The organism is Gorillibacterium sp. sgz306347 (assembly GCF_059735245.1).
The window spans coordinates 1-57,671 of sequence record NZ_JCAPET010000025.1 but is presented as its reverse complement, the minus strand read 5'-3'; the positions used below and the strand labels follow the sequence as shown (position 1 = coordinate 57,671).

Sequence of the window (57,671 nt, the reverse complement as noted above, 5' to 3'; positions counted from 1 at the left end):
CGGTGTCTTGAGCTCGTGCGAGGAGGTGCTGATAAAGCGCCTCTGGCGCTTCTCGTAATCGTCGAGCAGCTGCACCATTTGGCGGATTTCCCGGACGAGGCGGCCGAGCTCGTCGTTGCTCCGGTAGTCCAGCTCGAACGAGCGGTTCTGCGGGGTAATCCGCTGCAGATGCTGCATGATCCGGCTGATCGGCCGGGTAAACCAGAACGAGACGGCGTAGAAAACGGCAAAGCCGAACAGCGCCGCGGCCGCCAGAAACCAGGTCATGCGCAGGCGGAATTTGCGGATGTCGCCGTAGACTGCGTTGGCGTCCTTGACCATCAGCAGGTAGCCGGCCTCGGCGCGGTTGTCGATGGCGAGCAGCGTGTACTGGACATGACCGTAAGCATCGGTCCGCAAAAAGACGGAGGCCGGCGGAACGTGGGCCGGCCGGAGAATTTCCAGCGCCAGCGGACTGCCTTCCGCAAGCTGGCGGAAGCTGTCGTATTGGACCCGCCGGGCGTCGTCCAGAAGCAGAAGCCGGGTGCCGAACTGGCCGCTGTAGTAATCCAGGTAGCTCTCCGCGCGCTCGGCGTACCGGGGCAACAGCTCGGTCACGCGTTCGGTGACGGTAGCGCCCTGGGAGAAGGCGAGCTGCCGCTCGTTGTCGATGGCCCGGCTCTTATAGATGTCGGTCATGAACAGCAGGACGGCCATCATGCCCGCCAGCCACAGCAGGGAAAAAACAAACCACAGCCGGTAGCGCAGCTTCATTCCCGTTCACCCAGCGAGTAACCGATGCCCCGCACGGCCTGGAGCGTCCGCAGCCCCGAAAGCTCGGCGATCTTCTTGCGCAGCCGGCTGACGTTCACGTCAACCGTCCGGTCGCTGAAGCCTTCGGACATGCCCCAGACGCTCTCAAACAGAAATTCCCGCGTGTACACGTTCAGCGGATGCTTGATAAACAGGTCCATCAGCTTGAATTCGGTGCCGGTCAGCGGGACGCTTTTGCCGTCGTAAAGCAGACTCAGCTTCTCCTTGTCCAGCTCCAGCCCGTTCCAGGAGACCCGCGTTTCCCCGTTATCGGGACGGGCCATCTGGCTGCGCCGCAAAAGCGCCCGGATGCGGGCCAGCAGCTCGCGCTGATGAAACGGCTTCGTCAGGTAGTCGTCGGCGCCGACTTCAAGCCCTACGACGCGGTCGACGAGTTCTTCTTTGGCGGTGATCATGATGATGGGCACGGGGGATTCCTTGCGGATTTCCCGGCACAATTCCAGCCCGTCCATTCCGGGCAGGGTCCAATCGAGCAGCAGCAGATCGTATTTATGGCGGCCGAATTTCTCCCGCCCGTCTTCGCCGGTATGCGAGGTGTCGACGGTGAACCCTTCTTTTTCGAGGGAGTAGGCGATGTTTTTGGCGAGGATTTTTTCGTCCTCCACCAGCAGAATCCGGTTCAAGGGCAAGGCTCCTTTGCGTCAGGCATTCGTCCGGGAGGATAACTTCTATCCCGGGCCGGTTTTCTTCTATTATACGTTACGCCGGGCGGCAGGAGGCAAGCTTCTTCGTTTAGGGGAGGGGCCGTCCGGGTAAAAAAGAAAAAACGCGCAGGGAGGGAATGGACATGAGCAAATCGGACAACGGGCGCGGCGCCGGGAAATCGGCGGAGGAGACACGGGCCAAGCTGCACGATACCGTAGACAAGACGAAGGAGAAAATCCGGGAATTGAACGAAAAGCTGAACGAAGTATCGGCGAAGATCAATGCAATTCCCGACGGGCTTGGCTTTGGCGCGCCCAAGACGGATTCCTACCATCCGTCGGGCCGGGGCGGAACGCGGGAGCTGCATCCATCCGGCAAAGGCGGCACGCACGAGTATCACCCTTCGGGGGTAAGCGGCGCGCACGAGTATCACCCGTCCGGCGTAAGCGGAACCCGGGACAAGTTTGCCTTTGGCGGGGGCGGACGCGAGAATGCTCCGGTGCGGGATGAGACGCGGGGAAGCTTGGCGGAAGACGGTGCAGGCGGCTCGAACGGCAGGTTGTCCGGCAAAGGGCTCGTGACTTATCGCGCTTCGGAGGAAGGCAGCTCGTTTGCGCAGCGGACGCCGGGGGCCGCAAATGCAGCGGCGGATATGCCGGCCGCCTCCGCCGCCGAGCAGGCTGACGGGACCAAGCCTCCGCGCGATTAAACCGCAGGTGCCGTATTCGGCGTATCGGCTGCCGAACGGGGCGCTAGAAGCAAGCCGACTAATAGCAACGGCACTTCACTGACAGAACCGGCCGGCCGGGAGACCTTCCGTCTCGCGGCCGGCTTTTTTACGGCTTGTTTCCGTCCGGTAAGCTTCTCCCGCTGAATGGGAACAGCGGCGAAAGACCGCCGGAAGGCCGCCGGAAGAACGCTTTCGGCAAAGGACGGAACTCTAACGGTTGCCACAGCGGCTATTTGGCCCAAAAAGCCGCTTTTGAATTTCTAACGGTTGCCACGGAGCTTATTAGCCGGAAAAAGAGCCTTGGCAGGCCAAAAAACCGAGAATAAGCTCTATGGCAACCGTTACAATTTGCAGATGCCCTTTTTCGCCCCAATAACCTCTGTGGCAACCGTTAGCCCGCCTGTCCTGCCGTAGCCCACCTATCCTGCCGTAGCCCGCCTATCCTGCCGTAGCCCGCCTGTCCTCTCGTAGCCCACCTGTCCTCCGGGCCATCGTAGAAATTGCACCATTAGGTTCGTTATATTACGGGTCAGCCAACCCGACATCTCCATAAGCATGTTAAAAAGCGCTTGGTGTCCCAGGGAGGGAGACTGGGCGCGCCCGGGTAAGCGGGGGATGCGTGATCAAGCCTTCGTTGCGCTAGGCATATTCGTTTGTTGCGAAGTAGGAGCGCCGGTTCCCGGACAACCCCGGGACAATGTCGAAGACGCCGCCAGCACCCGCCGCCAACCGCCCGCCGCCAGCACCCGCCGCCAACCGCCCGCCACCAGCACCCGCCGCCAACCGCCCGCCGCCCACCGTCCTCCGGTTTTGCCTTCGAGTTCCCCAACCGCCACTGCTAGCCACCTGCATCATAACCGTGTCCCCCAATGTCGCCCCGCAGCGAGCGCCCCAACCCAAAGCTAGTTTTACAAGCGGGCTTCCGAACGTATGCAACTAGCCCCCTACTCTAAGCAACCTCCCCCGGCGGTATCGTCCACCCTATGCAACTTTCCCGGCGCGTCGCCCGAACATATCCACCTTACTCCACAAATTCGCCCACTCTTTGCCGTTGCCTCAACAAACGTCGCCTGGGCTTATCCAACTTTTTCCATAAATCCGCCGACCACATGCAACTTTACCGGCGCATTGCCCGAGCCTATGCCTTCTTCCCCCCGGTTGCATCTCTCCACTATGGCGTCTCTCTGGCAAGTGTCCTCCGACCCTTGCGATTCTTCCGACGAGCGACCGGTCCGCCTCCGATCCTATGCAACTTGTCAGCCGGCTCCCGCTAATCAAAGTCCGTCTATCCGGCATCTCTAAATTTTTTCCCCCGGCCGGGCCTTTCCCGACTCTTCCAGCCTGGCCTTTACGCTTTCCGCCGCCCGTTCGCCCCACCTCCGAATTCCCCCGCACGTCGCATGGTTTTTCCGCCGGGTTTGCGATAGGATAGACTACAGTGCCATCCAATATCTGAGAGAAGGAGACGATTCATTTGACGGAACCGACTGAATATTCCGAGGGCGGAAGCCCGATTTACCGGTACGAGGCAAAAGAAAGAGAGTGGCAGCCGCCCGAATTCGGCGAGGAAGGCTGGATGGAGAAAATCGAGCAGCACGTCGCCCGCTTTTACGGTCCGGCGGATCAGGTGTTTCACGAGATCGTTTCCGATCTGATCCATGTGGACGTGCATCACATCAAGCCGACGGCGGAACGCCCTTATCATGTGCTTTTTACGACGGGCATGAGTTATCTTCCGATGACGGTACCGGAGGGGCTGGAGGAGTTCTGCTACGCGGAGCTGATGGTCTGCCTCCCCGCGTCGTGGCCGATTTCCCAGGAGGCCTTCGAGAACCCGGACAACTACTGGCCGGTCCGCTGGCTGAAGGTGCTGGCCCGCTTCCCGCATGAATACGACACCTGGTTCGGCTTCGGGCACACGATTCCGAACGGCGACCCGGCCGGTCCGCTGGCGTCGAACACCAGGCTCAACGGCTTTATTTTGCTTCCTCCCGTCGACGTTTCACAGGAATTCCTCACGCTTCCGATGGGCGATGACCGCATCGTGCGGTTTTATAATCTGGTGCCGCTTTACGAAGAGGAAATGAACCTGAAGCTGAAGCGCGGAGCCGATGCCCTTACCGAGCGGTTCGACAAAGCGGGTATCAATGAAGTCATCCAGCTGGACCGGAAAAACGTAGGCAAGGCCTCGCTTTTCTCCTTTTTCAAGAAATAACGTACGCTCGGACAAGCCGGAGCATCCGCTCCGGTTTTTTGTTTTTCTTCCCGCCGTTCTTTTTTCTCCCGCCCCCCGGATGTTAACCAAACATTCATGGAAACCCTCCACAAGGCGATGCGATTTTGTTACAATTGTTAAGGCTATGTTAAACTCTTCGCAATTGGCGGGAAAATGGCGCTTGCTCCACCCCGGAAACAGCAAACCGGGAGGACCGGGTGCGGAGGACGCAGCTATGAGAAAACGATTACTGATCATCATCGGCGTTATGCTGATGGCCGTGATCACGACAGGCTCCTTGGGAGAGCCGACGAGCAAAGCGCTCGGAAACATGTACGAGAAGAGCGGCAAGAAAAACGTGATCGCCGTGCAGCTGGAATCGTTCCAGTCGTTTGTGCTGAACAAGGAGCTGAACGGGCAGGTGATCACGCCGAACCTCAACGCCCTTATCGGGGAATCGCTTTATTACCCGAATTTTTATTTGCAGAACGGCGCGGGCAACACCCTGGACGCCGAGTTTATGTTCAACACCTCGTTGCATCCGCTCGCGCCGAAAAACGTCATCTCGTTCGTCGAGCCGAACAAGCAGTACAATTCGCTGGCCCGTTACCTGCGCACGGAAGGGTACGAGACGGTGACGATGCATACGAACAACGCCATGTTTTATAACCGGAAGGAATTTTATACGGCGCTGGGCTTTCAGCATTATTACGACAAAAAGTTTTTCGGCATCGAGGATTTCATCGGGTTCGGCGCTTCCGACGATGTGCTGTACGACAAAGGCTTTGGCGTCCTGGAGGAATTTGCGAAAAAGGGACAGCCTTTCTACGCGCACATCATCAGCATGAGCAGCCACCATCCGTTCAACTTGCCGGATAAATTCGAGGAGCTGGTGTTGCCTCCGGAATACCAAGGCAATCTGGCGGGGGCTTACCTGCAGGCCGCCCATTACGCGGATGCGGCGCTCGGGCGGTTTATCGAGCGGCTGAAAGCTACGGGGCTTTGGGAGCATACGGTGTTTGTGGCGTATGGCGATCACACGGGAATCCAGATGGGAATGGTGGAGGAGGCGGAAGCGAAGGCGCTGAAGGACTTCCTCGGCCATGACTATACGCTGGTGGACGCGCTGAAGGTTCCGTTTTTGATCCATCATCCGGACCATGCGCCGCAAAATAGCCCGACGGAGGGCGGCCATCTGGATATGCTCCCTACGCTGTTGAGCGTGATGGAATATAACCCGGGTTATACCTTTTTCGGATACGACCTCACGCAAGGGCAGGAGCATCCGGTTGCGGTCCGGGGCGCGTACGCCGATCCGGGCACCTATGTCCTTGGCGGTACGCTGTACAACCCGAGCAAGAGCATCGCGTTCGACACCGCAACGGGCAAGCAGCGCGAAGCGGCGGAAACGGAATACGCGGCGACCGAAGCGGAGGTGCTGCGGCGGTTCGCGGAGTCGGACGCTTACATTCCGACGCTGCCGGAAAAGACCGAGGATTTCGGAGAAACGGTTATCCTGACCGAAGACGCCGAGATGTACGCCTCTCCCCACACCGGCGGGGAAAAGCTGGGCGTCACGGTGCCCGCGGCGGAAATCACCGCCTGGGATTCCCGCGAGGGCGGCTGGTACAAGCTTGTCCATGAAGGCAAGGAAGGCTGGATTCAACCGCAGCATCCGATCACGGAAACGTGGGGCCTGATCAAAACCAAGGCCAAAACCAAGCTGTACGAGCTGCCGGACGAAACTTCGAAGTCTTACCTCACGGTCGGCATCCAGAACGTGAACTTTACCCAGGAGTGGCAGGGGAAGAACTGGTACAAGATCGTCACCTGGGCCGGCGAATATTGGGGCAAAATCGAATAGACGAATAGAGATGGGCGGATCAAAAAAAAGCGGCGCAGCTCTCACCGGATGGGTGGGGCGGTGCCGCTTTTTCATGTGCCCGGCAGCAGTCTAAGTTGGCTGGAACCATCCGGGGCTCGTTTTTTGCAGGGCGGTGACCTGAGAGTTCCCGACATCCGGAGGACTTCCGCTGGCAGGGTGGAACAAGAAGTGCAAAACAGCAACTATTTGCACCGTTTTTCGCTGTTTTTGGCTGAATAGCTGCATAGAGGCAACTATTCCTTTCCTTTTCTCCAATTATCGCTTGTTTGGTAAGAAATAAGTGCGTGTACGTCCTTATTTCCTGTCAGAACTCGAAAATCATTGGAAATAAGGATCGTTTTGCATTTATTTGCATGGCCCTTCGTGGCCTTCGCTCGCTCGATTCCCAACCGCTCGCCATTTTGGCCCAAGAAAGCGTTATTTGTTTGAAACGTGCCAATAACCTTGCCTTTAGACGGGTTGGCAGCACAAATTGCCTTCGCCTTTTTCGAGAGCCGCTTTTAAACTGCCGAGAACACCTGACCAAGCCATTTGATGCCAATTGATCGCCTCCGCCCATGCTTCGGCGTTTTGAAAGCCTGTATGACGGACATTGACTTTGGTCGTGGTTTCATCCAGCTTTGTAAAGCTGGCTTTTACCACGGTTAATGCGTCTTCCTTGTTCATCAGGTTTTGAAATTGGTCGGGGCCTTTCCACGTAAACTGAAGCTCTTCCCGGTCGGCGAGCTTAACGATTTTGCAGCCTCTTGTATTCATCTGCGTCGTGTTCCCTGGAATAAAATAGAGTTCATATGCTCCGCCTGTTTTCGCTTCTACGATCGCTTCGGGAGCAAACCACTCGGTAACTCTCTCAGCTATAACCCAGGCATACCAAACAAGCGGCAAAGGGGAGTGAATGATAACTTCGCTTGTTACAGCCGTTTCATTAGAAGTTGTCAAAAGAAGTCCTCCTCCAAATCAATGTGTTTACGCTCGCTGTATTATATCATGCAAAATAATCGCCTCGCCGCTGCTCCGCTCCATAGCAGGGCCCATGAGCAAGCCGTTAGGGATTCCGCCTGAAGTTTGGTATAGTTTGGGATGGGCTGCACATGTTAAAAGGGCAAAAAATGTTAAGGAGCTGATCTTGGTGGCAAACATCGTTTTCATTTCGCCAAACAAGTACATACAAGGGCAAGGCGCTTTGCAGGAGCTGGGTCGGCAGACAAAGGCTCTGGGCAGCAAACCGCTGATCTTGGCCGATGACGTGGTTTGGGGGATTACGGGGGAGCGCATCAAGCAAAGCTTGTCCTCGGAGCAGATGGAGTTTCATTTTGTTTCTTTTAACGGGGAGGCTTCTTCCAATGAAGTGAACCGGATCGCCGAAGAGGGGAAGGCGAACTCCGTTGATTTTGTCATTGGCGTTGGCGGAGGCAAAACCCTGGACACGGCGAAGGCCGTTTCAGATGAACTGAAGGCCAGGGTGGCGATTGTTCCAACCACGGCATCCACCGACGCTCCTACAAGCGCATTGTCCGTTATTTACAGCGACTCGGGTGTATTCGAGTCTTACCGCTTTTACAATAAAAATCCCGACCTGGTCCTGGTGGATACCGCCGTTGTCGCAAAAGCGCCTGCGCGTTTGTTTGCTTCGGGAATTGCCGACGCGATGGCCACCTGGGTTGAAGTGCGGGCGACGGTAAAAAGCAACGGCTCGGCAATGTCCGGCGGGAAGACGAGCATCGCGGCGCAGGCCATTGCCAAAGCCTGCGAAGAAACGTTGTTCCAATACGCCATTCCCGCTTATCAGGCGGTGCAAAAAGGCCTGGTCACTCCGCACGTCGAGGCGGTTGTCGAAGCGAACACGCTGCTTTCCGGACTCGGCTTTGAAAGCGGCGGTTTGGCGGCGGCCCATGCGATTCACAACGGCTTTACCGTTTTGACGGGCGACATTCACCATCTGACGCATGGAGAGAAAGTCGCATACGGCACGCTTGTGCAGCTGATGCTTGAACGCCATCCGGAGGAAGAGATTCTCAAGTACATCGCCTTTTACCGGAAGCTCGGCCTGCCGACAACCTTGAAGGAGCTGCATCTGGAGCAGGTCGATTACGAGCAGCTGCTCAATGTGGGGAAAGCCGCCACGCAGCCGAATGAAACGATGTCCAACCTGTCGGATGAAATTACGGCCGAGCAGGTGGCCCATGCGATTCTGGCCGTCGATGCGCTGAGCAAGCAGCAGGTTCCGTAACGTTTAGTCGATCATTGAGCAGAGGGCGGCAGCATTGCCCTTTTTCACGTTTTAACTTCCGGGTTGGATGGGTAAACAATGGATAGAGATCGGATGGAAACAAGGCGGAACGACCGGGACGGCCCGGGAAGCGAATTGCGCTCCCGCGGACGGCCCGCCGGGAGAAGGCGAACGCAAATCCGCTCCCGGGTCGCGCTGTCTTGTTTTTTGCCGGTTTTTTTCACGTATATGCAAGCAAGAACATGGGGAGGCGGTTGGAGTGGTGCGGAATCATACGATCATGCAATTTTTTGAATGGCATGTGCCTTCGGACGGCAAGCATTGGGACCGCCTGAAGGAGCGGGCGGCCGAGCTGAAGGAACTGGGCATCGCGGCCGTCTGGGTTCCGCCGGTCACCAAAGGGCAGTCCGCCGAGGATACGGGCTACGGGGTGTACGACCTGTACGATCTGGGGGAATTCGATCAAAAAGGGACGGTCCGGACCAAATACGGCACCAAAGAGCAGCTGCTGGACGCCATTGAAGAATGCCATCGGCAGGGGATCGGCGTCTACGTCGATGTGGTGATGAATCACAAGGCGGGTGCGGACGAAACGGAAACGTTCCGGGTCATCGAGGTGGACCGGGAGGACCGGCACAAGGAGATTTCCGAGCCGTTCGACATCGAGGGATGGACCAAGTTCACGTTTCCGGGCCGCGGCGACGCCTATTCTTCCTTCAAGTGGACCTTCGAGCATTTCAACGGGACGGACTATGACGCAAAGACGGGCAAATCGGGCATTTACCGGATTCTCGGCGAGAATAAAAAATGGAACGAAAACGTCGACGACGAGTTCGGCAACTACGATTACCTGATGTTCGCCAACATCGACTACAACCACCCGAAGGTCATCGAGGAGATGATCCAATGGGGAAAATGGCTCGCTTCTACGCTGAACTGTGACGGCTACCGGCTGGACGCGATCAAGCACATCAACCATAACTATATCCGCGAGTTTGCCAAAGCGATGGTCAAGGAGCGGGGCGAGTCCTTTTACATTGTCGGAGAGTTCTGGAACACCATCCTGGCCGATTGCCAGACCTTTTTGGACAATGTCGATTACCGCATCGATCTGTTTGACGTTACCCTTCATTACAAGCTTTACGAAGCTTCCAAGGCGGGCGGGGCGTTTGACCTGCGCACCATTTTCGACGACACCCTGGTGAAGTCGCATCCGATGCAGGCCGTCACCTTCGTGGACAATCACGATTCGCAGCCGCATGAAGCGCTTGAGTCGTGGGTCGAGGACTGGTTCAAGCAAAGCGCCTATGCGCTTATTTTGCTGCGGCGGGACGGGTACCCCGTTGTGTTTTACGGAGATTATTACGGCATCGGGGGCGAGCAGCCCATCGAAGGGAAAAAGGCGGCCCTGGACCCGCTCCTTTACGCCCGCCGGAACCGGGCTTACGGAGAGCAGGAGGATTATTTCGACGACCCTCACCTCATCGGCTGGGTGCGGCGCGGCGTACCCGAGGTGGAAAAATCGGGCTGCGCTGTGGTGATCAGCAACCAGGACGGCGGCGAAAAACGGATGTTCGTCGGGCCGGAACGGGCCGGTGAGGTGTGGATTGATCTCACCGGGACACGCGAGGAGCGGGTGGTGATCGGAGAGGACGGCTTCGCGTCGTTTTTCGCCAACGGCGGCAGCGTCTCCGTATGGGCTCGGCCGGAGATTGACCTGGAGGCCGAATAAAACGGACGCAGCCTGCCTAATCGCGGAGCGCCATTGCGAAAGCAGAGCGGCTTCGGGGGAAACCGGGCGCCTTTGTGGAATTTGTACGGCTTTGCGGGAGCAGAGCGCCTTTGCAGAAACAGAACCGCTTCGCGGAAACCGGGCGCCTTTGCGAAAAACGCCAGTTTTCCCTGCAACCTTTGCCCGAAAGCGTCCGTCTGGAGAAATGGATGAAACGACCAACTGGATGGAGCGTGATACGAATGAAACACAAAAAAGGGTTGGCCGCTGCTCTCGGGCTGGCGGTGCTGCTGGGAACGGCGGGTAACGCATTCGCTTTCAGTGATGTGAAGGGCGACGCCGCCGAGCGTGAAATTCTGGCTTTGAAGCAAGCCGGCATCCTGTCCGGCCAAAATGCGCAAACCTTCGCCCCGAAGGCGAAACTTACGTATGCGGAAGGAATCCGCATGATCGTCAAAGGACTTGAGATCGAAAGCGATCTTCCCGAATGGGAGGCTCCGCCGGCAAGCGGGTGGTTCAAGAACATTCCCGACAGCGCCTGGTATGCCTATTCTTTTGTCGCAGCCAAGGAAATTGGCCTGCCGGTCGGTGCGGATGTGCAGCCGAAGGCGGCGATCACCCGCGAGGAATACGCCGATCTGCTGTTCAAGGCGCTCGACACCAAAGGCGACTACGCCTTCACGGAGCAGTACATCTTGATCTCCGACGAACAGCAGGTGGCCCGGGAGCGGATGGGCAGCATTCAACTGCTGCTGATCGCCAAAATCGCCGAGCTGGATAAAAACGGCGCCTTCCACCCGAAGCAGCCGATCACCCGCAGCGAAGCTGCATTGTGGCTGTCCAAGACGATCGACTTCATGGTAGAGCACGCGGCCCATACGCCGGAAAGCGTCACGCTGTCGTATGATTTCGGAGACGAGACGGTGACCGAAGCGGCTTACTACCAGGCGGGGCAAGGATATTCGATTTACGTGCCGGACCGGTTTACCATGGATGCGGCGGGCGCCGGCAAAGACGCCATCGTCTCCGACGAGGTGCCGCGCAGCACCATGACCATTGAAGTCGTCGACAACACCATCGACACCGACAAGCAAAAGGAAATAGCCATGAAGGAACTGAAACTGGCTTATCCGGACGCGCAGCCGGAGGTGACGAAGGCTGACGGCGGACCGTTTGTGGAGAAAGCTTACTTCCAGGCATTCGCCAAGGACGCCCAAACCCGCACGTATATTTATCTCGTGCCGCATGACGGCCAGACGTATCGCATTACCATGAACGTATGGGAATCAGAGGTTCCGTTCCTGACGGTGTTCCATGCCATGCTGGGAACGGTGGAAAAGGAGTAACGCCGTTTTTTGCCCGGCTTAGCCACGGACGGCAGATAAGTGTCTAGAATGAAACGAGGCTGTCCCTCATTTTTGGAGGGACGGCCTTTTTGGTGGAAGCGGCCCAAACGTGTTCCGTAATTGGAGCGACTATTAGTAAGTTAATTGCAAGAATGCAGTTATTTAGAGCCGGAACACGGGAATGGTTGAGAATAAGAACACTGGAGCAACTAATGGTCCGATTTTTTCGGTTTTTGCTGTTTGGAGCCTAAATAGTTGCGGTTTTGAAATAATATGCCGAATAGGAGTCAAAATCGTTTCATTAGTTGCATTTTTGCAGCTATCCGCAAGAGCCGCCCACTCGATAATCAGATTGCCAACCATTGATGACGTCTCGGCCTAAGGGGGGCCATGCCCGGCAAACTGCCGAAAAAGCATAGAATAATTGTGAAAAACCGGAAAGGGAAAGGAGAACCTCCTTTCCGTTTCCGGTTCGTCTTTTGCATGAGAGTCCATTCATTTCCCGGGGAAACCTGTATGAGGACCGCCGGTTTGTTTCGGGCCGGGACATCACACTGTCAACGCGCAGACATGCCGCCGAAGCCGATAGCCCGTACCGACTCGGAGCCCGATGCCATCCACAACAGGGGCCTTTGCAGCGCTGCGATGGCGCAGCTCCGCTTTCGCAGCGAGTGGAGAACTATCGCTTCGTTATCTTCAGTCCGCCTTGGCTGCAAGGCGAAGGACTTCGAACGAAGATGGCGAGAGGCGTCCGCCGTATACGGACGAGCCGTCCGGGTTTACGGCTATCAGCCGGCAGCCGCCGCGCGGGCGCGACAGGCATTCCAGCGCTTGTCCGGCCGGGACGGTAACCGTCCAATGACGGGCCACGGAATCAAAGGTCTCCAGCATAAACGTATCGTTGTCGTACGGGAAGAAGCCGAAGGACGCGGGCGCTTCCAGCTTGTAGGCGAGCAGGGAGCCGAGGAGCTCCTCGCGCAGCCGGGTGACGGTTCCGGCCGGAAGCTTCCGCAGGTCGTCCATCTGGTCCGGCACGATCAGCGAATAAAGCTTGCCTTTGCCGTAGTGATCGTACATCAGAACGGGGATATTGTTTTGCCCGTCCAAGGCGACGATGGACTGCCAGGTGCCGTTGGTGCTGTAATCAAACACCGGGAAAGGGATCTTCTCGGCGGCATCCTCGAAGGTATCGAAGCTGCACAAGTTGGTGTCGGCGGCAAACCGCTGCACCGCCATTTTCTTGCCGGTCGGACGCAGCGTGGTGAAATCCTCGATGCCCCGGCCGCTCATGCGGGTCAGGAAGCCCGAAGTAAACACGGCTCTGCCGCCCTGAAGCAAATAACGCTTCAGCCGTTCGACAATTTGCTCGTCCCGCGCCGAGGCCTCGGTGATAAGCAGCGGCCGGCTGATGTCCTCGGGGAAATCCGGGACGGGCTCCAGCGGAATGCCGAGCATGCCGAGGTAATCGTAAAGGTGGTCTTCGCCGTGCGAGTGACGCGGCAGGTAAACCGGCAGTCCGACGGGTTCTCCGATTTCCCCGGCCACGCGGTCCAATTGGTCCAGCCGGAAGCCAAGCGCGGGCACGTAAACGGTGTCTTTCAGCGAATGGTAGCAGAAAAGCGTCAGTTCCTTTGCTTTGCCGAAGACGCTCAAATGCGCCTGCTCCAGATAATTGTCGATCGTGGTGCAGTCAAAGTTGTCGAACCAGGCGCCGCCGTTTTGTCCCGGCTTCAGCCGTTCCATCCAGCGCAGAAGCGAATAGGACGCGTAGCGGGGAATGTGCTGCTGGCTGATCGCGGGGTCCCGCGTTTCCGTGCCGGTATAGATGCCGTCAAAAATATGCGGCTGCGCTTCCGTATTGTATCCCGAAGCGGCATAGGATTCGTTCCAGTTCGGGTATTTGATGACCATCTTCACATTCGGATTGACTGCTTTGGCGGGGCCGACCACCAGGTTTTCGGAAACCTCGGCCATCAGCTCCAGCCGGAATTCCTCCCAGCTCCGGTCGCCTTTGCGCTTCAGGCAGTCGTAGCAGCGGCAGTTTGTGAAGAAGAAGTCGTCGAGAATAATTTCGTCGAATACCGAAGCTGCTGTCTCTACCGCTTCCTTGAACTTGGCGCGCGACGCTTCTTCGGTATAGCAGATGCCTCCAAACAGCCTTTTGAAGCCAGGCCGGTAGGCGTCTCCGAGCGTCGGCGTGATGCCGCCGGCCGTCTCGATGCCCCGCTGCTCGAAAAAGCGCTTCAGCTCGCGCAGACGGTCCGCGCCAATGCTTGTGTCGCCCCGGTGGTTTTCAATGTAGACCTTCGATACCTTGAGATGCTTTTCAAAAAAATCGAGTTCTTGTCCGATTTGCTCCAGGCTTCCGTTCAGACAACTTGCGGTGCAGTAAATGGCCAGACGGAAATTTTCGTAGGTTTGAGACATGTAAAGTCCTCCGTTTTGCCTCTTCGCCAGCTGGAGTGTCTGTCCGCGTCTATCGGTCAAACAACTTTGGCGGTGGGCGGAATGAAAGCGCAACAAATGCTCTTTTTCCACCTCATTATAGGTGCTATACTGATGGCATAGTATGACGTACCCAACCAAAACAATCAGGAATCCAACTTTCCGGTGCAAAAGGAAGAACGTCCATGACAACGATCTGTTTCAAAGCCCCGACTTTGCCCTATTACATCCAAAGCGGCCATAACGTGGCAGGCCCGGGGAGGCGGCATCCGGAACGGCGGGCCATCGGCGAGTTTGATCTGCTGGTGGTCAAACGCGGCGGCCTGTTCATCGGAGAAGGAGACCGCCATTATGAGGTGGAGGAAGGCTGCGCGCTGATTTTGCGGCCCGACCTGCACCATTATCCGACCGCCGGCTGCGTACAGACCACCGAATCGTTCTGGCTGCATTTTCAGACGGAAAGCGGCTGGCACGTTGACGCCGGACCTGAGAACGCGGCAGGCGTGTCCGGACGAACGATAAAAAAGGGAGCCGCAGGACCGGAGCTTCAACCTGACGGGGAGGCCGGCGCAGGCGCGGCGACCCGAGGTACGCTGCATGAGGCCGGGGAGAACAGCGGCGCGGCAAAAGCCGGTGCCAAGGAGGACCGGCCCGGACTCGCGCGGTGCGCCGCCGACGAAAAGGCGCAGCCGCCGGGCGCTCCGCACTGCTCCTTCCGCAAAGGCCACTTTACGCTGCGCATTCCCCAGTTTACGCATCTGGCGCAGCCGACCGAAACCTACGGGCTTCTGACGCGGCTCGCTTTCCTGGAGCGGGATTCGCATCTGGACGAAGTCCGCTGGACCCAGCAAATCCTGTTCCAGCAGGTGCTCCAGCTACTGGCCGCTTCGTCTTCCGCGCGGGCTTCGAATCCGGCGGCCGGCATCGCAGACCAGGCGGCCTCCTACCTGCGTGCGCGCTTCCGCGAGCCGGTGACCGCCGAAGAGCTGGGCGGAAGCCTGCGCTTCCACCCGGTGTACATCGCGCGCTGCATGCAGAAGCAGTTCGGCTGCTCGCCGATGGAATACCTGCTGCGCTACCGGCTGGAGCAGGCCAAGCTGCTGCTGCTCCAAACCGACCTGCCGGTGCGGCTGGTCGCCGCCGAGGTCGGCTTCCAGCAGCCCGCCTATTTCACGGCCCGATTCCGCCAATGGGAAGGCGTCACGCCGCGCGAATACCGCCGCCGTTTCCTTGGCGAAGGGCGGGAATAGTGGCGCAAGCGTCAGATGTTCCTGCGCTCCCGCAGAGTCCGGGTTATGCGTCCGCTCTCCTGATCTGCCGCATAACCCGGTTCGAGTATTCGCTCCGGCAAAGACGGCGCATCGTCCGTTCCACCATCCGGCGCATTGTCCGGTACGGCGGCGCGGCTTCAGCCGGCGAGCATCTGCTTTGCCCGCGCGATGACGTCGCCGATCTTCCGCTCAAGATCGTACTGGGCCTGCTGCTTTTCCGCCCTCTGGCGGCACAGCTTCACGAGCGCATCCAGGGAATTGGCTGCGCTTTTGGCGTTGCCCTGCTTTACCTCCCGGCTGAAGGCGGACCACAACGGATCGCAGCTTTTCTTCAGCGCGCTGCCGGCGCTCTTCTCGGCCTTCAGCCGAACCTTCAGCGGCTCGGTTTCGGCCAGAACGGCGCGGATTTTCTTGGCTTTGGCGGCCGCGGCGCTTTTCGCGTTCTTCCAGGCCGTGTCCTTGGCCTTGATGTCCGCCTTGGCGGCGTCCACGGAAAACTTCATCCCGGCGGCCTGGGCGCGGAGTGCGGAGGCAAGCGTCTTGCCGCCGAGCCGGGAAGCGGCGTCCGCCTGCTTGCTGGTCGCCGCGTACAGCTCCAGGAGCGGCTTGTATTTCGCCTTGGCCTGCAGCACGGCCTTCTCCAGCCGGACGATCCGTTCCGCATCGATCTCTTTGATCCGCTGCTTCACGGCTAGCAGCTCTTCTTCATTTCGGTAGTGGGCATCCTTCGTTTTGGCCGCCAGATCGGACTCCTGCTTCCAGACCGCAATCAGGTCGGCGTTGAGGCTGGTGAGCCTGGACCCGATCGACGGCTCCGCGCCTTCGGCAAGACGGCTGACGGCGGGCTGCAGCGCCGCCGGATCGGTCATTGCGGCGAGCGAGACGCCGGGTACGGCGCACAACACTAGCAGAAAGCAGAGCAAGAACGGAACGGAGAAACGGAAAAACGGTTTGCGAAGCATGACATACCTCCTCTTCGGAATAGGGACGCCAGGCGGGCGGAAAACGCAAAAAAGCACCGCAAGAACGGCACAAAGGCCGGTCTGCGGTGCTTCCGTCGCATGGGTCGCATTTTGATTCGATTGGGGCTAACTATACCGGATGCCCGCTCAGGTGTCAAGCTTGCCGTCATGAAAACCGATCCGGCTTCTTTCAAATGTGACAAATGGCCGTCAATGTAATGTAATCTCACAATTTATGAAATTTAGCGTTGTGCGTTCCCTGCTTTCTTGATAGAATCACTTTAATGAGGAATCACTTTACCAGTGGAAAACATTAAACGATTTCAGGGGAGTTGGAGCGGCATGAGAAAAACCATCTTGGCGGTCTTTACGTTCGTTTTTGCCTTGACTTTGGCAGCTTGCGGCGCAAGAGAAGCGGAAGAGAGCCCGAGCCCCAGCGCGGCGGCGGGAGCGGGAAGCCCCTCGGCATCGGCGGATGCGGCCAGCCCGAGCGAAGCGCCCGCCGGGAAGATCAAGTTCGCCACGGACGCGGCATACGCGCCGATGGAAAGCATGGACAAGGATCAGATCGTCGGCTTCGACATTGATTTTCTGGCGGAAGTGATGAAGGTTGCCGGCATTGAATACGACGTGACGAACACGGGCTGGGACACCATGTTCCTGAGCGTGGAGCAGGGAACGGATTACCAGGCTGGCATTTCGGCTATCTCTATTACGCCGGAGCGGGAGCAAACGTATGATTTTTCGGCTCCTTATTTCGAGTCGACCAACCTGATTCTCGTCAAGGAAGGCAGCGAAGTGAAAAGCGCGCTGGACCTGAAGGACAAGAAGGTCGCCGTTCAGAACGCCACCACCGCGGATGACCTGATGACCGGCATCATGGGAGCGGGCAGCTCGAACCTCAAGAAATTCGATAACAACGTTCTTGCCTTTATGGAGCTGGAGCAGGGCGGGGTTGACGCCGCAGTGGCGGATATCGCCATCGTACAGGAATACATCAAAAACAACCCGGACAAGAAGTTTGTCAGCATTTCGGACACGGCCAACTTTACCCCGGAATATTACGGCATCATGTTCCCGAAAGGCAGCGAGCTGAAGGCGAAGCTCGACCCGGCGATCAAGACGGTCATCGAAAACGGAACCTATGCGACGATTTACGAAAAATGGTTCGGCGAATCGCCCAATACCGACAACCTCCTGAACGCAGCAAAGGAATAACCGAGAGGGCTGAGCAGGACGGACGTTTCCCTTTGATATGCGCCGTTCTGCCGCCCGGTCTTTTGCAAGAAGCAGCAAAGCATGCGCCGGTCCGAATCGCGCATGCTTTTGTCATGAAAAAAACGGAAGGAAGAACAGGATGGATTTCCGATTTGACATTGTTCTTGAATACATGCCCCTTATCCTGGAAGGCATGGCCCGGACCATCGGACTGTCGCTGGCGGCGATTCTGATCGGGTCGGTGCTCGGGCTGATCATCGGCTTCGGCCGCATGTCCAGGCTGTGGATTTTCCGCTGGCCGGCGTTGGCCTACATCAATTTTTTCCGGGGGACGCCGCTTTATGTGCAGATTCTGATTGTTCACTTCGGGCTGGTGTACGCCCTCATCGGCCATACGGACGCCATCATTGCAGGGATCGCCGCGCTGTCCCTGAACTCGGCCGCTTATTCCGCCGAAATTTTTCGCGCCGGGATTCAATCGATCGACAAGGGACAGACCGAAGCCGCTTATTCCCTCGGCATGACCCATTGGCAGGCGATGCGTTTCATTATTCTGCCGCAGGCCATTAAACGGATGATACCGGCGTTCGGCAACGAGTTTATCGTGCTCGTCAAAGACTCCTCGCTGCTCGCTCTTATCGCGGTACCGGAGATTATGTACTGGAGCAACTCCATGCGCGGGCAGTATTTCAAGGTTTGGGAGCCTTATTTGACGGCGGCCGTTATTTACTTCATCCTGACCTACCTGCTCAACAAACTCCTCCAATTCGTCGAGAAGAAGGTGTAAGCCGATGAATCCGATCATCCAGGTAACCGGGCTTCATAAATCCTTCGGCTCCAACGTCATTTTGCAGGACATCAGCGTCGATATCCGTTTGCAGGAGGTTGTGGTGGTCATCGGCCCCTCAGGGTCGGGAAAGTCGACCTTCCTGCGCTGCCTAAATTTGCTTGAGCGGCCGGAAGGCGGCGAAATCCGCATCGAAGGCCAATCGCTGACGGACAAAACGACCCGCATCACCGAAATCCGCCAGGAGGTCGGCATGGTGTTCCAGCAGTTCAACCTGTTCCCCCACATGAAGGTGATCGACAACATCACCCTGGCCCCGGTCCGCATCCGCGGATGGGAGCCGGCCAAGGCGCGGGCCAAAGCGCTGGAGCTTCTGGACAAGGTGGGGCTGACGGACAAGGCCGACGTATACCCGGCTTCGCTGTCCGGAGGCCAGTCCCAGCGGGTGGCTATCGCCCGGGCTTTGGCGATGGAGCCGAAGGTCATGCTGTTCGACGAGCCTACGTCGGCCCTCGATCCGGAGATGGTGGGCGAGGTGCTGGCCGTCATCAAGCAGCTGGCCAAGGAAGGCATGACCATGGTCGTCGTCACCCACGAAATGGGCTTTGCCCGCGAGGTGGGCGACCGGGTGCTCTTCATGGAGCAGGGCAGAATCGTGGAAGAGGCGCCTCCGCACGAGCTGTTTACGCAGCCGAAGCAGGAACGCACCCGGGAGTTTCTTTCCAAGGTGCTGTAAAGCGAAAATCACAAGCGGGGACGAACGCGTCCCTGCTTTTTTGCGTTTGTCCGCCGCGCGGCATAATATCGGTCACGTTTCCCGGAAGATTCGTCATCGAGCCGGCCGAAAGCGTTTTCTATAATGGGAAGTGATGCCCGTTTCCGGTTCGCGCACTTCAGAATGGCCGAACGTCCCGGAGCATTGGAATTTTTCCTGCAAAAAGCCCATCTTTTAACGAGGAAGGGCGTTATCTGTGGTATAAAGTAGGGGAGCGGCGCTCGCAAACCGGATAACAAACAGGAGGGGTGGGCATGTACAGCATTCTGGTTGTGGACGACGAACCCATCGTCTGCGGAGCGATCAGCCGGTTTCTTTCCCGGTCGGACCTCGGCGTCACGCGGGTGGAGACGGCCCTGAACGGCTTTGAAGCTTTGGATTATTTGCGGATGGACACCTTCGATCTTGTGATCACCGACATCCAGATGGGCGGAATGAACGGAATCGAGCTGATGGAGGTCATTTTCACCGAGCAGCCGAACCTGCCCATCATTGTCGTGTCCGCACATGAGGACTTTCACTACGCGCAGCAGGCGCTTCGGCTGGGCGCGCTCGACTACCTGATCAAGCCGGTGGAGTCCGAGGAGCTGATCCGGGTGGTCGGCGGGGTGTTGAACAAAAAGCAGGTCGACCGCAGCAAGCTGTGGGAAAAGACGATCCGCCAAAAATATTCCATGGAGGAGCTCCTGTCCGTCAAAACGATCCTGCTGAACGAATGGATCAGCGAAACGGACGGCGGCTGGGAAGAGGACGAACTGAGCGGGGTGTTTGCGGACCTCGGCGTCGAGCTTCCCGGTCCCTGCTACTGCGTCCTGAACGTCGAGCTGGATTTGCATGCGGGCCCGCGCGGCAAACTCCGCTTTCGTCTGCGCGACCGCAAGCTGCTCCTTTACGCAGCCCTGAACGTCATGCAGGAAAGCCTGCTTGGCTGGGAGGGCTTTTCGTTTTACGGCTACGGGAGCCGCCTGATTTGTCTGCTTTCGTTTCGGGAGGACGAAGTGCTGCAAAAAGGCGCCGATCTTGTCTCCCAGGTGCAGCTGATCGCGCGGACGGTATCGGCCAACATCGCGGGCTATTTGAGCCTGGGCGCGCGGATCGGCATCAGCCGGACGGCCTCCGGCCTCGGCCGCGTGCCGCTCCTGTACCGGGAAACGCTGGAGACGCTGGAGCTGAAGCGGGGCGACCGGATGGAGCCCGCCGTGTATTTTGCGGGGGATGTGGAACGGAGCGCCGACAAGCAGCTCGCCCGCTGGCAGCAGCAGCTGGAGGCGTTTATGAAGGAGCTGAACGGCCACACGGAAGCCGCCGAGGCGCGGCGGGAGGTGGACCGGCTGTTCGGAGAGCTCGACCGGCTGGGCCTGCCCGAAACGCAGGTGCCGACCTGCCTTTTGCAGACGGCTTACCGGTTGTACGGCGCGCTGGCGGATTTCCGCGACGTGCTGGAGGACCAGCCGTGGCCGGAGGAGCCGCATCGGCTCGCGCCGGCGGCCGCTTCGCGGGAGCGGCGCGGCGAACTGAAGGACTATGCGGCCCGCGCCGCCGAGCTGATTCTGACCGGCCTGCAGCGCCGGGAAAGCTCCACGGTGTTCAAAGCGATGGACTACATCCGGCATTCCTACGGCAACAAAGGCATGAAGCTCCAGGATGTGGCGCGGGAAGTCCACCTTAGCCCCAATTACCTCAGCTACCTTTTCAAAAAAGTGACGGACAAAAACCTGTGGGATTTCCTCACGGAAGTCCGCATGGAGGAAGCCAAAAAGCTGCTGCTGTCGAGCGACAAAAAGCGATACGAAATCGCCGAAGAGATCGGCTACGAATCGCCGGAGCATTTCAGCCGGATGTTCAAAAAATACTTCGGCGTCAGCCCCGCCGATTTCCGCAAGTAGGGAAGAGGGAGTGACCGATGCGGCTCGCGCACAAGATTTTGCTGTCGTTCCTCGTCTTTATTGTGATTCCTTTTATGCTGGTGGGGTGGATCTCGATCCGCCAGTCGGCGCAGATGACCGAAAAGCAGGTCAGCGGCACGCTGTATCAGCTTGGCAAGCAAAACGGCATTACCCTGCAGCGCACCATGGACAGCATGAACGACAAGACGCTGAAATTCATTGAGGACCATTTTACGATGAACGCGCGCGTTCCGATCCGGCTCGATGAAATCCGCTCGCTGAACGATTACAACCGGGTCGACAACCTGATCAGCTACTACACGCTGGACGGCACGGAATACGCGCTGTACACGCCGGAAGCGCCGGGGCAGCTGCAATTCGAGCTCGACGCCGAAAAACGCAGCGGCCTGATTTTCGTCAAGCCCTCCGAGCTGCCGCCCTATTACGTGGAAGCGGCGGACCTGAAAGGTACCGCGGTTATCCGCGTGACTCCCTCCGCCGGCAGCGGTGCGCCTACGGTCAGCTACATCCGGGCGATTGTGGATGCGGGCGACAACAACCGGGTGATCGGCGTGCTTTATGTCCGCCATCTGGAGGTGCTGCTTTTTGCGGATGTGTGGTGGGCGGAGATGCCCGAGCACGGCGTCAGCTACCTGGTCAACGAGCGGTTTGAGATTCTGACCTCCAATCCGGCGGTGCCGATCGGAGAAGAGCTGGCGGTGCCGGAGGAAGTCCGCGCGATGAAAAACGGCTATCTGTTCGCCGACTGGAACGGCAATCGGACGCTGTTTACGTCGGTCTCCAACCAGGATTTCGGAACATCGCTGATCTACGAGGTGCCCGCCCAAACGATCGTCGGGGAACAGCAGGCGTACCGCAACGTGCTGCTTGGGGTGATGGCGTGCTGCTTCTTTTTCGTCGCCGTCTACCTGATGTACATGCTGCGTTCGATCCTCGGCCCGCTGGCCCGGCTGTCGCGCTTTACCGAGAAATACGAGCCCGGCATGACGTTCAGCATGAATTCGATGCTGCGCCGCAACGACGAGATTGGTAAAATGTACGGCTCGTTTCACCGGATGACGGAACGGGTCAACCAGCTCGTCGAGGAGCGCTACCTGCTGGAGCTCCGGCAAAAGGAAACGGAGCTCATCACCCTGCACACGCAGGTGACGCCACATCTGCTTTACAATACCCTGGATTCGATTTACTGGTACGCCATCGACGAAAACGTGCCGGACTTGGCCCGGATGGTCAAGGACCTTTCCTCGCTTTTGCGGATCGGGCTGAGCCGGGGCCGGGAGCTGATCCCGGTGCGGGAGGAAATCCAGCATATCCAGGCATATGTCCGTCTGCAAATGCAGCGGTACCAGAACGTGTTCGAGGTGCATTGGGAGCTGGACGAAACCGTCTTCGACGAGCTGACGCCCAAAGTCATTTTGCAGCCCATCGCGGAAAATTCCATTCTGCACGGCATCGGCAAAATGGACGGGGAAGGCGAGCTGTGGATCAAGGTGCGTCCGGCGGACGAAGCCAGCTTTCTGTTCATCGTGGAGGACAACGGCTTCAAGCCGGTCGATCCGGAAGCGCTCAACCGGATGCTGGCGCGCGGAGAAGGCGAAGGATACGGCATTCTCAACGTCAACCGGCGGATCAAGCTGCATTACGGGGACGAATACGGCATCCGGTATTCGCGGCGGGAGGGCGGCGGCATGTGCGCCGAAATCCGTCTGCCGCGCGGCGGCAAGAAGGAGAACACGCAGACGGGAGGAACGGGCCATGAATCGGCAGGAAGCGAATGACCGGCAGACGGACGGAGGGACGGTTCGGAGGGAGGAGCAAGCGGGCCGCCGGCCGGACCGCCCGGTGCGGCTTATCCTCGACACGGACATCGGCCCGGATTGCGACGACGCCGGTGCGGTCGCCGTGCTGCACGCCCTGGCGGACCGGGGCGAAGCGGAAATTCTCGGCATGATACACGGAACGACAAGCCGGTGGGGAGCGGGCTGCCTGGACGCGCTGAACCGCTATTACGGCCGGCCGGGTATTCCGGTCGGGCAGCTTCGGCTGGCGGGCGGCGAAAGCTTTCTGGACGACGATCGTCTGTACGGCCGCTACAACAAGGCGATCGCGCTCGGATACCCGAACCGCTTCCGGGAGAACGGGCGGGAGGAGGCGCGGGAAGCGGTCGACCTGTACCGCGAGCTTCTCGCGGCGGAGGCCGACGGCAGCGTTGTCATCGCCGCGATCGGGCCTTTGCCTGCGCTGCAAGCGCTGCTGGAGTCCGGCCCGGATCGGCACAGCCCCTTGACCGGCGCGGAGCTGGTCCGCCGCAGGGTGGAGCGGCTGGTCGTGATGGGCGGGACATTCCCGCAGGGGCGGGAGTGGAACTTCGAGCAGCACCCGGCCTCCGCCGCTCTTGTAGCGGAGCGGTGGCCGACCCCGGTGGTGTACGCCGGGTTTGAAATCGGCGCCGCCGTCGTTACCGGCGGGAAGCTGCTCGCGGAAGCGCCGGCCGACCATCCGGTGCGCCGGGCGTACGAGTGGTTCGCCCGGGCGGGGGCCTCGGCTGAGGCGCCGGCGGGCGGAGGGGAGGCGGCGGAGACCGGCGGCGCCTTCGCGGGCGGCCCGGCGGACGAAGCCGGCGAAGCGGCGGGGCGTGCCGAAGCAGGCGCGGCGGCTGAGGCTCCGGCGGGCGCTTCCAGTCCGCTCCCGCCTCCAACATTTTCGGCGGTCCGGCCGAGCTGGGACCTGATTGCCGTGTTGTTTGCCGTTCGGGGAACTTGCGCCGCTTTCTGGGAAGAGATCGGGAAAGGCCAGGTAAAAGTGGCTTCGGACGGCTTCAATACGTGGAGCGAGAAGGGCGGAAGCAACCATTCTTATTTGCGCACGCCCAGAGACCCCTCCATTCTGACTGACGAACTGGAGGAACTGCTGGCGGCTTGTCCGGCTTTTTAGGTTGGGAGAGCAGGCTAGTGGGACGAGGAGAAAGGCAGGTTAAGACGAAATTAGGTGCGAACGGCGGGAGTTTCAAGTGCGAACGGCGAGTATTAGGCACATTCTTTGCAGACTCCTTGCTGTGCGGCTGAAATTGGGGCGGGTGAACCGATGGGATGCGAGTGACGTCGGGAAGCGGTTGGACTTTTGATCAACAAGCAACGTTTCTGGAAATAAGTGCATAGCGACACTTATTTCCTTCGGTTCTTCCCTTTATTGGCCAAATAATTGCGTATCCGCACCTATTCCCTGGGAAATCCTTGATTGGGGAAGAAAATCGAAAAAATAAGTGCCTCTCCGTACTTATTCGGTTCAAAACGGCGGATTACCGCATAATTAAGTGCTGCTATGCGCCTATTGCCCAAACACCGTTCACCCAAGCGGCGTGCCAGTTAGTAGCGCGGCTCTGGCGATGGGAAGTCGAGGTTCTGCAAGTAGGAAGCGCAGCTCTACCGGTGGAGTAGTGCGGGACATTGCGCTTACCGCCAAGACGCAATCCCGCTTCCGGGAATAACGGCTCCTCTCCGGGGAGCCGTTTGTTGCTTCCGGCTTAATATCCGTCACATTGATGTGTACAGCCGTCATCGAAAGCCGGAGGGCGCCGCCCTATAATAAAGCTATCAAACAACACAGGTACGAACAGATTGGAGGACCTCCTACATGGCGGCGGCGCATCCGAACGAAGAATATGCGAAACCCGGAACGCGCGCTCTGACTCGCGCGACTGGCATCCGCAGGGTGTGGCAGAACCTGGTGAAGTTCAAAGCGCTTTACTTCATGTTTATTCCCGGGCTGCTCATTCTGCTGGTCAACAACTATTTGCCGATTTTCGGCGTGTTTGTGGCTTTCAAGAACGTGAACTACATCGACGGTATTTTCGGAAGCCCCTGGGTCGGCTTCGATAATTTCAAATTTCTCTTTTCCAATTCCGACGCCCTGCGCGCGGTGCGCAACACCTTGATGTACAGCGTCACCTTCATCACCTTGTCTACGGTGCTTTCCGTAGTGGCCGCACTCCTGTTCAATGAAATCCGCGTCAAGTTCCTGGCGAAAACGTACCAGAGCATCATGATCCTCCCCCACTTCCTTTCCATGGTTGTCGTGAGCTACCTGGTGCTGGCCTTCCTTAGCCCGCAGGGCGGATTTGTAAACGTTATCATGCAGCAGTTCGGTTTGGAGCCCGTCGACTGGTACTCCTCGGCGCAGTATTGGCCGTTTATCCTGGTGCTGATCACCATCTGGAAAAACGTCGGCTACAACGCCATCGTTTACATCGCCGGTATCGCCGGCATCGATCCCGAATATTACGAAGCGGCCATTCTGGACGGCGCCACCCGCTGGCAGCAGGCCAAAGCGGTGACCCTTCCGATGATCCGCCCGATCATTATTGTCCTGACGCTGCTTTCTTTGTCGCACATCTTTACATCGGACTTCGGCCTCTTTTACCAGGTGACGCTCAACTCCGGCATCCTGTACGAAACGACGGATGTCATCGACACCTTTGTTTACCGGGCGCTGATCAACCTGAACGACATCGGCATGTCCTCGGCGGCGGCCCTGGTGCAGTCCACCGTCGGCTTTATCCTGGTCATGGTGGCCAACCTGTTCGTCCGCAAAATCAGCAAAGAAGACGCTCTCTTCTAAGGAGGCTTGCTTACCATGAGGATGTTCCAATCCGCGAGGCGCAGGGAAAACCGGGTCGGCCCCGTCGCGTCCGCTTTGATCCACGCGCTGTTCATCGCCTTTTCGCTCGCCTGCATCATACCGGTGATTCTGGTGCTGGTGGTTTCCTTCTCCAGCGAAGCTTCAATCATTAACCATGGATATCTGTTCTGGCCCAAAGAGTGGTCGACGGAGGCCTACAACTTCCTGTTCAAGGACGCATCGACCTTGCTCCGCGCCTACGGCGTCAGCATCGGGATTACGGTGGTCGGGACGGTGATCAACATCATCGTGATGGGGCTGTACGCCTATCCGTTGTCGCGGCGGGACCTGCCGTACCGGGGGCTGTTCACCTTCCTGCTCGTGTTCATCATGCTGTTTAACGGCGGGATGGTCACCAAATACCTGGTGTACACGAAAATCCTGCACATTCAAGATACCTACATGGCGCTGCTGCTTCCGCTACTGATGCTCCCGTTTTATGTGATTGTGATGAGGACCTTTTTCCAGACGACCATTCATCCGGCGATTCTGGAGTCGGCCAAAATCGACGGGGCGAGCGAGCTGCGCATCTTTTTCCGGATCATCTTTCCGCTGTCGCTTCCCGTATTCGCCACCGTTGCGCTGTTCAGCACAATCAATTACTGGAACGACTGGTTCAACGCGCTGCTCTTTATCAACGACAGCGAGAAGTTTCCGCTGCAGTACCTGATGGTCAAGGTGATGAACGACGTGCAGTTCATCAAGGAGAACATGAGCCAGTTCGCGCAGGCCGAGCTGATCGCCAAGCAGCTTCCGGGCGAAACGCTGCGCATGGCGATGGTGGCGATGGGGATCGGCCCGATTATTCTGGCGTACCCCTACTTCCAGCGGTTCTTCATTCAGGGCTTGACCGTCGGTTCCGTCAAAGGCTGATCCCGGGGAGTTTTCTCCCCGGTTGGCAAAATACATCATCATCTTATGGAGGGTTAACAGAATGAAGAGACACAAAAGCATCTCCGCTTTAATGCTCGCTTTAAGCTTTGCGTTTGCTTCCACGTTAGCGGGCTGCGGAGGTTCGGGCGGCGAGGCGTCTTCTCCCAGTCCTTCGGCGGGAGGGACCACGGCGGGCGCAAATGAGAGCGCTTCCCCGGCCAAGGAAGAATTCAAGCCTTACGAAGTTTCCATTTATATGCCCGGCGCGGCGCAAAAGGATCAAGGCCCGGTCGAGCAAAAGCTGAGCGAGCTGGTATCGGCCAAAATTCCGAACACCACCGTCAAGCTGAACTACATCGACTGGAGCGCGTATCAGGAAAAAACCAACCTGATGCTGCAAACCGGCGAGCCGATCGACATCATCTTCGCTTCGCGCGGCTATCAATTTTTCACGAACGCGGCCAAAGGGGCTTTCCTGCCGCTGAATGACGACAGCCTGCCGAAATACGGCAACCTGCTCGAGCAACACGGCAAAGGCATCAAAGAGGTCATCGACCCGGCCTTCCTGCTCGGCCCCGTGGTCAACGGGAAGCTGTACGCCATCCCGAACAACAAAGAGCTGGCCCAGGGACGCGGCATCGTGTTCCGCAAGGACATCGTCGAAAAATACAAGTTCGATCTGAGCACCGTCAAAAGCCTGAAGGACGTCGAGCCGTTCCTTGAAGTGATCAAGGCGAACGAGCCGGACATCTACCCGGTTTACACCAACAAACAGGACTCCGTGCTCGACTGGGCCGACGAAGGCGACTTCCAGCCGATGGACTTTGGCCAATACGTCAACCTGGCCTCCGATCCGAACAAAATTATCCCGGTCACCGATCCGTCTTACTCCGAAACGGAGCTGGGACGCTATCAACTGCTGCATGACTGGTTCAAAAAAGGCTACGTGAACAAAAACGCCGCCACGACGCAGGAGAACATCGCCGACATCAAGGAAGCCGGCAAGATCTGGTTCTTCCCGACGACGACCTCGCCAGGCCGGGAAGCGGCGCTCCGCGTGGAGAACAAATCCGGCAAAGGCCCGGAATTCTTCGACTGGACGCTCGTGACGCTGCAATCGCCGCAGGTGACCACCGCCCAGGCGACCGGCTCGCAAGTCGCTATTGCCCGCAGCTCCAAGGATCCGGTCCGCGCCATGATGGTGTTGAATCTGCTGTACACCGACAAAGAAATTCTGAATACGGTCATCTTCGGACTGGAAGGCAAGCATTTCGAGAAGGTTTCCGACAACAAAATCAAGCAAATCCCAGATTCCGGCTATTCGCCGGGGAACGGCTGGATCATCGGCAACCAGATGAACAACTACCTGCTCGACAACGAAGCGGACAACAAATACGAAGAGTATAAGGAATTCAACAAGACGGCCGAAAAGTCTCCGCTGCTCGGGTTCTCCTTTAATCCCGATCCAGTAAAAACCCAGGTGTCCTCGTTCAGCACGATCGACACGGAGTACCGCGACATTCTGCGGACCGGTGCGGTCGATCCGACGGATGTTCTCAAGAAGCGCAACGAAAAGCTGATCAGCGGCGGTCTGGAAGACATCACCAAGGAAATGCAGAAACAGCTGGAGGAATGGAAAGCTGCAAACGGAAAATAAACCTGAATGAGCAAAAAGCCCCGGCCTGGATCAGGCGGGGCTTTTTGGCGTTTCGGAAGGAATTGACAGGAGAAAGCGGCTGTGATAAATTTTGATCAACTGATCAAAAAGTTAACTGCGCATTCAGTATTCTCGCCGATTCGCACACACTCAGGAGGAGCCAATGAAGCCGGACCCATCATCATCGAAAGAAGCGAAATCCTCTTTTATCGCGGAGGCTCGCCGGGAGCAGTTCGTAGAGGCGGCAATCCGGACGCTCGGTGAAATCGGCTACGCCAAAGCGAGCCTGTCGCAGATCGCCAGGCGGGCGGGCATCAGCACGGCGCTGATTTCCTATCATTTTGCGGATAAGGAAGATTTGATGAACCATGTGCTGACGCGGCTGGTCGAGGCTTCGGCCGCTTATGTGCTGGAGCGCGTGGAGCGGGAAGCCGCCAGCGCCGCCAAGCTGCACCTTTTCATTGAAGCCAGCCTGGCTTATCAAGCTGCGCATCCGGAGCGGAACGCCGCTTTGGTGGAGATTGTGTTTGGCGCGCGGACGCCCGACAACGTACCGTATTACAAAATCGGCGACGAAGAGGACGACGCGCTTCTGGCCGAGCTGAAGCGGATTTTGCGCCGGGGGCAGGAGGAAGGGGTGTTCGGCCCGTTCCACCCGGACGTGATGGCGAGCGTCATTCAAGGAACCATCGGCGAATACCTGTACGTGAATTCGCCCCTTGCCCGCGAGGTCGATCTGGAAACCTACGTGCGGGAAGCAATCGCCATAGTCGACCGGGCGGTTGGACGGTAGGGAGAGGAGAAGGGGGAGAAAGTTCCTATGAAGGCTGAGAAGGGTCAGGAGGAGCGGCAAACCGTTGTCGGGTACTCGCCGGGAATGGGCGTTCTGTTGTACGGAGTTTTCGGAGCGGGTGGGCTTGCGCTCGGGTTTTTTCTGCCGCGTCTGGCGGAATGGGCGCTCGGGCTTCCCTGGGTCCCGTTTGAAGGGCCGCTCCGGCTGATCAAGGCGCTGGATGCGTTCTGGGTAACGGTTGCCCTGTCGGTCATCGGCTTGCTGGCCGGTCTTTGGCTTGCCGGAACCGCCATCCGGGAAACGTTGATCGTCGCGCTCACGGATCAGGCGGCCAAGCTTGACAAAGACGGGCAAAGCCGGACCGTATCGGCGGCGGAGACCGAAGCCGTGTTTATGGACGGCAAGGAGCTGGTGCTTCTCGGCCGCACGGGGGCGGAGCTGGTCCGGGAAAAAAGCGACGAATCCGCCGCCAAGCTGGCGGAAGCGTTCCGCCGCCACGGCTACGCCTGGCTGGAGGGGGACCCTTACCGGGAGCAATTCCGGCGGTGGGTGCCGGACCTGCCCGAGCTTTCCGCAGGCGCGCACGCCTTGTTCAAGGCGAGGGAAATCGCACTCGGGAAAAAGGAAGCCAGGGACATCAAGGAGCTCCGCGCGGAGCTCGCGAAGCTGGGCTATGTTGTCCGCGACGAGGAGGGCCGGCAGTATTGGCGGCGGGTTCCGGGTCCGGCGGAAACGGCGGGAGCGGAAGCTGATGCAAGCGTGTCGGGTCATTGAAAGAAGGCTGAAAATACAGCGCCCAAAAACCTCCGTGGGTCGGCAAAAGCAACCGCGCGGAGGTTTTTTTGCATAGGCGGGGAAATTCAGGCGAAGGAGGAGGATGCCGTATGCTTAAGCGGATAGCGCTCGCGTTCGCTTGTCTCCTGGCAAGCGCCGGGTGCGCAGCGCCGGGCCAAGGGGGCGTTTTCGGTCAAGATGCGGAGTCTAAGCCGGTTGAAACAGTTGTTCCATCCCCGGCGACCGTAGTTTTTGACCGCAGCTGTCTTGAAACGGTTCCGCTTGCGGCTCTACCGCAAGGCGGACCGGGGAGCGGTCCAGAGGTGTACCGCTCCCTATTCGAAAAGGGAGCTTCGGCCCTCGCGGTCGTTCCGATGGGCGAAATTCTGACGCTTTCGTTCGGAGAAACGCCGCCCGACCGGGTCACCGTCAAAGACCGGCTGCTGAGTGCGGAGGGGTACGTTCTGTACCCCGATCCGCATGTCGTAGACATTGCGCCGGAACGGGAAGGGAACGGGTTCGCCTTCCCGCTGCAAATGAATCCCTGGAGTGCGCTCAGTTCCCAATCGGACGCAGCGAGAAACCAATGGAGGGGCTTTGAGGTGACGGCCGTGTGGGGCGAAGCCGAATACCGCTACGCGTTTGCGCTCAGGGCCGTGCAGGAATGAAACGGCAAGCCCGGCCCCGGCCGAAAGCAAGAGGCTGTCCAAAAGAAAGCTTTGCTCTCTTCATATGAAGAGGGCTTTTCTTATTGGATAACTTTGCATAGGAAAACTCTCCCTATCGGTCGAAAAATGCGTTTTTAGGAACGCACTCTCATTGAAGAAATGTCCCTTTTTGTCGAAATTATAGAGTAGGGATAACCAAAAAAAGGATGTGACTTCTTTGGGGAAACAGGCGGGGCGTTGGTTTCTCGTAGTGGCGCTTGTCATCAGTCTTTTGCCGGTGTCGATGTGGACGGACGGAAGCAAGGCGGAGGCCGCGAACGCGGTGCTCTGGCAGTTGGGCAAGGCAAATGATTCGGCGGCGGAATTCGCGGATTACAAAGCGGCCGCTGTGGAAGCCGTTGCCGTTCCCTCCGATTGGGCGACGCGCAGTTCCTGGAGCTTTATGTCGAAAGGGCTGAAAGGCGACCGCAACAAAACGATGACGCTCTCGTTCAATCTGGCAAGCGTTCCGGCCAACGGCGTGGAACTCAGCTTCAAGGTATTGGACGCTTATAAAATAACGCCGCAAATGGCGGTTTACAGCAACGACGTTCTGGCCGGCATGATCCAAATCGCCGGGGTGGGCGGCACAACAAGTCCGTACCCGTATAAAAAAGTGTACCGGCTTTATATTCCGAGGGAGCTTCTGCAAACCGGCGCCAACGCGCTGAAGCTGGAAGCGGCGGGCAGCCTTTTCGGCTCCTCGGCGGAAGACCCTTACCTGTGGTGGAACTGGGATTACGTGAAGCTGGAAGCGCTGGGAGCGCCTGCGGCGGAACCGGTGCACGGCCGGGTTTCGTACCTTGGCACCACCATTATGCAGGACGATTTTTACTACAACGATAACGTGACCCTGCATCTTCCCTACATCCTGAAATGGATGGGGGTCGCCTACAGCGGCAACGTAAACCGCGTGGCCCTGTGGTCCGATCTCGGAGAGCAGCCCGAAGCGCTCGGCTATTTGCAGGCCATGCGCAATTACAACATGCAGGTGGTCGGCGATCATCTGTCTACCGGACAAGCTTCGGTCGACGCCAGCGGACAGCTGGATGCCGCCTCGAAAGCGACGTTGAATTCCTATTTTTCCAAATACGGCAGCCTGATTCAATTTTATGAAGTGGACAACGAGCCTGGCTTGTTCAACCGCTCCAAGGCGGTCAACCTTGCGGTCGCCCGTTACGTCCGCTCCATCAAGCCTTCCCACGTGAAGCTCGTCGCGCCCGGCTGGGCGTACTGGCCTTCGCTGGGCACGCCCGACGGCTGGGAACGCGATCCCGCCCAGCGCAAGCAGGTGGAGGACCTCACCGACCTGACCAACGGCCACAGCTACGGAACGTCCAACGTCGACGACGAGGGCGGCAGCTTTACCGAAAACCTTGAGACGTTCGGGGGTTCGTCGGACGGCCTGCCCAAACAAATGCTGGTGACGGAAACGGGCACCAACGATTCGCACACCGACTTTCCTTTTGTCGGCTCCTCCCAGCCGCACGCTTCGGCGTTCGACCGGATCATCCGGGCAAACCTGGGGTATGCCGATTACACGATGCAGCACGCGGCGTTTTTCCATGAAAGCTACTCGCTTTTCCAGCCGGGCTTCAACTGGTTTAATCACGATCCGGCGACTACGGTTGCTTATCCGGGCGTCGGCGGCGAGGATTCCCGGCTGAAAACCTACCGCCGGCTGGCGCTCGCCTATGCGACCCACGGCAAGCCGCTCGCTTACACCTATGCGAACAAGTCCGAAGTGGCGGGCAAAAAGGTTTACTTCCGTGCCGTCGATACGTCGACTCTTGCTCCGCTTCCCGGAAGCGGCGGCAAATCCGACAAAATCCTGCTGAACTTCGTCAACTTCGAGCCGACGCAGCAGACGATGAACGTCCGGGTGACGATGCCCTCCACCGGCATTTATGAAGGAGAGCGCATCGGGGCGGGCAACTCCTACGCCGAAGCCAAAACGGTTGTAACCGGCTTGAACGCTTCTCCTTCCGTAAACCTGAGCGTTACGCTGGGTCCGGGAGAATCGGTGCAGTATATTCTGAACAAGCAGAGCGCCACAACGGCGCCGGCCGCGCCGAAGAAAATCTGGCTGGAGCCGGGCGTCGGCAAAGTAAAAGCCACCTGGACCGAGCTGGACGGAGCGGTAAGCTATACGCTGAAACGCTCGACTACGCCGGGCGGCGGCTATACGCCGGTGGCGGCCGGCCTGACCGGCACCTCCTATATCGACACGACGGCCACGGGCGGCCAAACGTACTACTACGTTGTCGCGGCCAGCAATTCGAAGGGAACGGGGCCGGATTCCCCCGAGGCGGCGACGGCGGCGAATCTGCCGACCTCCGTTGAGGCCGAGGATACGCTTATCGGCGGCGGGGCCGCGGTCAGCGCGGACGCCAACGCATCGGGCGGGAAAAAGGTCGGCAATATGCATGGCGGCGGAGCGTTCGTCAGCGTCGACTTTGACGGCGGCAGCGGAGGAACGGCGCAGCTGAAAATTCAGTACGCCAAAGGCGACAGCGGCACGACGACCAAAAGCCTGTATGTCAACGGAATCATGGCCAAAAAGCTTTCGCTGCAGGGCAGCGGGGGCTGGAACAAATATATCGAAGCGGCGATTGACGTGCCGCTGGACCGCGGGCGAAATACGGTGGTCATCAAGCAGGACGGGGGAGATACCGGCGGGGTCGATTTGGACAAGCTTACCCTGATCCCCAATGAAGAGCCGGCATCGCCGACGCTGGCGCCGAAGCCGGTCCCTTCCGCCACGCCAACGCCTACAGCCACACCGACGCCGAGCCCGGCAGCGACGCCGGCAGCGACACCGAGCCCGACGGTTACGCCGAGCCCGACGGCCACGCCGACCTTGGCGCCTACACCGGCGCCTACGCCGGCGGGCGATACGCAAGCTCCGTCCATTCCGGGCAGCCTGAAGGCCGCTTCGGCCGGACAGACGACGGTCACGCTGACGTGGAGTCCGTCAACGGACAACACAGCCGTAACGGGCTATGACGTCTACCGCGGGTCCGCGCTGGTCGGAACGGCGGAAGGGACGTCCACCTCGTATACCGACAACGGCCTGACGGCGGGGACGACGTATTCCTATACGGTCCGGGCCAAGGACGCCGCGGGCAACTTCTCGCCCGTCTGCGCTCCGGTCAGCGTGCTGACCGCCTCGGCGCCGCTCGCGACCACGCCCGTCCTGTTCCGCTTCGCCCAGTCGGGCATCGGCGGCTGGACGCCGTATGAAGGCGACTGGAGCCTGGGAAGCGGCGGCGATTATTCGCTGAAGGCCGGCACCGCTCCGAAATCGCTGATCAGCGGCGCCACCTTTACGAACGGCGGCATGGTGGTCGACCTCACCGTCGGAGAGGGCGGCGACGCGGGCGTGCTGTTCCGGGCTAGCGACGCGGGAACCGGCCCGTACGCCTACAACGGCTACTACGCGGGCATCACCCGCGCCGGCGATGTGGTGCTGGGCAAAGCGGAGAACGGCAAATGGACGCCGCTCGGCACCGCCAAGGCCTGGAAAACGGGCTGGTACCACTTTAAAGTGGAGGCAAAAGGCTCCCTCCTCAAAGTGTATGTCGGAGACATGAAGGTCCCGCTTATCACCGCGACGGACGAAACCTTCGCCACCGGCGGCATGGGGCTCGGCGCGAACAACACCGGCGCCGCCTTCAACAACTTTAACGCCGGACCGTAACGAACGATTGATCTCCTTTTTCATAATAAATGCCTTGCTTTGCGCCTTCCCTTCGGGGAGGGCGCCTTTTTTTAGCCGGATGCAGAATGCGGCTCGTGCGTGGGCTCCAGTGCATTTATGGGAAGATTATCTTACTGCATCCCGCCCCGGCGTATTTTTTTCAGCACAACCGCTTTGGCGTAGTTCCAGTCCCCGCGGTCATACAGAACACGGGCTGCCGGATAGCCGAAAAAGCGCGGGAAGGAGTAAATCGTCACACCCAAGCGGACCAGGGCGCCGACGATCATCGCCAGGGCGATGCCCGGCAAGCCGAGCCAGGGCACCAGAACGAAGAACAGCCCCGTCGTCACGGCGATTGAAGCCACCTGGCGGAGCAGGGCGAGCGCGGGCCGGCCGAGCGCGCTGAAGGAGGAGGACAAAATTTTAGCTCCTCCGACGATAACGCATTCCAGGGCAAGCAGATAAAAGCTGAAGCTGCTCTCCAGAAACTCCGGCCCGAACAGAAGCCCGAGGAAAAAGCGGCCGATGACCACGGCCGGCAGCAAAGCAATCAGCATCGCCGCCATCGAGACGCGGAAGGCGCGGCTGACGGTTTCCAGCACCTTGTCCCGCTCCATGCCCGTAACCTTGGGGAACAGAACGCCGGCGATGGCGTTTTGCACCACGTTAAAAACCCGCGACAGGGCGTAGACGACCGTATACAAGCCGAGGTCGCGGGGCGAAAGCAGAAAAACGATCGCCAGCTTGTCGATTTGATACGAAAGCGTGCCGATCAGCTCCATGCCGTATACCTTCAGGCCGTACACGTAGAACAGCTTGCGGGCCTTTTTCCCGACGGAGCGCAGCCGGCTTCCGGGGGCGATCCGGTCCCGCAGCCGGTAGACGGCCCAGCCGGCCGCAAGGAGGCCGGAGAGGAAGTTGACGTTCGGCGCATGCTGCAGGGTAAGCAGCCCGAGCGGCCAGAGGGCCAGGTAGCCCAGCAGATTGAGCAGGGGCATGTTCAGCAAAAGGCCGTTGGCCACGTCGAAGCGGTCCATGCTTTGGGCGAAGGCGACCAGCATGTTGACCAGAATAGCCAGCGGAATCGCCTTCAGGCAGTAGCTCTGCGCAAGCCCGACGATTTCGCCGGAGTAATTGCCCAGCCAGCCGGGCAGCATGTACCATGCGAAGGCGCCGGCGGCCAGCCCGGCCGGCAGCTGCGCCATCAGGGATAGCCGCAGAAGACCGGAGGGGGACGCGGTATTTTTTCGGGCGTGGTAAATCAGGGAAGACGAAAATCCGAAGCCGATAAAGCCGACAAGGATCGTGGGCCACAGCAAAATGGCGGACAGCTCGCCTCTTCCTTCCGCGCCGAAGACGCGGGCCGTCAGGATGGAAGTCAGGGTGGTGAGGATGAGCACGAAGAAGTTGGTGAAGCTGGTGTAAACCACCGTACGGACCAAACCGCCCGGTTTTCGGGCGGCTTCGGCTGCGTGTGTGACCGCCATAGCCATCGGCTCCTTTTTGCGAGTATGGAAAACGGGATGTCGGATGCAGATGGGAGAATAACCCTGGCCGCGGAGAAAACGAGACCATTCATAAGAATACAAGAGCAAAGAGGAGTTTTACAAATTTTTAATATATAAAGAATACAAAAGGCGCGATAAAATTATTAATATTTCACAAATCGGCGTTTTCCTGATTAAAACCGTTTCAACCCGTGTAAAAAGGGTATAAGCAATTTTCCATCACATAGAGAGAACCGCCAGTTTAGCTATAGGAGGGAGTGGGAATCTTGAGCCAGCCTTTTGAATTGTCCGTGGCCATCTGCACCCGCAACCGCCACGAAGATCTGCGCAAGTGTCTGGAGTCGATCGCCGCCCAGCGGGGCGTGGAGAACGACCGCTTCGAGATCGTCATTGTGGACGACGGGGAAACCGGGACGGACTGGATCGCTTCGGCCGCCGCGCTGCTGCCCGCCAACATGGAGCTTCGCCACTACATAAAGAAAAAAGAAGAAGCGGGCCTGCTTCGCTCCCGGATCAAATCCGTGGAGATTGTCCGGTATGACACGCTTTTGTTTCTGGACGACGACGTGGAGTGCGAGCCGGATTACTTTGCGCTGCTGAAGGAAACCTTTGCGCGCTGCCCGGACGCCGTCGGGGTGAGCGGGGCCGACCAGGGCTTTGTCTGCTCGGCCAAGGGGCGTCTGCTCGGCATCGTCAGCGGACAGGGCCATCCGTCGCCTGGGCGCTTGTCCTGGGGCGGGTTCGCCTCCTCGATGAACCTTTGGAACAAACAGAAGAAGGTGTTCGAGACCGAGTTTCTTCACGGCTGCAACATGTGCTTCCGCAGAAGCGCGCTCCGGGATTTGCAGGCGGTCGACTGGCTGAACGGCTACAGCCTGGGGGAGGACCTGTACCTGTCGCATGTAGCCGGAAAACACGGCAAAATGTACGTCAATCCGGCGCTAAAGCTGCTCCACCACGGGTCCCCGACGTCCCGGGACAAACAGGAGATCGTCTCCTACACCAAAGTCATGAACCATTATCACCTGCTTCGGCTGAAGGAAAACACCGGCCGCTTTCATTATTTCATGCTGCTGTGGACGGCGAACTTCCTTTACCTTCAGAACCGGCTCGGCAAGAACGGAGAAGCGGCCAGCGGGTTCCGGAGAGGCATCAAGGACCTGCGGGCGATCTTGTCCGGCCGCTCGGGCGGCGGGCCGCAGCTCGGCGCAAGCGGAATGGCCGGAGGGAACTTAAAGGATGGGAGCGTATAAACCGATGGACCAAACGCTTAGACAAAAAATCGCGGCGGCCCGCGTCGTTTCCTTCGATATTTTCGACACTTTGATCCTGCGGGCGCTCCGCCGGCCCGAGGACCTGTTCCGCTTGATGGAAGAAGCGCACCGGGCGGCGGGCGATTCCGATGCCGCGGGCTGGGCCAGGAAACGGATCGCCGCCGAAGGCGCGGCCCGGCAGTCGGCCTCCGGCGCGGGGAGCGAAGAGGTGCTGCTGGACGAAATTTACGGCAAGCTCGCCGGTCTGACGGGTGCCTCCGAAGCGCAGCTGGACGAATGGAAGCGGCTGGAGACCGAGCTGGAAGTCGGCTTCTGCATGCGGAACGAGTACATGCACCGGGTTTACGAGGAGTGTCTGCGGCAAGGCAAAACCGTGGTGCTGACCTCGGACATGTATTTGCCGGAGGATGTGATCGTCCGCATTTTGCACAAAAACGGCTACGACCGGCACAAAAAGCTGTACTTGTCTTCCACCGTGGGGGTAACCAAGCATACGGGCGCGCTTTACCGGCATGTCTGCGGGGATCAAGGGTGCGCCCCGGCCGATATCCTGCACATCGGCGATAACCGCCATTCCGACGTCAAGCGGGCGGAGGAAGCGGGACTGACCGTTCATTATTATCAAAAAACACTGGATTACGTCACCGGCTCGAAAGCCTATCTGACCGCTTTCCGGGATCTGCTGGCCGAAGAAGAGACCGGCCCGGCGGAGAGCATTTTCCTCGGCCTGCTGATCAACAAGCTGTATGCGGACCGCACGGCCGATCAAAGCAAGGACTTCTGGTACTTGTTCGGCTATGAAACGATCGGGGTCCTGTTCTACGGCTTCGTCGACTGGCTGAAGCGCAAAGCCCGCGCGGACGGCGTGGAACGGCTTTACTTTCTGTCCCGGGACGGGCATGTGATGAAGCGGGTGTACGACGTGTTGACGGAGGACGACGCCGGCGCGATTCCCTCCCGTTACATGTACGCGTCCCGGCGGGCGCTGAACTTTCCGTCCATCACCGGATTGGACGAGGAGGCCATGCGCTTCCTGTTCAGCTACTCGCGCAACCTGACCGTCGCCCAGCACCTCGGCCGGGTCGGACTTGACGCGGCCGCGTTTGCTCCGCTGATCCGGGAAGCGGGCTTCTCCGGGCAGGACCAGCTGGTGGCGGCCAAGGAGGAGCAGGACCGGCTGAAGGCGCTCTACGGACGCATCGAAAAAGAGCTTGTGGAGGCAGCTGCGAAGGAGCGGGCTGATCTTGCGCGCTACCTGGAGGAAATCGGCTTTTTGGCGCCCGGCAAACGCGGCATTGTGGACATCGGCTGGCACGGCACGATGCAGCAGTCGCTTCTGCGGGTGCTGAAGCTGGTAGGCGAACCGGCCCCGGAGCTGCAAGGCTACTACGTCGGGACCTTCAAGCGCGCGGAGCAGGCGGCGAAGGCGGGTGTCTCGATGGCGGCCTACCTGTGCGACCTCGGCCAGCCGCAGGAACGGGAGAAGGTGATTCTCGGCTGCGTGGAGCTGTTCGAATTTTTGTTCACCGCCCCGCACGGCAGCGTGACCGGCTTCCGCGAAAAGAACGGCGCCATGGAGCCGCTGTTCGACCCGAACGACAACGATGACGAGAAGCTGGAGGCGGCCCGGTTTATGCAGCAGGGAGCGGTCGACTTCGTGAAGGATTTTCACGAAATCGCCCGTCTGCTACCCTTCGAGCTGCCGCTTTCGGCGGACACCGCGCTGCGCCCGGTCAAGCGGGTGCTTGGCCGGCCTACCCCGCTGGAAGCGGAAAAGCTCGGCGATATCACGCATGCGCAGGGCTTTGGCGACGTGTACGTCGCCGAGCCGCTGGCCAAACCGGCCGCCATCCGCGGCCTCGGCGACCTGAAGAAGCTGCAGCTTCAGTTCCGGCGCTCGCTTTGGAAGGAAGGCTTCAAGGCCCGCGTGCCGGATTGGCAAAAGCCGATTCTGTCGCTCGTGCAGACCGCGATGAGCGTCAAAAGCAGGCTGTAGCCGCATTATTTTTCCCGCAATCCTGAACAGAGGGTGTCCCGAAAAGGCGACTTTGGGGACACACTCAGTGGCTTCCGTCTCTTTGGACGGAAGCCTAGGTTGTCGAGAAGCCCAGGTCTTTTTAATGATTATGGGTTTCTTTTGCGTTTCTCATCGTCTTCTTTATGTTTTGTAAAGCTGCCGTCATCAGCGCTCCCTCGTTGGCCCCGCCCACCTTTCCTTCTGTCTCCGCTTATGGGCGGAAATTGTAGGTAGCAGGGCGCAAACCGGCGATAACCAGGGACAGAAGGCAGATAGGTGCACAGCGTCACTTATTTCCGATGGTTTCTCGTTCCGATCACGAAATAATTCCACATGCGCACTTATTTTCGAGTAAACAAGCGGTATTCGGAGAAAATGGAGTGAATAATTGCTTTTTCCCATTTATTCGGCCGGAAATAGCCAAAAATCGTATGATTAGTTGCTTTTTTGCACTTCCTGTCCCACCCTGCATGCATGATGGTCTCCGTGGGAAATTCGCACCCGCCGCCCTTTTGCCGATAGATGCCCACCACCTTGCCGTTTTTCTGCAGACTACGATGTCCGAGGGGGGGGACTACTCCACGAAGTTAATGGTAGGACAAGTCGGTTTGGATTTCCCGCTCCATTGACATTCGTAACGAATGCCGTAGTAATGGTCGAGAAGAATGGTTGTCCTATGGGGGGCAACATTAACGCAGCGTCCGGAACAACGGTTACCGGGATGGTCTATGCAGCCTCGGAAGATGCCGGATACAGTGTGTCGAGTACATTTGAGCTTCTGGTAGAGCCAATTGCAAACGAAGTAGAGTATTTCGCCGTATCTCTGCTGCTCGCAGGAAATGGCTCCAAGGCCACGACGATTTCGGAAATGGAAGAAATGCGAGGCATGCTCGCCGTGCTGGATCCGGATTTGACAGTTACCTGGGCGTTGGACAGTAATTTTGTGTTTTATGAATCACAGCGGCCCCAGTTAGCTAAGGTTCTGGAATATGTGGACCAGTACGGGGACGAGATTGGGATTGTCTCCTCGTATCCGAATAATCGCTTGTTGAGCGAATGGCAGGATGAAATCAACTCTTGGCTGTACATGTACCGTTACAATGCATTGCCTGCATTGCATGAAGGAAATACCAATGGCTTGCCTTCGGTATGGGGGATGAACAATCCAATGGTTCCTGCTCAGAATGCCGGGAATAACAGTTCGAACCCCCAATTTGAAAGCAACTTGGACCGATTTCATTCAACGTTTTCCTGCTGAAGTTGATGTGGAGATTACAGGCGTGCAGCGAAAGCAAGGTTGTCCGAGTTGAAATTTAACGATCCGGTCCTCTATGAGTGATCCATAACTTATCAGTGCGCCCATACCCGAGCACGAAATGTGCTTAGGGTATGGGTTGTATTTTTTATCGGCAGGCGCAGCCTGCGTTTTTTGTCTCTGCACCGAAAGGGGAAAGCCAAGCGTCAAGCCTACTAAAGCCATACTTTTTCTACTAAATGGAATAAAGTATACTTATAGGAAGGAGTATATTTGACAGGGGATTAAATAGGGACGAATTTCGTTAAAAGGGTCTCCAGGAGGAGGGCTTTGCAGCAACTGAGGCTTTTCCCGCACATCGGGAGGAAGCGTTCATCGGGTTTCCAAAAGGAGGATATCCGCTTTCCGGGGGAACTGCGGGAAGCGGGACTTATTGGAAGACGGAAGCGGCCGGCGCAATCCGGCGAAAAAAATAAAGGGGAGGGACAGCCATGTTTGGGTTGCTGACAATCATCATCAATCTGATTATTGCGGCCGTGGTCTTTTTTGTTCTGTATGCAGTCGTGAAAGCGGCGATCAATCACTCGGTGCTTCACGAAACGTATCTGACGATTGCCAGCATGCGGGAGCAGCAGGAGAAGGACATGATGCGGATGAGAAAGCAGCTGGCGGAGCTGCAGGAAACGCTGGATGATCTGAAGGAGGAACGGACGGTCAGCGGCAGCGGGGTGTCGCCAGACGAAGGAGAGCCGCGCCAAAGTTGAGCGGCCTTCCGCAAAAGGAGCGCGGGCGGCAAGGCCCGCGCTTCAGGCGGCACCGCGGACCGGAGCCCTCCCGGGTCAATCGATTTTGGCTCCGTAGCAGCGGGCCAGCGCGACGGCCTGTGCAAGATCGAGGCGGGCGCCGGTCACGTCGAAGGCTTTGAAATCTACGCCGTCCATGACCGCTTCCCGGAAATCGGCGCCTTTTACGGCGGCCTGATGCAGCCGGGCGCGAGTTAAATCCGCTCCGCGCAGGTCCGCCTTCTCCAGCTTGCATTCCGACAGATCCGCCTCGACAAACCGGATGCCGCGCAGCGGCTGTTTGTTCAGCCGCGCCCGCCGCAAATTGGTATAGGACCAGTCTCCGCCGGTCAGCGTAATGCCGTCCAGATTGGCGCCGGCGAAATCGGAACCGGTCATTTTGCAATCCTCGAACCGGGCTACAAACAGGGAGGCATTCTCGAAACGGCAGTTGGTGAACGCCGAACCGGTATGGCGCGATGCGTTCAGCAGAGCGCCGCCGAAGTCGCAATCGGCAAACCGGGTGTTGATCGTGGCGCATTCCTCCAAAGAGGTGCCGCGGAACCGGCAGCGCTCGAACGTGCACCGGATCAATTCGCCCTCCCGCAGATCCTGGCCGCTGAAATCAACCTCCGTATAGGTACGTTCCTCATAAGAAAACACCGTTTTATCCATCCTTTCCCGTGGCTGAAGCCGCTGTCTTGTCTCTTTTTCCATCTTACACAAAATGAACCGGTGCCGAGCGTTTTTTTCGCAGAACGGGTGGAGCAAATGCCGGATGAAAAAATGAGAAGCCGTCAAAAAGTGACAAACTTAACATTTTTCTTGTGGTATGCTACTGTTGGTAAAATTGCTTCGTTCCTTTGAGGCCGAGCAACAGCAAAGGGCTAACCCGGCTGAAAAGCGGGGGCGCAAAGTTACAGGTCTTCTGTATGCAAGTACAATGACGGCTGGACTGCCTGGGGAATCGGTACTTCTGATTTTACGGAGGGGTAAACGATGATCCAACTCAACTCACCGCACGAGGGCAAACTTGACCGGGAATGGATGGAGCTGCTGTCCGAAGCGCATCGGATGGGGATCGGCATCGAGGAAGTGAAGGAATTCTTTCGCACTACCGCCAGAAAAGAACTTAGGCACCGCATACCGCAGGAGTACCCGGCAGCGAACGGGAAACGCATCCACCGGATCGGGTAAGCAAATGGTTTCCGCCGAAGGAAGCGCCGGGGATTGTCCGCATTGCCAGGCTGCAAAGACGCCCGCCACCGTTCGTGCGAAGCAGGCGTCTTTTTGTTTCGCGGAAACGGACTGACCGGGCGGCCCTGCCCGGATCGGAAGACAGCGGATTATGGCGGAGCCGTTACCCGGTGTGCGATTCCGGTTTCTCCGGTGCTTGAAGAGACTTTCCTTCTTCGGAGGATGAGGGAGAGACTGGTTACGCGGTCGGCTGGGCGCTTGGCCCCAGCGGCACGCGGCCGACGGCGGCGCGGGTTTTTTCCGCGATCCGGGTTTTGAAGAAGCTGATGATCGCCGAGGTCACAGCAATGGAAAGGACCGAGTACACGCCGCGTACGATGCCGACGGAAGAAAGGCTGATCAAAACCACGGCGCAGTCGAAGGCAAAATTGATTTTGCCGGGATTCCAGCCGTAACGCTGCTGGAGAAACAGCGCCAGGATGTTCGATCCGCCCAGCGACGCGCCGTTCGAAAACAGCAGCGACAGCCCCAGTCCGATGATCACGCCGCCTGCGAGAGCGCCGAACAAAGGGTGCAGCTCAAAGGCGGGGAGCCACCGGTCGGCGGCCGTCAGGAGAGAAAGCAGTGTGACCGACAACACGGTGTAGAGCGTAAAGCGCCATCCGAGCCGCATCACGGAGAAGACATAGAAGGGAACATTGATAGCAAAAAACAGGATGCCGAAGGGGGTCTGCAGCAGATAAGACAGCCCGAGAGCAAGCCCGGCCGTTCCGCCGGTCACCGCGTGTGCGTGCTTTAGCAGTAAAAAGCCGGCTGCCGCAAGTAAACAGCTGAGGAAAATCAAGCTTATCTTTCGCATGGAGGGTACCGCCTTCTGTCGGAAGATCGGACCGCTTCGGGTCCGTCAGGGCGGCGGGCCGCAACGCGACCGCCGGAATGTTTGTTTTAGGATAGCTTACGAAAGCGATGTCAAACCATATCACATTGAAGAAAAACATATGTTACTATTGGTAACACTGAAGCCTTTTAGGAAACATAAACTACATTTTGAAAGTTGGGCGTTTATGGACCACATTGATAGTGAAATGCTGAAACTTCTGCAGGCGGACGGGCGCATGACCGTCAGCGAGCTGTCCAAACGGCTGGCGCTGAGCCGGCCGAGCGTGTCGGAGCGGCTGCTGCGGCTCCAGGAGAAGGGCGTGATCATGGGATTTTCCGCCCGCGTTTCGCCGGAGGCGGTAGGGCGCAATACGCTGCTGATGATTCAGATCAGCGAATTGAAGGTTTCAGCCCAGGAATTTGAGCAGAAGATCAAAGAAGATGAGGATATCATCGAATGCCACCGGGTCACGGGGATGATCGGGTATATTCTCAAAGCGGCGGTCGAAGGCATGGACGGCCTTCGTCTTCTGGTGGACCGGCTCATGCCCTACGGATCGATCAATACCTCGGTGGTGCTGACCTCTCCCGTCTCGTACCGGCCCGTGCTGCCAAAGGAAAACAAATAGGGAAGTGAGGAAAGATTACATTTGGGTGTTTATCAGGAGAATATTGTTAAATATTTGAGAACAATCGGCGGAATCGCTCTTCTATCCCGTGAAAGGGCGCTATAATACGGCTAACAAACGTCATTAAATCTGACATTTGCGGCGCGAATTTATGGCGAAGGAGACGGTTGAATTGAACATGCGGATGAAGGCGTTGAAACGGCATCTTTTTTTCTGCTGCAGCGAGCACTGCAACAACCAGGAAGCCGAGGAGGTCATGGAGGCTTTCAAGGAACAGCTGGTGGAGCGCGGCATTCACCGGGAGGTCAAAATCAACAAATCGAGCTGCCTCGGTTTGTGCGGGAACGGAGCTTTTGCTATCGTATACCCCGAGGGCGTTTGGTACTATGATTTGACCCCCGAGGATGTGCCGCGGATCGTCGAAGAGCATTTTGTCGGCGGCGAGATTGTCGAGGACAAAATGATGATGAAGCTGACGGTGTAAACGGAGGGCCGGTCAAACGGAAGGGTGGGCCTGCGATGATCATCGGCGTTCCGAAGGAAATCAAAAACCGGGAATACCGGGTGGGCGTTACGCCAAGCTCCGCAGCCGCCTATGCGGGAGCGGGGCATGAGGTGCGGGTGGAAGCCGGAGCCGGCGCGGGAATCGGTTTTCCCGACGAGGCATATGAAAAGGCGGGCGCCCGCATCGTCCGGACCGCTGAGGATGCGTGGGCGGCCGACATGGTGGTGAAGGTCAAGGAACCGCTGCCGGAGGAGTACGGCTTTTTCCGGGAGGGGCTGGTGCTTTACACGTACCTGCATCTGGCGCCTGAACCGGAGCTGACGCGGGCGCTTGCGGAGAGCAAAGTGACGGCGATCGCTTATGAAACGCTGCAGCTGGATAACGGGAGTCTGCCGCTCCTTGTTCCGATGAGCGAGGTGGCCGGCCGGATGTCCGTCCAGATCGGCGCGCATTTTCTGGAAAAGGCGCATGGCGGCAAAGGCGTGCTGCTGGGCGGCGTCCCCGGTGTCGAGCCGGGACGGGTTACGATTCTCGGAGGCGGCGTGGTGGGCGTGAACGCGGCCAAAATGGCGGTCGGCCTCGGGGCGGACGTCCGGATCTTGGATGTGAAGCCGGAGCGGCTGCGGCAGCTGGACGATTTGTTCCAGGGGCGCGTGCGGACGCTCGTGTCTTCTCCAGGCAGCATTGCCGAAGCGGTCCGATGCGCCGATCTGCTGATCGGGGCCGTGCTGATTCCCGGCGCCCGTGCGCCAAAGCTGGTCACGGCGGACACGGTGAAGGCCATGTCCGCCGGGTCGGTGATCGTGGATGTCGCCATCGACCAGGGCGGCTCCATCGCGACCATCGACCGGATCACTTCGCACGACGATCCGGTGTATGAGAAGTTCGGCGTGCTTCATTACGCGGTCGCCAACATGCCGGGCGCGGTTCCCCGCACGTCGGCGATAGCGCTTAACAACGCGACGCTGCCGTACGGGCTTGAGCTTGCAGGCCGCGGCTGGCGCGAAGCCGTCCGCCGGAGCCCGGCCGTGGCGAAGGCGCTGAACGCCGCCTGCGGAAAGATCACTCACCCGGCCGTCGCCGAAGCGCACGGGTATGCCTACACGCCGCCCGCGGACGTTGCCGCCGGTTGAGGGCTGTCCGGCGCGCGGGTGCATGCCGGCGCAAGCCTCAGAGTGCCCCGGAGCCGAATAGAGCGTTGGATTGGCGGTTAGTGCAGCACGTTCCCGCTGGCTTTTTTTGAGCTGTGGGACCTTGAAGGGTCAGGTCAATCGGGCCACGGTTGGCACTTTGGAAGGTCGACCCATCACGCTGCACTTTGCACGCACGCCTCTCCAACTGGGGGGGCGTGCGCTTTAGCTTTTCGGCCGACTGCGAGCTTGCTCATTACAGTCTGCACCCCCCCGCACCCGATCTCGTTTCATCCCCGCGGCCTCTTTTGGTATACTGGTGGAAACAGACGGCGATGCGGAGAAATCCGCGCGGATGCGGCGCGCTGTCGCCGGTTTTTCGCGCGGTTTGGCCTTGTTCACGGACATGCCTTCCGTTCCGCCGGTTATCCATCTCCAGACAGGAAGGACGAACCGGAATGAACATCGACTTGACCGGCAAAACAGCGCTTGTCACCGGCGCTACCGGCCAACTGGGCCGCGTGATGGCCCGTACTCTGGCTTCTTGCGGGGCCGACATCATTATTCATTACAACAGCAACAGCCGCAAAGCGGAGGAGCTGCGCGATGAAATCCATGCGCTCGGGCGGCGGGCTTTGCCCCTGCAGGCGGATGTCACCTGCCTGGACTCCATCATGGCAATGAAGGAACGGGCGGTCGCCGAGTTCGGAGGCGTCGATATCGTCGTCGCGAATGCCGTCATTCAATACCAGTGGACCACCATCCTGGAGCAGGCGCCCGAAGACTTCGCCGGGCAGTTCGATTCCTGCGTCATGCAGAGCGTTTACCTGGCCAAAGCATTTATTCCCGGCATGATCGAAAAAGGCGAAGGCCGCTTCGTCGGAATCAACACGGAATGCTCCATGCAAAACACCCCCGCCCAAGCCGCTTACGTAGCCGGGAAGCGCGGCATGGACGGCGTGTACCGCGTGCTGGCACGCGAAGTCGGCGAGCATCAGATCACGGTTAACCAGGTGGCACCCGGCTGGACGATCAGCGATAACGACCGCGCCAACAACACGGAACGCAGCGAGTCCTACGAGCAAACCGTGGCGCTGAAGCGGCGCGGAACCGACCAGGAAATCGCCAACGTTGTGGCGTTTCTGGCATCCGGGCTCGCCAGCTTCATCACCGGCGCTTACGTGCCTGTTTGCGGCGGCAATGTCATGCCGGCCATCTGACGGCCTGCGCCGAACCAAACAAAAAGAACCTTTCCGTCCCGTTCAAAACGGGTGGGAAAGGTTCTTTTATTGTGGCGGGAAGCGGCTGCTCCGCGTGTGCCCTGCGTGCGGGTCAAGCGGCAGGCAACGCCACGACAGCCGGAAGCCCGGCAATGCGCCGCCCCTCTTCGAAGGAGTGGTGCCCGCCGGGCTTAACCGAATCCCGGGTTAACCAGTCAACTCGCCGCCCCTCTTCTGGGGAGAGGGGCCACGCGGGATTAACCGGGTCCTGGGGTTAGCCGGGGAACGCGCCGCCTTCTTCGAAGGAGCGTTGCCCCCGGGCTCAGCCGATTTTGCTTAACCCGGCGGCCCAGGCGAATACCTGGCGCATGGTGTCGACAAAGCCGGGATGCATCAGCCCTTCGCGCAGATGGGCGGGCGTCACGCAGGCGATCCGTCCGTCGCCGTAGCGGTGAACCCAGCCGGCTTCCGATTCGCCGTCGCGCGAGGCGGAGCGCAGAAACACATGCGTGTTCGCCTTGTCGCATTCCACAAAGTAGTGCTCGTCTGCAAAAGCGTACGGAGCGGCGTCCAGCCCGATTTCACTGCACGCAACCGGTGTGTAGGTCACCTCCGCGTGCTCGGATGGATGGCTGATGAACTGGCCGCGCAGCATTTTGACATAGTCCCCTTGCTCGGGATAGGACGCCAGCCCTGAATGCCAGGCGATCCAGGCTCCTCCGTGTGCAGCATATTCCACAATCTGCCGCGATAGGTCCGCGGTCATCCAGCGGGCTTCGGGCTGACCCTGCGGGTCCAGGCGGTCTTCCGCGAAAAGCACCACCGCATCGGGCTTTTGTTCCAGGCGGTCGACCAGGTCGGCGCGCCCGGCATAGTCGAGACGGACTTCGCCGGAGGCGAGATAGGGGGAAAGAATGTGCTCCAGTGCTTCTTTGATCAAGGTTTCGTCATGGTAAAAATCGCCGACGGCGGCCAGGATCCGTTTCATGATGCGCTCCACTCCATATCGAATTAGTCGTTTTCCAGAAGCTCAATCAGAACCTTCAAGTCTTTAACCGAATCGGCGTAAGCGTAACGTCCGCCGGTGTATTCGCCTTTTTGCAGCAGCGGGATGCCGTTTTGCTCCAGCCGCAAAAGCTTGTCCTTCATGCCGTCCACGACAAACGCGATGTGATGGACGCCTTCTCCGCGCTCTTCGAGAAAATCCCGCCAAACGCTGGGGTGCTCGTCCGGCTCGATCAGCTCCAGCTGCAGGCTTCCGCAGTCGAAAAAAGCCAGCTTCGCCCTGGCTTCGGAAGGGCTGCCAAGGTATTCGGTACGGGCGATGTCGGCGGTATCGGTCCAGAACCACTGCGGCTTCTCCACGCCGAGAAACTGCGCATAGGCTTCCGAAACCTTTTCGATGTCGCGCACGACGAGCCCGATCTGGGTGATCACCCGGGTATTCAGCAAATTGTTGTCCATGTTCTTGTCTCCTTCGCGTAGGAATAAAAGAAAGGGTGCTTAAAGAAGCGCTTTGCACGAATCCCGGACGACCAGCGTGGCCGGGGCGAGAAACTGCCGGGCTGCCGCCGGCTCGGATTCGATGGTCTCGATCAGAGCGGCGACCAGCTGATCCAGCAGAGCGGAAAAATCGACCCGGATCGTAGTGAGCGCAGGGCGGATCCGGGCGCTCAGAAGGTGATCGTCAAACCCGATCAGCGACAGATCCTCGGGCACCCGCAGGCCGGCTTCGGCAATGGCGCGCAGGGCGCCGAAAGCTACGTTGTCGTTGTTCGCCACGATGGCGGTCGGAAGCGGAGTCGTGCTGTCCAGCCAATGCGCCACCGCCTGATAGCCGCCGTCTTCTGTAAAATCGGCGGGGATCAGCCAGTCCTCGCGCACCGGCAGCCCTTCGGCCTGCATCGCCTGCCGGAAGCCCTCCAGCTTGTCCGGTCCGGACCAGCGAAGGGGATCGCCCTGGATGAAGGCGATGTCGCGGTGCCCGAGACCGGCAAGATACCCGACGGCCTGCCGCATGCCCGAGCGGTTGTCGAAGTTGCTGACCAAGCGGTTAGGCTCGCGGCGGCCCGGCAGGTTTTGGTCCAGAACGCCTACCCGATGCCCTTCCCCAATCAGCTCCTCCACCAGCGGCTCGTAATTGGCGGTTCCGATGAACAGGCCGGCGTCGATCCGCTTTTGATAAAACGTCTCCTTTACCGCCCGCTGCTCTTCTTTGTCGCCGATCCGCCGGATGATGTGCGTCAGAACGTAATACCCGCGCAGGGAAGCGCTCTCGATCACCCGGGTGATCAGCATGTTGGTCAGGATGTCATTGGCGACGGGGGCGATGGATGTCAGGAACAGCCCGATCGTGCGCGAGTTTTTGCCCGCCATGATCTGGGCCGACAGATTGGGAACGTAGCGGTGGCGCTCGATGACCCGCATGACCTTTTCCCGCGTGGCCTCCGGCACATTCGGATAGTTGTTGATCACCCGGCTGACCGTGCTGCGGGAAACGCCGGCCAGCTTGGCGATTTCGGTGCTGTTAATCTCCATTTTCTTCAAGGGGTCTCATCCTTGTCATAAACACGTGTTCACAAGACAAATATACGCGCATTCAAAAGGGAAGTCAAACATTTAAAAAAACAAATTTAACACGTGTTTACAACAGGTAAGTTTGGGCAGTAGGCCATGAGCTTGGGAAATCGTGTATACTGTTAAGGAAAAATGAACCTCTGAGAGAATAGAAAAGAGATGGAGGCGGAGTGGGAGCGTGAAGGATTTTCTGGAGTTGGGGTATCCCCGAAAGCTATATACCGTGTTCGCTTTGCTGGCGGCGAGCGCCGTCTGCCTGGCGCTGGTTTACCGCATCGAGCTGCCGTCGGGGCAGCGGCCTTATCTGTTCATTTTCTGGAACATGTTCCTGGCCTGGCTCCCGGTTTTGTTTATGATCGCATTGGATGCGGCTTATTCCCTGCGCAAAGGGCTGCTCCGCACGCTGCTTCTGGCCGGCTTCGGGCTGCTGTGGCTGTTTTTTTATCCGAATGCGCCTTATATGATCACGGATCTTTTGCACGTCTTTGCCCGGTTTCCGATCGATCCCGATACAAGGTTTTGGGGCGCGATGCCTTTTTGGGACCATCTGTTTGCGATGTTTCTGGTTGCGCTGCTCGGGCTTCTGATCGGGGTTGTGGCGCTGCATTCCGTTCAGCGGCTGGTTCGCCGGTCGTTCGGGGAGCCGGCGGGGTGGGGGTTTGCTTTCGCCGTGCTGGGGATGTCCAGCTTCGGGATCTACCTCGGCCGGTTTTTGCGCTGGAACAGCTGGGAGCTGGCAACGATTCCGCGCGATTTGGCAAGGGAATTGTCTCTCCTGCTGGCCGACCGGTCCGGACTCGCGCACGCGGCGGAGTTCTGCGGGAAAATGTTCCTCGTTCTCCTCATCGGATACGCGGTGATGGTTCTGTTTGCGCGGGAAAACGGAAGCGGGGGAGGAGAAAGCCGGTCTTATTGATACACGGTTCCGCCCGCCCGCTCGCGCAGCTTTTCTTCATCCAGCACAAGGATGCGGCCTTTTCGTTTTTCGATGATGCCTTCCTCCGTCAAGCGAAGGATGATCCGGTTCAAATGCCGGTAGCTGGTGCCCAGCAGCTCCGCCGTTTCGGCCAGGCTGGAGGTGCGGATGCCCTCTGCGGCGCCTCCCGACCGCCCGGCGGCGCCCGGCAGGGAAAGCAGATAGCTGGAAAACCGGTTCTCGAGCGGATAGAGCAGGTTGATCGCCGACGCGTTGCCAAGGGTGTAAAGCTTATGGCTGAGCTGGCGGATCATAAACTGCAAAAAGGCCGGGTTTTCCCCCGCGCGCTCCAGCAGCGCCGTTCGCTCCGCCAGCAAAAGCCGGCAGTTTCCCACGGCTTCCACCATGTTTTTCACCGGATAATCCCCGAAAAGCTCCACGTCGCCGATAATGGCCGGCGGATGCATAAAGCGCAGAAGCATCGACTTGCCGTTCGGCAGCAGGTTATAAACCTTCAATTTCCCCTCGATCAGAAAAAATAGCCCTTCCGGCTTGGCGTCAGCGATGCAGACCGCTTCGCCGTGCCCGTAAAGCCGAAGCTCCATCGTTTCCGCGACCGCTTCTCCGAACTGCCCGACAATCCCGTTTGTTTCCGCGGCCGCACGGATTTCCGCGCGGTCCGATACTCGTTTCATCCCAATCCCTCCTGCCCCTCGATTAAACGCCGCGGAAAACCGAAAAGCCGCCCGGCGGGCGGCGTTCCGGCGGCGGTATAGATCCCCGTGGAAGGCGCACCTTCCAAAATCATGTCCCGGGCTTCAGCCGCGCCGGGACAGCGACGACTCGCGAACCACGAGCCGGTGCGGAATCAGCACGCGGTTGTGGCTGATGATGTCGCCCTTGATCAGCCGGTGCAGCATCTGCGAAGCGGCGTACCCGAGCTCGTAAATGCCGATGTCCATGCTGGTCATGGGCGGCGAAGCAAGCTCCGCCACGGGCAGATTGTTAAAGCCGAGCAGGCAGACGTCGTTCGGGACGGAATACCCCAGCTCGGTCAGGCCGCGCAGCACCCCGAAGCCAACCATGTCGTCGATGACGACAAAGCCGGTCGGTTTGTCCGGCTGGCTCATGATCAGGGACATGGCCCGATATCCGCTTTCCTGGAGAAAATCGCTGTCCATGATCCATTCGGGCCGGTGCGGGATGCCGCTTGCTTCGAGGGCGTCCTTGTAGCCTTCGAGCCGGTCGATGGAAAGCATCAGGTTCGGCGGGCCGCCGACAAAAGCAATCCGCTGATGCCCCTGCTCGATCAAGTGGCGCGTCGCGTCAAAGGCGGCTTTCCGGTTGTCCGTGTCCACGGAATAAATGCTTTCGGCGGCTTCGCTTCGCCCGATCAGCACGAAGGGGAAGTCCTGTTTGCGCAAAAAGTCGATCACCGCATCGTTCTTGCGGGAATAAAGCAACAGAATTCCGTCTACCTTGCGGCCTTTGACAAGCCGGGCAACCCCGTCGATTTCTTCACGTTCCGACGAGCCGGAGGTCATCACCAGGTCGATCCCCGCCCGGGCGCATTGAGTCAAAACGCCCCGGATCAATTCGGAGAAAAACAGGTTCATAAACAGTTCGCCCGCCGGACGGGGCAGCACCAGCGCCACCGAATTGGTCGTGCGGGAAACCAGGCTTTTGGCAATGCTGTTCGGGACGTAGCCCATTTCATCCATGATGGTGCGAATCCGCTCGGAGGTTTCAGCACTGATCCGCGAGCTTCCGGAGATGACGCGGGAAACGGTAGAAGGGGAGACTCCTGCTTTCTTGGCGACATCAATTATAGTCACGGCCATGTAGGTTCCTCCCGTGTACAAACGTTTGTCTTTCCCTGATACTCTAACTTAATTTTCACAACATGTAAACAGGGCTGCTTTTGGCGGATTGAGGAAAAACAAGAAATTAAGAATGGAAGAGAAATCGGGCGATTTTGAGAGATTGACCCGGATTTATTGGCAGTATTGGCAAAACCAATCACTTTTGTGCATTTGCGCTTTATTGTATGATTCATTTGCGCAGAATCAAGCGCTTACAGTTGCGCAAACGGGGACAAACGCAGAAAAAACGGACTTTATCGCAGAAAAACATGTTCTTGAATGCGCAAACGTTTGCTCGGTAATCGGCAAAACATTTTTTTATTCGAAAGGTGGGTTTTTTCAAATGAAATTAAAAAAAGCGGCAACATTCCTCATGGCGGTTTCGATGGTTGCTACGATGTCCGCATGCGGCAAAGGCGAAAGCGGCTCAAGCGCCTCTCCGTCAGCTTCCGCCGCTCCCTCGGCATCCGAAGCTCCGTCCAGCTCAACGGCTCCTGCCGCACTGGTTCCCGAAGAGGGAGCTACGCTGAAAATTTGGGAAGATAAGCCTCAGCAGGGCTTCCTTGAAGAGCGCCTGAAGGAATTTACGGACAAATACGGCGTAACGGTTACATACGAAGAATTGCCGCCGACCGATCAAGTCACCAAGCTGACCACGGACGGTCCTGCCGGTCTTGGTGCCGACATCGTCGTCTTCCCCCACGACCAGGTGGGCCGCGCCGCGCAAGCCGGACTCATTCTTCCCAATGACGTTTTCGCTGACGAAGCCACGTCCGCAAATGCGGAAAATGCCGTCCGTGCGGTGACTTTCGACGATGTCCTGTACGGCTATCCGTACAATATCGAAACCTATGCCCTGTTCTACAACAAAAAACTGTTCCCTACGCCCCCTTCGACCTTTGACGAAATTATCGAATTCGCCAAAACCTACAACGATCCCAAAAACAACAAATACACGCTTATGTGGGAGCTGCAGCAGTTTTATTACGACTTTAGTTTCCTGGCTACGACCGGCGGCTATGTATTCGGCGACAACAACACCAACAAGGATGATATCGGCCTGAACAACGAAGGAGCGGTTGAAGGCGCCAAATTCATGCAATCCCTCAAGGATTCGGTCCTGCCGCTCAAAACCGGCGATGTCAGCCTGGACATCAAAACCGGGCTGTTTACCTCCGGTACGCTGGCTCTGGACTTCAACGGCCCGTGGAGAATCGGCGATTACCGCAATGCCGGGGTGGATTTCGGTGTAGCTCCGCTGCCTTCCTTCAACGGCAAGCCGATGACCTCCTTCTCCGGTGTAAAAGCCTATTATGTCAACGCTTTTACAAAATATCCGAACGCCTCCAAGCTGCTGGCCGAATTCTTGTCCAGCAAGGAGTCGCAATTGAAGAACTTCGAAACGACCGGCAGCCTGCCTTCCAACAAGGAAGTAGCCGCCGATCCGAAGGTGAGCGGCGACCCGTTCAATCAAGCGTTCCTGAAGCAATTTGAGAATTCGATCCCGATGCCTTCCCTCCCTGAAATGAATAGTGTCTGGAATCCGATAACCTCCGCCATGACCGACATTTGGGATGGAGGCACGGATGTTAAAACCTCCTTGGACAAAGCCGTTGAGCAAATCAAGGATGCCATGAAGACCTCGGAATAACAAACAGCCGCTTTCAGAGAATCACCCGCCGCAGCCATAGGCGGGTGATTCCGACTTATCGTGGAGAGGAGCCATACGTCATGAAACAGCACCGCAAAACGGCTGCGATTTTATCTGTCCTGGTGCAAGGCTTGGGCCAAATTTATAACGGGCAGCGAATAAAAGGGATTTTGCTCGCCGGGCTCGAGGCTTTGGGGCTTTTTTATCTGATTCCCAGGTTCGGTCATGCCATATGGGGACTGACGACCCTTGGCGAGACGACTCAGAAATTTGTAAAGGTGAACAATTCGACCGTTCTTCAGAAAGGCGACCACTCCATCTTCCTGCTGCTTGACGGAATGATCGTCCTGCTTATCTTCCTTATTTTTGCGCTCATTTATGTTCTTAATATCCACGACGCCTACAAAACGGGAAAACTCCGGGAAGAAGGCAAGACACCTCCCGCCTTTTCCAAATCGCTCGCCAATCTGACCGACAATTATTTCCCGCACTTAATGCTGTCTTTGCCGGCGCTGGGGGTATTGTTTTTTACCATCATGCCGATTTTGTTTACGGTCCTTCTGGCTTTCACGAACTACTCCTCGCCTGATCATATTCCGCCGGCCAAGCTGGTGGATTGGGTCGGTTTTCGCACGTTCGGCGATCTGGTCCAAATGAAGTCCTGGAGCCAAACCTTTTTCGGCGTGCTGTGGTGGACCATTTTCTGGGCCGTTGCGGCGACGGTGACCACTTATTTCGGGGGCATGCTGGTGGCCCTCCTTATCGAACAAAAGGGGATCCGGTTCAAGAAATTGTGGCGCACTATCTTCATTCTTCCGTACGCCGTTCCTCAGGTCATTTCCCTGCTGATTATGAGAAACCTTTTTAACGGGCACTTTGGCCCCATTAATCAGTATTTTAAAGCGTTCGGTCTGGATGGCCTTCCCTGGCTGACGGATCCTTTCTGGGCAAAAGTAACCGTTATCGTCGTCAACATGTGGGTCGGGATTCCGGTAAGCATGGTGTTGATTCTCGGCGTCCTGACATCGATTCCGAAAGATCTGTATGAAGCGGCCGAAGTGGACGGCGCCACTCCTTTTCAGAAATTTCGCATTATCACGCTGCCGTTTATCCTGTTCACAACGGTGCCGGTTCTCATCATGCAATTTGCCGGCAATATCAACAATTTTAACGTCATTTACCTGCTGACCAACGGCAATCCGATGAAAGGCGACTATCAATTCGCGGGTGCCACGGACTTGCTGGTTACCTGGCTGTATAAGCTGACGCTCGACAACAGCAAATTCAATATGGCCGCCGCAATCGGAATTATCATCTTCCTTATTATCGCCTCGTTCTCCATCTGGAATTTCCGGCGCTCACGGTCGTTTAAAGAGGAGGATATGATCCAATGAAGAAAAAACAAAATGCTTTTAGACTGACGATCAGTTATCTCATCCTTATAGCGGCCACGGTTGTTGCGGTTTATCCGGTGCTGTGGATTGTGTTGTCTTCCTTTCGGCCGGGGACGGCTCTGTACAGCCCGGATTTTATCCCCAGCCGTTTTACGCTCCTTCATTATAAGGAGCTGTTTACCACCAAAACCTTTTTGTACGGCACCTGGTATCTGAACACCTTGAAAATCGCTACCTTTTCGATGATTCTGTCTACGTTCCTGGTGACGCTCGGCATGTACTCGTTGTCGAGGTTCCGCTTTAAGGGGCGGCAGACCGCTTTGACGCTTATGCTGGTGCTTGGCATGTTCCCGAGCTTTATGAGCCTCACCGCGATTTACATCATCCTGATGCAGATCAACCTGCTGGACACCCATACGGCCATCGTGCTTGTTTATTCGTGCGGAGCGGTGCTTGGCGGATTTATTGTAAAAGGGTTCTTTGATACCATTCCCCGCAGTCTGGATGAAGCGGCCCGCATCGATGGCGCGAGTCACCTGAAGGTCTTCACCCGGATCATCCTTCCGTTGTCCCGTCCCATGCTTACCTATGTCGCGCTGACAAGCTTCGTTGGACCGTGGATGGACTTTATCTTTGCCCGGCTCGTGCTTCGCACCAAGGAAAAATGGACGGTTGCGGTCGGCATGTGGGATTTGGTCAGCCGGTATCAGGACAGCAACTTTACCTTGTTTGCGGCCGGGGCCGTGTTGATCTCCATTCCGATCACGCTGCTGTTCTTCTTTTTGCAGCGCTTCCTGGTGCAGGGTTTGACATCGGGAGCAAACAAAGGATGAGGAGGGCGAAGAATCCGGTGGACCGCCGAAAAGGGAGACGCAGCCCGGCTTCTTCTTTCAAGTGGCGGGGAGGCGTTCCTTCGGTCGCCCTGGCGCTCCTGCTGGCCGGAACGGGGGTTCTCGCCGGCTGCAGCCGGGGCGGCGGCACGGCGGGGGAAAGCGGAAAACCGGCGGCGGCGGAAAGCGGGAGTTCGACGGCGGCAGAAAGCGGAAAACGGGGCGCTTCCGCCTCTGCGCCGGCTGTGTCGCAAAAGCCTTTGGCGTCGCCGGGATTAACGGCGGCGGCCGCGCACCAAAAGCCGACCGCCGTCTATTACGAGATTTTCGTCCGCTCCTTTTACGACACGAACGGCGACGGGATCGGGGACCTGAACGGCGTGACGGCCAAGCTCGACTATCTCGCCGACCTTGGCGTCGGCGGCATCTGGCTGATGCCGGTGATGCCGTCGCCCAGCTACCATGGGTATGATGCGACCGACTATTACGCGGTGAATCCGGATTACGGAACGCTGGAGGACTTCAAGCGGCTGACGGCGGAAGCGCACAAGCGGGGCATCAAGGTAATTGTGGATCTGGTTGTGAATCATACCAGCGCCGGGCATCCCTGGTTCAAGGAAGCGGCCTCCGGCAAGAACGGCAAGTACCGTGACTGGTACGTTTGGGCGGAGGACCGCGGCGTTTCCCCGTCCGGCCAAAGCTCCGCGTCCTCGGGCCCGGCCTGGGCCGAAAAGAACGGCTCGCATTACCTGGCCATTTTTTGGAACGGGATGCCGGATTTGAATTTCGACAACCCCGACGTTCGCGCGGAGATGATCCGGGCGGGGCGGTTCTGGCTGGAGCAGGGGGCGGACGGCTTCCGCCTCGACGCCGCAAAGCACATCTACGAGGATTTCACGGCGGACAAAGGGAAGCCGGCGGTGATGGTGAAGAATGCGGCCTGGTGGAAGGAGTTTCGCCAAGGTTTGGCCGCCGTGAACCCGGACGTGTATCTCGTCGGCGAAGTGATGGACTCGGCGGGAGCGATCGGGCCGCTTTTGGGCGAAGGGCTGGATTCCGCGTTTAACTTTGACCTCGCGGGTTTGCTTGTGGATGCGGCGCGCTCCGAAACCGCGCCCGATGTGGCGGGCAGGCTGGAGAACATCTACGCCTACTACTGCCGCATGTCGGGCGGAAAGTTTGTCGACGCCGTATTCCTCGCCAACCACGACCAGAACCGGGTCATGTCCGAGCTGCGGGGCAACCCCGATCACGCCCGCACGGCGGCGGCGCTTCTCCTGACGCTGCCGGGGAACCCGTTTCTTTATTACGGCGAGGAGATCGGAATGAAAGGCACGAAGCCCGACGAGGAGATCCGGGAGCCGTTCCTTTGGAACGAAAACGGCCGGCCGGGCGGCGGCCAGACGGCCTGGGAGCCGATCCGGGAAAACCGCGATCGGCCGGATTCGGCCGAAGCCGGGCTGCGCGATCCGGATTCGCTGCTGAACCGCTACAAGGAGCTGATCGCCTGGCGCAAGGCGGAGCCCGCGCTTGGCGAAGGCGGCATCGCCGCATATGCTTCCGGCAATCCGGGCGTGCTGGCGTTTGTGCGGACGCACGGCAGCGGCCCTGTGCTGGTGGCGCACAACCTCACCGGCCGGGCGCAAACCATCCGGCTGGAGGCTTCGCCTACCGGGGCAGCCTTCGCCCAGGTTGCGCGAGCAACCGCGGAGGGCTGCGCGGTCAAGGACGGAGCGCTGACGCTTCCGCCGTATACGACGGCGATTGTTAAGCCGTAGTCCGAACGGCGGCAAACGCTGCGGGCGAGGCGGGTGCGACGGGCGGAACCGGGGGCGCAAGCTGGAGCCCCCAGAGGGCCGGAGCGCGGGAGCGGGGCGCGGCGGCGAGCCGGGCGGAACCGGAG

At 58.5% G+C, this 57,671-nt stretch carries 47 protein-coding genes and 1 riboswitch (1 of these 48 running past the window's edge); of the genes, 34 read left to right on the top strand and 13 right to left on the bottom strand.

The window, feature by feature from the left end; translation table 11 throughout:
- Nucleotides 1-753, bottom strand: partial view of a sensor histidine kinase gene (locus AC6I6H_RS14390; protein WP_497954579.1) — the 5' portion only. The gene continues 624 nt to the left of window position 1, outside the view; the window shows 753 of its 1,377 coding nt (coding positions 1-753); the start codon lies at nucleotides 751-753; its stop codon lies beyond the left edge, outside the window.
- Nucleotides 750-1,436, bottom strand: a complete 687-nt coding sequence (locus tag AC6I6H_RS14385) for a response regulator transcription factor (RefSeq protein WP_497954578.1) — start codon at nucleotides 1,434-1,436, stop codon at nucleotides 750-752. Before AC6I6H_RS14385 ends, AC6I6H_RS14390 begins: the two co-directional genes overlap by 4 nt.
- A gap of 164 nt (nucleotides 1,437-1,600) precedes the next feature.
- On the opposite strand from AC6I6H_RS14385, the gene AC6I6H_RS14380 reads away from it, so the two are divergent.
- From AC6I6H_RS14380 to AC6I6H_RS14370, 3 genes are all read left to right on the top strand, one after another.
- Nucleotides 1,601-2,167, top strand: a complete 567-nt coding sequence (locus AC6I6H_RS14380) for a hypothetical protein (RefSeq protein WP_497954577.1) — start codon at nucleotides 1,601-1,603, stop codon at nucleotides 2,165-2,167.
- A gap of 1,495 nt (nucleotides 2,168-3,662) precedes the next feature.
- On the top strand, nucleotides 3,663-4,403 hold the full coding sequence (locus AC6I6H_RS14375; protein WP_497954574.1) for a suppressor of fused domain protein: 741 nt from the start codon (nucleotides 3,663-3,665) through the stop codon (nucleotides 4,401-4,403).
- 235 nt (nucleotides 4,404-4,638) lie between these two features.
- Nucleotides 4,639-6,267, top strand: coding sequence for a sulfatase-like hydrolase/transferase (locus AC6I6H_RS14370; RefSeq protein ID WP_497954573.1), 1,629 nt, complete (start codon nucleotides 4,639-4,641; stop codon nucleotides 6,265-6,267).
- Between the two features lie 471 nt (nucleotides 6,268-6,738).
- Here the strand turns inward: AC6I6H_RS14370 and AC6I6H_RS14365 are convergent, their stop codons facing one another.
- Nucleotides 6,739-7,227, bottom strand: a complete 489-nt coding sequence (locus tag AC6I6H_RS14365; protein WP_497954572.1) for an SRPBCC family protein — start codon at nucleotides 7,225-7,227, stop codon at nucleotides 6,739-6,741.
- A 190-nt stretch (nucleotides 7,228-7,417) separates the two neighbouring features.
- Between AC6I6H_RS14365 and AC6I6H_RS14360 the strand changes: the two genes are divergently transcribed.
- The 3 genes from AC6I6H_RS14360 (at nucleotide 7,418) to AC6I6H_RS14350 (ending at nucleotide 11,596) form a co-directional block, all read left to right on the top strand.
- Nucleotides 7,418-8,518: a glycerol dehydrogenase gene (locus AC6I6H_RS14360; RefSeq protein ID WP_497954571.1), complete on the top strand. Its 1,101-nt coding sequence runs from the start codon at nucleotides 7,418-7,420 to the stop codon at nucleotides 8,516-8,518.
- Between the two features lie 259 nt (nucleotides 8,519-8,777).
- Nucleotides 8,778-10,250: an alpha-amylase gene (locus AC6I6H_RS14355; protein ID WP_497954569.1), complete on the top strand. Its 1,473-nt coding sequence runs from the start codon at nucleotides 8,778-8,780 to the stop codon at nucleotides 10,248-10,250.
- 242 nt (nucleotides 10,251-10,492) lie between these two features.
- The gene (locus AC6I6H_RS14350) at nucleotides 10,493-11,596 is read left to right on the top strand and encodes an S-layer homology domain-containing protein (protein ID WP_497954568.1); all 1,104 of its coding nucleotides are present in this window, start codon (nucleotides 10,493-10,495) and stop codon (nucleotides 11,594-11,596) included.
- Between the two features lie 696 nt (nucleotides 11,597-12,292).
- On the opposite strand, the gene AC6I6H_RS14345 is transcribed toward AC6I6H_RS14350, so the two are convergent.
- Nucleotides 12,293-14,023 (bottom strand): permease, encoded by a 1,731-nt coding sequence (locus AC6I6H_RS14345; protein WP_497954566.1) that lies wholly within the window; start codon nucleotides 14,021-14,023, stop codon nucleotides 12,293-12,295.
- A gap of 203 nt (nucleotides 14,024-14,226) precedes the next feature.
- Between AC6I6H_RS14345 and AC6I6H_RS14340 the strand changes: the two genes are divergently transcribed.
- On the top strand, nucleotides 14,227-15,291 hold the full coding sequence (locus AC6I6H_RS14340) for a helix-turn-helix transcriptional regulator (protein ID WP_497954565.1): 1,065 nt from the start codon (nucleotides 14,227-14,229) through the stop codon (nucleotides 15,289-15,291).
- A 158-nt stretch (nucleotides 15,292-15,449) separates the two neighbouring features.
- Here AC6I6H_RS14340 and AC6I6H_RS14335 read toward each other — a convergent pair whose 3' ends face one another.
- Nucleotides 15,450-16,274 carry a hypothetical protein gene (locus AC6I6H_RS14335; protein WP_497954564.1) on the bottom strand — a complete coding sequence of 275 codons (825 nt, stop codon included), beginning with the start codon at nucleotides 16,272-16,274 and terminating at the stop codon, nucleotides 15,450-15,452.
- Between the two features lie 342 nt (nucleotides 16,275-16,616).
- Between AC6I6H_RS14335 and AC6I6H_RS14330 the strand changes: the two genes are divergently transcribed.
- The 13 genes from AC6I6H_RS14330 to AC6I6H_RS14270 all read left to right on the top strand — a co-directional run bounded on the left by AC6I6H_RS14330 (nucleotide 16,617) and on the right by AC6I6H_RS14270 (nucleotide 34,142).
- Entirely contained in the window at nucleotides 16,617-17,492 is an 876-nt protein-coding gene (locus tag AC6I6H_RS14330) for a basic amino acid ABC transporter substrate-binding protein (RefSeq protein ID WP_497954563.1), read from the top strand.
- Nucleotides 17,493-17,631: 139 nt separating this feature from the next.
- The gene (locus tag AC6I6H_RS14325) at nucleotides 17,632-18,279 is read left to right on the top strand and encodes an amino acid ABC transporter permease (protein ID WP_497954562.1); all 648 of its coding nucleotides are present in this window, start codon (nucleotides 17,632-17,634) and stop codon (nucleotides 18,277-18,279) included.
- A 13-nt stretch (nucleotides 18,280-18,292) separates the two neighbouring features.
- The gene (locus AC6I6H_RS14320; RefSeq protein WP_497954592.1) at nucleotides 18,293-19,015 is read left to right on the top strand and encodes an amino acid ABC transporter ATP-binding protein; all 723 of its coding nucleotides are present in this window, start codon (nucleotides 18,293-18,295) and stop codon (nucleotides 19,013-19,015) included.
- Between the two features lie 293 nt (nucleotides 19,016-19,308).
- Nucleotides 19,309-20,940 carry a response regulator gene (locus tag AC6I6H_RS14315; RefSeq protein ID WP_497954561.1) on the top strand — a complete coding sequence of 544 codons (1,632 nt, stop codon included), beginning with the start codon at nucleotides 19,309-19,311 and terminating at the stop codon, nucleotides 20,938-20,940.
- Nucleotides 20,941-20,957: 17 nt separating this feature from the next.
- Nucleotides 20,958-22,739, top strand: a complete 1,782-nt coding sequence (locus AC6I6H_RS14310; RefSeq protein ID WP_497954560.1) for a sensor histidine kinase — start codon at nucleotides 20,958-20,960, stop codon at nucleotides 22,737-22,739.
- The gene (locus tag AC6I6H_RS14305) at nucleotides 22,717-23,895 is read left to right on the top strand and encodes a nucleoside hydrolase (RefSeq protein ID WP_497954558.1); all 1,179 of its coding nucleotides are present in this window, start codon (nucleotides 22,717-22,719) and stop codon (nucleotides 23,893-23,895) included. Before AC6I6H_RS14310 ends, AC6I6H_RS14305 begins: the two co-directional genes overlap by 23 nt.
- 699 nt (nucleotides 23,896-24,594) lie before the next feature.
- The gene (locus tag AC6I6H_RS14300) at nucleotides 24,595-25,578 is read left to right on the top strand and encodes an ABC transporter permease (protein ID WP_497954556.1); all 984 of its coding nucleotides are present in this window, start codon (nucleotides 24,595-24,597) and stop codon (nucleotides 25,576-25,578) included.
- A 15-nt stretch (nucleotides 25,579-25,593) separates the two neighbouring features.
- Nucleotides 25,594-26,511: a carbohydrate ABC transporter permease gene (locus AC6I6H_RS14295; RefSeq protein WP_497954554.1), complete on the top strand. Its 918-nt coding sequence runs from the start codon at nucleotides 25,594-25,596 to the stop codon at nucleotides 26,509-26,511.
- 61 nt (nucleotides 26,512-26,572) lie between these two features.
- Nucleotides 26,573-28,168, top strand: coding sequence for an ABC transporter substrate-binding protein (locus AC6I6H_RS14290; RefSeq protein ID WP_497954552.1), 1,596 nt, complete (start codon nucleotides 26,573-26,575; stop codon nucleotides 28,166-28,168).
- A 163-nt stretch (nucleotides 28,169-28,331) separates the two neighbouring features.
- On the top strand, nucleotides 28,332-28,961 hold the full coding sequence (locus AC6I6H_RS14285; RefSeq protein ID WP_497954551.1) for a TetR/AcrR family transcriptional regulator: 630 nt from the start codon (nucleotides 28,332-28,334) through the stop codon (nucleotides 28,959-28,961).
- 27 nt (nucleotides 28,962-28,988) lie between these two features.
- Nucleotides 28,989-29,735: a YqeB family protein gene (locus tag AC6I6H_RS14280; protein ID WP_497954550.1), complete on the top strand. Its 747-nt coding sequence runs from the start codon at nucleotides 28,989-28,991 to the stop codon at nucleotides 29,733-29,735.
- Between the two features lie 323 nt (nucleotides 29,736-30,058).
- Complete coding sequence (locus AC6I6H_RS14275) at nucleotides 30,059-30,403, top strand: hypothetical protein (protein WP_497954549.1); 345 nt, start codon at nucleotides 30,059-30,061, stop codon at nucleotides 30,401-30,403.
- 217 nt (nucleotides 30,404-30,620) lie between these two features.
- On the top strand, nucleotides 30,621-34,142 hold the full coding sequence (locus tag AC6I6H_RS14270) for a fibronectin type III domain-containing protein (RefSeq protein ID WP_497954548.1): 3,522 nt from the start codon (nucleotides 30,621-30,623) through the stop codon (nucleotides 34,140-34,142).
- Between the two features lie 131 nt (nucleotides 34,143-34,273).
- Here the strand turns inward: AC6I6H_RS14270 and AC6I6H_RS14265 are convergent, their stop codons facing one another.
- On the bottom strand, nucleotides 34,274-35,629 hold the full coding sequence (locus tag AC6I6H_RS14265) for a lipopolysaccharide biosynthesis protein (RefSeq protein ID WP_497954547.1): 1,356 nt from the start codon (nucleotides 35,627-35,629) through the stop codon (nucleotides 34,274-34,276).
- 287 nt (nucleotides 35,630-35,916) lie between these two features.
- On the opposite strand from AC6I6H_RS14265, the gene AC6I6H_RS14260 reads away from it, so the two are divergent.
- The 4 genes from AC6I6H_RS14260 to AC6I6H_RS14245 all read left to right on the top strand — a co-directional run bounded on the left by AC6I6H_RS14260 (nucleotide 35,917) and on the right by AC6I6H_RS14245 (nucleotide 40,960).
- On the top strand, nucleotides 35,917-36,903 hold the full coding sequence (locus AC6I6H_RS14260) for a glycosyltransferase family 2 protein (protein WP_497954546.1): 987 nt from the start codon (nucleotides 35,917-35,919) through the stop codon (nucleotides 36,901-36,903).
- The gene (locus AC6I6H_RS14255) at nucleotides 36,890-38,920 is read left to right on the top strand and encodes an HAD family hydrolase (RefSeq protein ID WP_497954545.1); all 2,031 of its coding nucleotides are present in this window, start codon (nucleotides 36,890-36,892) and stop codon (nucleotides 38,918-38,920) included. Before AC6I6H_RS14260 ends, AC6I6H_RS14255 begins: the two co-directional genes overlap by 14 nt.
- Before the next feature lie 697 nt (nucleotides 38,921-39,617).
- Nucleotides 39,618-40,199, top strand: coding sequence for a DUF3863 domain-containing protein (locus AC6I6H_RS14250; protein WP_497954544.1), 582 nt, complete (start codon nucleotides 39,618-39,620; stop codon nucleotides 40,197-40,199).
- A 488-nt stretch (nucleotides 40,200-40,687) separates the two neighbouring features.
- Complete coding sequence (locus AC6I6H_RS14245; protein ID WP_497954543.1) at nucleotides 40,688-40,960, top strand: hypothetical protein; 273 nt, start codon at nucleotides 40,688-40,690, stop codon at nucleotides 40,958-40,960.
- Between the two features lie 75 nt (nucleotides 40,961-41,035).
- Here the strand turns inward: AC6I6H_RS14245 and AC6I6H_RS14240 are convergent, their stop codons facing one another.
- Nucleotides 41,036-41,641: a pentapeptide repeat-containing protein gene (locus AC6I6H_RS14240; protein WP_497954541.1), complete on the bottom strand. Its 606-nt coding sequence runs from the start codon at nucleotides 41,639-41,641 to the stop codon at nucleotides 41,036-41,038.
- A gap of 212 nt (nucleotides 41,642-41,853) precedes the next feature.
- Nucleotides 41,854-41,941, top strand: a riboswitch (cyclic di-GMP riboswitch).
- A 36-nt stretch (nucleotides 41,942-41,977) separates the two neighbouring features.
- Between AC6I6H_RS14240 and AC6I6H_RS14235 the strand changes: the two genes are divergently transcribed.
- Nucleotides 41,978-42,175 (top strand): anti-repressor SinI family protein, encoded by a 198-nt coding sequence (locus tag AC6I6H_RS14235; protein ID WP_497954539.1) that lies wholly within the window; start codon nucleotides 41,978-41,980, stop codon nucleotides 42,173-42,175.
- Nucleotides 42,176-42,413: 238 nt separating this feature from the next.
- Here AC6I6H_RS14235 and AC6I6H_RS14230 read toward each other — a convergent pair whose 3' ends face one another.
- Nucleotides 42,414-43,034 carry a YitT family protein gene (locus AC6I6H_RS14230; RefSeq protein WP_497954538.1) on the bottom strand — a complete coding sequence of 207 codons (621 nt, stop codon included), beginning with the start codon at nucleotides 43,032-43,034 and terminating at the stop codon, nucleotides 42,414-42,416.
- Nucleotides 43,035-43,239: 205 nt separating this feature from the next.
- Between AC6I6H_RS14230 and AC6I6H_RS14225 the strand changes: the two genes are divergently transcribed.
- The 4 genes from AC6I6H_RS14225 (at nucleotide 43,240) to AC6I6H_RS14210 (ending at nucleotide 46,538) form a co-directional block, all read left to right on the top strand.
- Nucleotides 43,240-43,683, top strand: coding sequence for an Lrp/AsnC family transcriptional regulator (locus AC6I6H_RS14225; protein WP_497954537.1), 444 nt, complete (start codon nucleotides 43,240-43,242; stop codon nucleotides 43,681-43,683).
- A 178-nt stretch (nucleotides 43,684-43,861) separates the two neighbouring features.
- Nucleotides 43,862-44,167 (top strand): (2Fe-2S) ferredoxin domain-containing protein, encoded by a 306-nt coding sequence (locus AC6I6H_RS14220; RefSeq protein ID WP_497954591.1) that lies wholly within the window; start codon nucleotides 43,862-43,864, stop codon nucleotides 44,165-44,167.
- 35 nt (nucleotides 44,168-44,202) lie between these two features.
- On the top strand, nucleotides 44,203-45,321 hold the full coding sequence (gene ald, locus AC6I6H_RS14215; RefSeq protein ID WP_497954535.1) for an alanine dehydrogenase: 1,119 nt from the start codon (nucleotides 44,203-44,205) through the stop codon (nucleotides 45,319-45,321).
- Between the two features lie 455 nt (nucleotides 45,322-45,776).
- Entirely contained in the window at nucleotides 45,777-46,538 is a 762-nt protein-coding gene (locus AC6I6H_RS14210) for an SDR family NAD(P)-dependent oxidoreductase (protein WP_497954533.1), read from the top strand.
- A gap of 322 nt (nucleotides 46,539-46,860) precedes the next feature.
- Here the strand turns inward: AC6I6H_RS14210 and AC6I6H_RS14205 are convergent, their stop codons facing one another.
- Genes AC6I6H_RS14205 through AC6I6H_RS14195 form a run of 3 tightly spaced genes read right to left on the bottom strand, consistent with a single transcriptional unit; the run spans nucleotide 46,861 to nucleotide 49,076 of the window.
- Entirely contained in the window at nucleotides 46,861-47,526 is a 666-nt protein-coding gene (locus AC6I6H_RS14205) for a ThuA domain-containing protein (protein WP_497954532.1), read from the bottom strand.
- 23 nt (nucleotides 47,527-47,549) lie between these two features.
- Nucleotides 47,550-48,002, bottom strand: coding sequence for a VOC family protein (locus AC6I6H_RS14200; protein ID WP_497954530.1), 453 nt, complete (start codon nucleotides 48,000-48,002; stop codon nucleotides 47,550-47,552).
- Nucleotides 48,003-48,041: 39 nt separating this feature from the next.
- Nucleotides 48,042-49,076 carry a LacI family DNA-binding transcriptional regulator gene (locus tag AC6I6H_RS14195; protein WP_497954590.1) on the bottom strand — a complete coding sequence of 345 codons (1,035 nt, stop codon included), beginning with the start codon at nucleotides 49,074-49,076 and terminating at the stop codon, nucleotides 48,042-48,044.
- A gap of 217 nt (nucleotides 49,077-49,293) precedes the next feature.
- Here AC6I6H_RS14195 and AC6I6H_RS14190 point away from each other — a divergent pair, with 217 nt between their 5' ends.
- Nucleotides 49,294-50,031 (top strand): DUF1361 domain-containing protein, encoded by a 738-nt coding sequence (locus AC6I6H_RS14190; RefSeq protein ID WP_497954527.1) that lies wholly within the window; start codon nucleotides 49,294-49,296, stop codon nucleotides 50,029-50,031.
- On the opposite strand, the gene AC6I6H_RS14185 is transcribed toward AC6I6H_RS14190, so the two are convergent.
- Both AC6I6H_RS14185 and AC6I6H_RS14180 read right to left on the bottom strand, forming a co-directional pair.
- Nucleotides 50,025-50,726 carry a Crp/Fnr family transcriptional regulator gene (locus tag AC6I6H_RS14185; RefSeq protein WP_497954526.1) on the bottom strand — a complete coding sequence of 234 codons (702 nt, stop codon included), beginning with the start codon at nucleotides 50,724-50,726 and terminating at the stop codon, nucleotides 50,025-50,027. The two genes, AC6I6H_RS14190 and AC6I6H_RS14185, sit on opposite strands and share 7 nt — an antisense overlap.
- A 123-nt stretch (nucleotides 50,727-50,849) precedes the next feature.
- The gene (locus tag AC6I6H_RS14180; protein WP_497954525.1) at nucleotides 50,850-51,872 is read right to left on the bottom strand and encodes a LacI family DNA-binding transcriptional regulator; all 1,023 of its coding nucleotides are present in this window, start codon (nucleotides 51,870-51,872) and stop codon (nucleotides 50,850-50,852) included.
- 364 nt (nucleotides 51,873-52,236) lie between these two features.
- Here AC6I6H_RS14180 and AC6I6H_RS14175 point away from each other — a divergent pair, with 364 nt between their 5' ends.
- The 4 genes from AC6I6H_RS14175 to AC6I6H_RS14160 all read left to right on the top strand — a co-directional run bounded on the left by AC6I6H_RS14175 (nucleotide 52,237) and on the right by AC6I6H_RS14160 (nucleotide 57,546).
- The gene (locus AC6I6H_RS14175; RefSeq protein ID WP_497954524.1) at nucleotides 52,237-53,544 is read left to right on the top strand and encodes a sugar ABC transporter substrate-binding protein; all 1,308 of its coding nucleotides are present in this window, start codon (nucleotides 52,237-52,239) and stop codon (nucleotides 53,542-53,544) included.
- An 80-nt stretch (nucleotides 53,545-53,624) separates the two neighbouring features.
- Nucleotides 53,625-54,938 (top strand): carbohydrate ABC transporter permease, encoded by a 1,314-nt coding sequence (locus tag AC6I6H_RS14170; protein WP_497954523.1) that lies wholly within the window; start codon nucleotides 53,625-53,627, stop codon nucleotides 54,936-54,938.
- Nucleotides 54,935-55,771: a sugar ABC transporter permease gene (locus tag AC6I6H_RS14165; protein WP_497954522.1), complete on the top strand. Its 837-nt coding sequence runs from the start codon at nucleotides 54,935-54,937 to the stop codon at nucleotides 55,769-55,771. The genes AC6I6H_RS14170 and AC6I6H_RS14165 overlap by 4 nt, the downstream gene beginning before the upstream one ends.
- Complete coding sequence (locus tag AC6I6H_RS14160) at nucleotides 55,768-57,546, top strand: alpha-amylase family glycosyl hydrolase (RefSeq protein ID WP_497954521.1); 1,779 nt, start codon at nucleotides 55,768-55,770, stop codon at nucleotides 57,544-57,546. The genes AC6I6H_RS14165 and AC6I6H_RS14160 overlap by 4 nt, the downstream gene beginning before the upstream one ends.
- The last annotated feature ends 125 nt before the right edge of the window (nucleotides 57,547-57,671 follow it).

Bases quoted from the DNA above. Each gene is read 5' to 3' on its own strand.
- AC6I6H_RS14225 (WP_497954537.1), top strand. From the start codon at position 43,240: ATGGACCACATTGATAGTGAAATGCTGAAACTTCTGCAGGCGGACGGG.
- AC6I6H_RS14350 (WP_497954568.1), top strand. From the start codon at position 10,493: ATGAAACACAAAAAAGGGTTGGCCGCTGCTCTCGGGCTGGCGGTGCTG.
- AC6I6H_RS14285 (WP_497954551.1), top strand. From the start codon at position 28,332: ATGAAGCCGGACCCATCATCATCGAAAGAAGCGAAATCCTCTTTTATC.
- AC6I6H_RS14330 (WP_497954563.1), top strand. From the start codon at position 16,617: ATGAGAAAAACCATCTTGGCGGTCTTTACGTTCGTTTTTGCCTTGACT.
- AC6I6H_RS14280 (WP_497954550.1), top strand. From the start codon at position 28,989: ATGAAGGCTGAGAAGGGTCAGGAGGAGCGGCAAACCGTTGTCGGGTAC.
- AC6I6H_RS14340 (WP_497954565.1), top strand. From the start codon at position 14,227: ATGACAACGATCTGTTTCAAAGCCCCGACTTTGCCCTATTACATCCAA.
- AC6I6H_RS14185 (WP_497954526.1), bottom strand. From the start codon at position 50,726: ATGAAACGAGTATCGGACCGCGCGGAAATCCGTGCGGCCGCGGAAACA.
- AC6I6H_RS14245 (WP_497954543.1), top strand. From the start codon at position 40,688: ATGTTTGGGTTGCTGACAATCATCATCAATCTGATTATTGCGGCCGTG.
- AC6I6H_RS14165 (WP_497954522.1), top strand. From the start codon at position 54,935: ATGAAGAAAAAACAAAATGCTTTTAGACTGACGATCAGTTATCTCATC.
- AC6I6H_RS14180 (WP_497954525.1), bottom strand. From the start codon at position 51,872: ATGGCCGTGACTATAATTGATGTCGCCAAGAAAGCAGGAGTCTCCCCT.
- AC6I6H_RS14325 (WP_497954562.1), top strand. From the start codon at position 17,632: ATGGATTTCCGATTTGACATTGTTCTTGAATACATGCCCCTTATCCTG.
- AC6I6H_RS14300 (WP_497954556.1), top strand. From the start codon at position 24,595: ATGGCGGCGGCGCATCCGAACGAAGAATATGCGAAACCCGGAACGCGC.
- AC6I6H_RS14290 (WP_497954552.1), top strand. From the start codon at position 26,573: ATGAAGAGACACAAAAGCATCTCCGCTTTAATGCTCGCTTTAAGCTTT.
- ald (WP_497954535.1), top strand. From the start codon at position 44,203: ATGATCATCGGCGTTCCGAAGGAAATCAAAAACCGGGAATACCGGGTG.
- AC6I6H_RS14205 (WP_497954532.1), bottom strand. From the start codon at position 47,526: ATGAAACGGATCCTGGCCGCCGTCGGCGATTTTTACCATGACGAAACC.
- AC6I6H_RS14200 (WP_497954530.1), bottom strand. From the start codon at position 48,002: ATGGACAACAATTTGCTGAATACCCGGGTGATCACCCAGATCGGGCTC.
- AC6I6H_RS14170 (WP_497954523.1), top strand. From the start codon at position 53,625: ATGAAACAGCACCGCAAAACGGCTGCGATTTTATCTGTCCTGGTGCAA.
- AC6I6H_RS14315 (WP_497954561.1), top strand. From the start codon at position 19,309: ATGTACAGCATTCTGGTTGTGGACGACGAACCCATCGTCTGCGGAGCG.
- AC6I6H_RS14295 (WP_497954554.1), top strand. From the start codon at position 25,594: ATGAGGATGTTCCAATCCGCGAGGCGCAGGGAAAACCGGGTCGGCCCC.
- AC6I6H_RS14175 (WP_497954524.1), top strand. From the start codon at position 52,237: ATGAAATTAAAAAAAGCGGCAACATTCCTCATGGCGGTTTCGATGGTT.
- AC6I6H_RS14265 (WP_497954547.1), bottom strand. From the start codon at position 35,629: ATGGCGGTCACACACGCAGCCGAAGCCGCCCGAAAACCGGGCGGTTTG.
- AC6I6H_RS14235 (WP_497954539.1), top strand. From the start codon at position 41,978: ATGATCCAACTCAACTCACCGCACGAGGGCAAACTTGACCGGGAATGG.
- AC6I6H_RS14210 (WP_497954533.1), top strand. From the start codon at position 45,777: ATGAACATCGACTTGACCGGCAAAACAGCGCTTGTCACCGGCGCTACC.
- AC6I6H_RS14250 (WP_497954544.1), top strand. From the start codon at position 39,618: ATGGGGGGCAACATTAACGCAGCGTCCGGAACAACGGTTACCGGGATG.
- AC6I6H_RS14345 (WP_497954566.1), bottom strand. From the start codon at position 14,023: ATGTCTCAAACCTACGAAAATTTCCGTCTGGCCATTTACTGCACCGCA.
- AC6I6H_RS14335 (WP_497954564.1), bottom strand. From the start codon at position 16,274: ATGCTTCGCAAACCGTTTTTCCGTTTCTCCGTTCCGTTCTTGCTCTGC.
- AC6I6H_RS14370 (WP_497954573.1), top strand. From the start codon at position 4,639: ATGAGAAAACGATTACTGATCATCATCGGCGTTATGCTGATGGCCGTG.
- AC6I6H_RS14195 (WP_497954590.1), bottom strand. From the start codon at position 49,076: ATGGAGATTAACAGCACCGAAATCGCCAAGCTGGCCGGCGTTTCCCGC.
- AC6I6H_RS14230 (WP_497954538.1), bottom strand. From the start codon at position 43,034: ATGCGAAAGATAAGCTTGATTTTCCTCAGCTGTTTACTTGCGGCAGCC.
- AC6I6H_RS14310 (WP_497954560.1), top strand. From the start codon at position 20,958: ATGCGGCTCGCGCACAAGATTTTGCTGTCGTTCCTCGTCTTTATTGTG.
- AC6I6H_RS14220 (WP_497954591.1), top strand. From the start codon at position 43,862: ATGCGGATGAAGGCGTTGAAACGGCATCTTTTTTTCTGCTGCAGCGAG.
- AC6I6H_RS14255 (WP_497954545.1), top strand. From the start codon at position 36,890: ATGGGAGCGTATAAACCGATGGACCAAACGCTTAGACAAAAAATCGCG.
- AC6I6H_RS14305 (WP_497954558.1), top strand. From the start codon at position 22,717: ATGAATCGGCAGGAAGCGAATGACCGGCAGACGGACGGAGGGACGGTT.
- AC6I6H_RS14160 (WP_497954521.1), top strand. From the start codon at position 55,768: ATGAGGAGGGCGAAGAATCCGGTGGACCGCCGAAAAGGGAGACGCAGC.
- AC6I6H_RS14380 (WP_497954577.1), top strand. From the start codon at position 1,601: ATGAGCAAATCGGACAACGGGCGCGGCGCCGGGAAATCGGCGGAGGAG.